The following is a 56827-nucleotide window of genomic DNA, read 5'->3' on the forward strand; positions in this document are numbered from 1 at the left end:
CGGAAACGGGTGTCGTTTTGGCCCGCCACAGTGGTGTAAATCTCTGGCACGTCAGAGCCGAGTTCGAAATCCGCGACCTCATCGTAACGGGCGGTTTCGGGGTCCATCCGGCGGACCTCTACGGTCGCTGCGTTCACGCCGATACGGTAGAGGATTTCGGTGCCACAGGTGCTCTGCCCGCCGCGGGTGATGATATCGATGATCGATTCCATCGACGCCGCTGCTGGCACGATAAAGCTGCCCGCTTTTAGCTGGCTGCCCGCACCTGTGTAATCCACACCCATGTTGAAAATCATCTTGGACGAAATCGCGCCCTGCTGATCCAGATTGTCCGCAACGCGACGGAAGTTCGTCCCGCTCGGCACCTCAAGGCAGATCGCCTGCTCCAGAGGGCCTTCAGCGCGATACTGCGATTTGCCCCAGAGGACGATGCCCCCCAGAACAAACAGCAGAACAATCAGGAACGACAGCGCGTTAGACGCGATGTTACGCCACATTAGCTGATTTTCCCGAAGATCACGCTCGCGTTGGTGCCGCCAAAGCCGAAGGAGTTCGACAGAGCCACGTCAATCTTACGCTCGACTTTCTTGTTCGGCGCGAGGTCAACAGGTGTCTCTACAGCAGGGTTATCAAGGTTGATCGTCGGCGGTGCGACCTGATCGCGGATCGCAAGGATCGAGAAGATCGCTTCAATCGCGCCAGCAGCCCCCAAAAGGTGACCCGTCATCGACTTGGTCGAGGACATGGTGACGTTGCCAGCATGATCGCCGAGCATACGTTCGACCGCGCCCAGTTCGATGGTGTCCGCCATGGTCGAGGTGCCGTGTGCGTTGATGTAGTCAATCGCCGACGGTTCCAGACCTGCGTCCTTGAGTGCGGCAGCCATACAACGGCCAGCGCCTTCACCATCCTCGGACGGAGCGGTGATGTGGTATGCGTCGCCCGACATGCCGTAGCCCAGCACCTCGGCGTAGATTTTCGCACCGCGTGCTTTGGCGTGTTCATATTCTTCGAGAACGACGATACCTGCGCCCTCGCCCATCACGAAACCATCACGGTCCGCGTCATAGGGGCGCGATGCTTTGGTCGGTTCATCCGCACGTTTGGTCGACAGCGCCTTACACGCGTTGAAACCAGCGATACCGATTTTGCAGATCGCAGCCTCAGCACCGCCAGCAACCATCACGTCAGCCGCGCCGTATTTGATCAAGCGAGCTGCGTCACCAATGGCGTGAGCGCCCGTGGAACATGCGGTCACGACAGAGTGGTTCGGACCCTTAAAGCCGTATTTGATCGACACCTGCCCCGAGATCAGGTTGATCAGTGCACCGGGGATAAAGAACGGAGACACGCGGCGCGGGCCTTTTTCTTCGATCATCACGGCGGTGTCGGCGATGGATTTCAGACCGCCGATGCCAGAGCCGATCAAAACGCCAGTGCGTTCTTTGTCAGCGTCAGCCTCAGGTTTCCAGCCCGAATCCTCGACCGCTTGAAGCGCGGCAGCGTAGCCAAAGAGAATAAAGTCATCGACCTTACGCTGCTCTTTGGGTTCCATGTATTTGTCAGCGTTAAAGGTCGCATCAGAGCCGTCGCCGCGTTTGACTTCGCAGGCGTAGGTGGTGCCCAGCCCTTCGGGATCAAAGCCCGTAATACGGCCAGCGCCAGACTGTCCGTCCAACAGACGAGTCCAGGTTTCTTCAACCCCATCCGCCAACGGTGTGACAAGGCCCAATCCGGTTACGACGACACGGCGCATTTTCTGCCCTCAACTCTTGTTCTCAATTCCCCTCCAAATAGCGCGTTCCGCCCCCTTTGGGCAAGGCAACTCGCGCCATTCAGACCGCGTTATTTACTAAAACTTGGGGATTGAGGCGTATTTGATCAATATGATGTTCATTTTCCGCCTCTTCTGCGTGGTCTTTATCACCTTGGCGCCCCTCCGTTCGACCAATGCGGCCGAGGATGGGGTGGATTGCCGTGCGGTTCACGATCTTGCGACGATCATCGCAGCACAGCAGATCGCGCTCTCCGACCCGACCCAAGCGCGCGTGGCGCTGGATCATCTCGCCCAAAACGGCGGGCGGTTCGATGCGGCCTCGGTTCGGTGGATAATTGGGGATAGAGTGAATTCCGATGCGCAGGCGGCGCTGGCGAATGCAGCGCAACTGGGTGCCGTGATCGCTGCTCGATTGCAGACCCGGACAGAGGCACAACGGGCGCGGATCGGTGGCGCGCTGCTATCGCAGAACCGCGTGGTTGTAGAGGCCGCAATTGCTACCCTGCCCCGCCTCACCGACCTCTGCGAGAGCCAAGCCCACGCGCAGTCCTTTTCAACCATGGACGAGCCGCTGATCACCCCACGCACGGCAGCGGTAAACGGCGGTTTGGGGTTTCTCGCGCTGATCACGGCTGGCGTGTTTTTCGGGCGTATCATCGCGCTCCGCCACGCTAAGGCGAGACGGTTTACCTGCAGTATTGAGACAACCATCCCCCATCAGGGCAAGGTGATTCCCGCGCGGATCATCGACATCAGCCGTTTGGGTGCAAAGATCACGCTGACGGATACGCCCCAGTTTGAACGGCGTCAGAGGATCACGATCATGGTAAACGGGCAGCCTCTCCCCTGTCGGGTGGCGTGGTCAAATACACATGTCAGCGGGATCGAGTTTCGCCGTGCTCTGACGGCAGCAGACTTCGCTTCGGCGTTGGGTCGTGGGCCGAGGGTCGAACAGACGCGCAAACGGTCCCAACGTGGCAAACCGATGCGCCAAAACGAAAACGGCACCCCGAGGGGTGCCGCAATCAATACCTTGAAATCCAGTTAATTACTGAGCTTCAGAGATGAATTTCACAGCGTCGCCGAAGGACTGAATGGTCTCTGCAGCGTCGTCCGGGATTTCGATACCGAATTCTTCTTCGAAAGCCATAACCAGCTCTACGGTGTCGAGGCTGTCTGCGCCGAGGTCATCGATGAACGATGCATTCTCGGTCACTTTTTCCTCTTCAACACCCAGGTGCTCAACTACGATTTTGCGCACACGATCAGCGACATCGCTCATATCAAGTCCTCACGTTCAATAGGGCTTTCGGCCCGTTCTTTTGTGTGCCCCGCGGGGCGGTTAACTGCCCGTAGGGGGCGCCCACGGACGTAACGTCATCGGTCACATCCTGCAGGTATCACAGGGCCTATAGCAGAGAATTCCGCAGAGGCAAACGCTTTCAGGCATCCATATCATCGGTTGCGTGAATTGGGTTATTCAAGATCACCTTACACGATTTCCGCACATATACCTCGGCCTGAGCCGGAACAGGTTCATCTGGCAGGTATTTCTGAATAATCGCCTTGGGCACCTGAATCACGGCCAAATCAATTGAATCCGCATCCGTGCCAAAACGCGTGGCATAGCCGTTGATTTCATCCGCGAGGGTTTGGTTCTCAAAATTAACCTTCGCGCGGTTCGTCGCTGAAATGCCAGAGCGCACCAAAAACCGTTTTGGCACCGCAAAAAGCAAAATCGCGGCGGGCCGATCCAATGTGGCAAACCGCACAGATTTCACTGCAGAGCGCAGCGCGCCCGCCTCACCGTCCATTTGAAGTGTCTTGGTCATAAACACGCGGTAGCGTTCATGCGCCCAGACCCATGCTTCGGCGAGGAGATCCTCCATCGAGCCAAAGCGGTGGTAGATCGAACCCACAGATACTTTCGTGCCTTTTGAAACTTGTTGCACCGTTACCCCCGGTGCTGTGGCGAGATGATCCGCCAACCACACAAAAACATCCTCATCGGTAAAGCCCGATTTGCGCCCCATCCCGAAATCTCCGTCCACGTTTTTTATTGTTGTGACAAGATTCTAATAAAAAGGGGCAGCCGATGGCTACCCCTATACGTGAAAATGGTGAGTTTACTTAACGTAAAGTTGTAAAGTGTCTCCTTAGAGCATCGCCATGCCGCCGTTGACGTGAACGGTCGCACCAGTGGTGTAACCGGCCTCGTTCGAGGCGAGGTAGAGAACCGCTGCTGCGATCTCTTCTGGGGTGCCCATGCGAGCGGCGGGGATCTGAACGTTGATCTTTTCTTTCTGATCGTCGGTCAGTTTGTCGGTCATTGCGGTCGCGATGAAACCCGGTGCGACGCAGTTCACGGTGATCCCGCGGCTTGCGACTTCGTATGCGATGGATTTCGACATGCCGACCATGCCCGCCTTGGACGCTGCATAGTTCGCCTGACCCGGGTTACCTGTCGCACCAACGATCGACGAGATGTTCACGATGCGGCCCCAACGCGCCTTCATCATGCCACGGATCACACCTTTGCACAGGCGCATGGTCGAGGTTAGGTTGACCTCAAGTACGCTTGACCATTCGTCGTCGGACATGCGCATAAAGAGGTTGTCTTTGGTGATGCCAGCGTTGTTGATCAGAATATCAACCGAACCCATCAGATCAGCGGCTTGTTTCGGCAGCGCGTCAACGGCAGCCGCATCGCTGAGGTTACAGGTTAGCACATGCACGCGGTCGCCGAGTTCAGTAGCCAGTTCATCGAGAGGCCCCTGACGGGTGCCGGACAGAGTGACAGTTGCGCCTGCACCATGCAGTGCCTTAGCGATTGCACCACCGATACCACCCGAAGCGCCCGTGATCAGCGCGTTTTTACCTGTGAGATCAAACATCTTATATCCTTTCTTCCGCCCGCTATGGGGCAGGTTCAATTAGCTTTTGAGTGCTTCAACAGCGGCAGCAACATCGTCAGGGGTGCCGACGTTGTTGGTCGCGACGTCCTTGCTGATGCGTTTGATCATGCCCGAGAGCGCCTTGCCTGCGCCGATTTCCCATGCCTCGGTCACGCCTTGATCGGCCATCCACAGCACGCTTTCGCGCCAACGCACGGAACCTGTGACCTGCTCGACCAAGAGCGAACGGATCATCGCAGGATCAGTGACCGCAGCGGCGCGCACGTTTGCAACAACAGGCACAGCGGGCGCATTGATCTGAACGTCGTCCAGCGCCTCTGCCATCACGTCAGCGGCAGGTTTCATCAGTGCGCAGTGGAACGGTGCAGACACAGGAAGAAGAAGCGCACGTTTCGCGCCTTTTTCCTTGGCGATGGTCAGAGCGCGTTCAACGGCCTCTTTGTGGCCCGACACAACAACCTGCGAGGGGTCGTTGTCGTTTGCAGCCTGACAGACTTGGCCTTGGGCGGCTTCTTCGGCGACAGCGGTCGCAGCTTCGAAATCGAGACCGAGGAGAGCCGCCATAGCGCCAACACCGACAGGAACTGCGTCCTGCATCGCGGTGCCACGGGTGCGCAGCAGGCGGGCGGTATCTGCGACCGAAATCGCCCCAGCTGCAGCGAGCGCAGAATATTCACCGAGCGAGTGACCCGCGACGAAATCAGCCGCAGTGATCGACACGCCTTCAGCCTCGAGCGCGCGCATCGCCGCCAAAGAGGTCGCCATCAGCGCGGGTTGTGCGTTTTTGGTCAGCGTCAGGGTCTCAATGTCCCCGTCCCAGATCAGCGACGACAGGCTTTCGCCGAGCGCGTCATCAACTTCGTCGAAAATGGCTTTGGCTGCCGGATAAGCATCGGCCAGTGCCTTGCCCATTCCAATGGCTTGGGCGCCCTGCCCCGGAAATACGAATGCCCGCATGTGTCACTTCCCTTTGGTAACGTTTTCTCTGCCTTAGCGTGTCGCGGGCCACATCACAAGAATTCGTAAACGCGAAAAAGGCGACCCAATGGGCCGCCCGTTTAAGGAAATGACTTAAAATATTAGGCAGGAACGGCAATGAGGTCTTTGCCCAGACGATCGCGCAGCGCCTCAATCCGAGGGAGCGGACCATAGGCGACCTCTAGCAACGTGGTCGAATTGCGATAGCGGAGCATCAAGGCACCATGGCCCTTTTCGCCACGTTCACGGTCGATGAATAGACCGCTGAAGGATTTGAAATCATAGCGCCCGATCAATGACGGACGGCCTGCGTGATTGCGGACAACCTCGCGCAGTTCGCGGACATTGGTGTCGAACTCAAGTTCGACCTCAGCGCCACGGGTCGCGTAGCGGAAACAAAAGGCAGACACGACGGCCAAAAACACCGTCAGGCCGATTTTGATGACCTGCACACCGTCTGACACAATGCTAGACGGCATCAGCCACAGACCCACCGCAGCCAGAGCGAAAACCGCCCCGATAAACAGCGCAACGGCCTGTAGGGTTTTCACCAGCGGCGATGGCCCCTCAAGCGACCGAATGACATAACCCCAATACGTATCAGCGAGCATAAAACCAGCCTTGCTATAGCCCATCGGAACCTCAATTGCCCCGTTGTGGAATAATCTATCTGTTGTCAGCGCGTTCATTGTAGCACCTTTTTACCCTATGGTTGTAATCTTGCAGACCAAACATGGCGAAAAACAGGCCGTGCGCTGACGTTGTTTTGACTTTCTCATATTCACCCCAGACACGATCCCGCTGCCCCGCGCTGGTGCGTATATATAGAGAGTGTCATTCCACACTTGCCTTTGCAGGCGCGGCATGTATAAGGCCCCATCTTTCCGCAATTCGTTAGAACTGCGCAGTCTCTCGTGGGTGGAGGCGGAAAGATCTCATTGCCACCCTATGAAATGCGCTGAACAAAAACAGGAGTGCACATGCCGCTATACGAGCATGTTTTCATTTCGCGTCAGGACCTGTCGAACGCACAGGCTGAAAGCCTCGTCGAACACTTCTCGACAGTGCTTGCTGACAACGGTGGCAAAGTCATCGAAAGCGAATACTGGGGCGTCAAAACGATGGCCTACAAGATCAACAAAAACCGCAAGGGCCACTACGCTTTCCTGCGCACCGATGCACCGTCGTCGGCTGTTCAAGAGATGGAACGCCTGATGCGCCTGCACGACGACGTTATGCGTATCCTGACCATCAAGGTCGATGCACATGAAGAAGGTCCGTCGGTTCAGATGCAAAAGCGTGACGACCGCGGTGAGCGTGGCGAACGCGGTGACCGTGGCGAACGCCGCGAACGTCGCTAAGTTGATCAGGAAAGGACATTAAGTCATGGCTACCAAACCATTTTTCCGTCGTCGTAAGTCCGATCCGTTCGAGGGCGAAAACGCTCCGAAGATCGACTACAAAGACACTCGCCTTCTGCAGCGCTACATCTCTGAGCGCGGCAAAATCGTTCCCGCACGCATCACCGCTGTTGGATCCAAGAACCAGCGCAAACTGGCACAGGCCATCAAGCGCGCACGTTTCTTGGCTCTGCTGCCCTACGCTGTGAAGTAAGGAGTCATATCAATGGACGTTATCCTTCTCGAACGCGTTGCCAAACTCGGCCAGATGGGCGAAGTCGTATCCGTGAAAGACGGCTACGCTCGCAACTTCCTTCTGCCTACCGGCAAGGCTCTGCGCGCTAACGAAGCAAACAAAGCGAAATTCGAAGCTGACAAAGCTCAGCTCGAAGCACGCAACCTCGAAACCAAAAAAGAAGCCGAAGCACTGGCTGCGACCCTCAACGGTCAGCAGTTCGTTGTGATTCGTTCCGCTTCGGACTCGGGCGCTCTCTACGGTTCTGTCTCCCTGCGTGACATCGCCGAAGTTGCGACCGCTGGTGGTTTCTCGATCGACCGCAAGCAGGTTGTCCTGCAAGGCGCGATCAAAGAACTGGGCCTGCACAGCGTAACCGTTGTTCTGCACCCTGAAGTTGAAGCAACCATCACCATCAACGCTGCACGCTCTGCAGAAGAAGCTGAGATCCAGGCATCGGGTAAATCGATCCAGGAACTGGCTGCTGAAGAAGAGCAAGCTGCAGCTGACGAGATCGCCGAACTGTTCGACGACGTTGGTGGCGCTGCTGCGGACTCCGACGAAGACCTCTAAGGTTTCCGTCAGACCAAAAAGAAAGGCCGCAGAGAAATCTGCGGCCTTTTTCTTATGTGGCGATCAGCGGCGGAAGGTTTCCAACTCGAGGATCGCATCACAGTAATCCCCATCATAGGTGCCAACCCAAACGTCGAGATAGCCGTCGATCGGTCGCGTTAGAACGATCTTGGGGTCCATGTTGCCGTTGTCATCGTCATCGTAATACCAATTGGCCGACGCGGTGTTGATCAACAGCGCACTATCGCATTTGCTGATAACGCTGATTTCCAGCTTCAGCCCCGACATCCCGCTCATATCAAAGGTGAAATCAGGCGCTGTGGTGAAATACCCTGCCCCCTGATCCGTTCCAGGGCGCACATTCGGACAGTTCCAAATGTAGTTTTCGCCACCAGCGACCACGTTAAAACGAACAGGGCTGCGCATCTGGGGACCAGTAACCGAATAGCTGTCCCCCCACTGAGAGTAATCAGGGCATGCCATCGCAGCCGTCGACAAACCAAACACAGCAAGAACAGATAAAATAATGTGCTTCATGGTTTAACTCCTCGGTTGAGACTTCACTACCTCAAGCCTAGGCCTGTTATACCAATGGATAAACCTTTTTCGGTCGGGGTGTTTCGTCGCACAAACAAAAAAGGCGCCCCAAAAGGGCGCCTTTCGATCAGGGATGAACCGCTGATTATTCTTCTTCCAGAGCCTCGACAGCCTTCTGGAGATCTTCTTTCGATACTTCTTTGTCAGTCACAGAAGCGACCGAGAAGATGTGATCAACTACTTTGTCTTCAAAGATCGGAGCCTGAAGCTGCTGACGGAACTGAGCGTTCTGCTGAACGAATTCAAAGAACTGACGCTCTTGGCCCGGGTACTGACGTGCTTGGTTCATGACCGCTTGGGTCAGTTCAGCGTCAGAGACTTTCACTTCTGCTTTGTTGCCGATTTCAGCAAGGAACAGACCCAGTTTCACGCGGCGTGCAGCGAGAGCTTTGTGCTCGTCGGTTGCTTCGATCGAACCGTGGTTGTGATCGTGCACTTCTGGGTTTTCTTCGTGCCACAGCTGGTGAGCGATCTGGTCAGCTTCAGCTTTAACCAGCGATTCCGGCAGGTCGAATTCAACTTTGCCGTCCAGCGCGTCGAGGAGCGAACGTTTCGCAACTGCGCGTGCTGCACCTTGGTATTCAGCTTCAAGACGCTCAGCGACTTGTGCTTTCAGCTGAGCGAGGTCTTCGGAACCGAATTTCTTAGCCAGTTCGTCGTCGATCGCTGCGTCTTTCGCTGCTTTAACAGCTTTGATGGTGCAGGTGAAAACAGCCGCTTTGCCAGCGAGGTTTTCAGCGCCGTATTCCTCAGGGAAGGATACGTCTACGTCTTTCACGTCGCCAGCTTTTACGCCAACGAGGCCAGCTTCAAAGCCAGGGATGAAGGAGTTCGAGCCGAGAACCAGCGGGTAGTCAGATGCTGCGCCGCCGTCGAATGCTTCGCCGTCAACTTTACCAAGGAAGTCCATGACAACTTGGTCGCCGTCTTCTGCAGCGCCATCTTTGTCTTCGTAGGATTTCGCGGTTTTCGCAAGGTTTTCGAGAGCTTCGGTGATCGATGCGTCGTCAGCTTTGACAACCAGACGCTCCAGTTTCACGTCAGAGAAGTCGACTTCCGGAATGTCCGGCAGGCGCTCGTAGGAAACTTCGACAACAACGTCGTCGCCTTCTTTCCAGTTCTCGTTGGTCATTTTCATTTCCGGCTGTGCTGCCGGACGGTCACCCGAAGTCTCGAGGTGGTTGTTCATCGCGCCATCGATTGCGTCTTGCATCGCTTCGCCCAGAACACGCGGGCCGAACTGCTTTTTCAGCATAGCCATCGGGACTTTGCCCTTGCGGAAACCCTTCATTTCAATGTCGGGCTGAGCTTCGATGAGCTTTTCGTTTACTTTTGCGTCGAGCTCTGCAGCGGTTACAGTGATAGTGTAGCCGCGCTTGAGGCCTTCGTTGAGGGTCTCGGTGACCTGCATCGTATGCGTCCTTTTACGTCTCGTTCAGGCCGCACAACGGCGGCCACCCTAAATCAGCCGTCCTTCTATTGGGGCATAGCGCCCCATGCAAGGCGAAATGGCACATTCCCCCCTATTCCATCAGGATGTTTTTCGGGTCCATTCTGGGGAAGCGCGTCGAATTCGGGAAAATAAGGCCCTGAACGGGCTGAGACGATCGGCCAAGGGCCAATCCAAATCGTCAGTACATTCAGGATTTGTGGTGCGGGTGGAGGGACTTGAACCCCCACGCCTTGCGGCGCTAGAACCTAAATCTAGTGCGTCTACCAATTTCGCCACACCCGCTCTGAGGGGCGGTCTAGCAAAGCCTTGCGCGGGCTTCCAGCGAAAAATGCACACGTATTAAATGTATGTAAACACGCATAAAGTGTGTCCAAAAGGTTAACAATCGGCGCATATGGGCAGTCGGGGGTGCTTTTTGACTGGTGTTAAGCCAATGCTTGCTTAACCTGCCTAGCAATTGAGGCAGACACAGCAAGAGCGGGAACCGCCATGCACCCTGATATCGAGATTCGCCCGGCGCAAGCCGTGGGCGTTCGCAATTTGACTGGCCTTGTGGCCGGCACCACCCTTTTGACGCTGGATGGGGAACTCCCTGTTGAGACGCTTGCCGCTGGCGATCGTGTAATTACGCGTGATTCTGGCATGGCGATCCTCCGCGAGGTCCGCGCCTTTACCGTCACCGCAGAGATGATCCGCATTAAAGCGGGCACGCTGGGCAACACCCGCCCTGACCGTGACATGGCCGTTTTTACGCAAACCCCGATCCACATCCGCGATTGGCGTGCACAGGCTCTCTATGGTGAAGCGACCGCGATGGTCAGCGCAGAGCGTTTGATTGATGGTGAATACATCACGCGCTCAGAGCCTCAGTCGGTCATGATGTTCGAACTGGTCTTTGAACGTCAGCACATCCTTTATGCAGACGGGATGGAGGTCGGATCGGCGGCTGTCTGATCCATACCACATCGTTTTGATGCGCCGCCCCATTCGGGCGGCGTTTTCGTTCTAGAGGCCTAAGTCGCGGAATACGGCAGGCAGCGCTTCTGGCAGATCCTCGGCAATCAGCCCTGCGCCAAAATGACGGGCAGCGGCAGTGTGAAGCCATGCAGCCGTCTCTACATCCTTGTTCCCCGTGATAATCCCCGCGAGCACATCCCCCGCCCCCGCCGTCGCGAGCCAAGGCGTTGCGTTGTCATAGGTCGCAGCATTCAGGACCGTCGGTCGATGTGGCGCTGCAATGACGGTATCGCGCCCTTTGTATAGAACGGTGCAGCCTGTGCGGCTCGCGGCCTCCTCGGTCGCGGTGATTTTCGACGGGTGGTCGATGAGGTCAGGGAACAACCGCGCAAATTCGCCGCCATGTGGGGTGAGAACGCATTGGGGGTGGAGCGCGCCCATCAGCGCGGCATCCCTAGCCAAAGCTGTCAGCGCATCCGCATCAATCACCGTGAACCGTTCCGCCGCGAGGATCGTGGGCAAAAACGCCGCCGCGCGGTCGACGCCAAACGCAGGGCCAATGCAGAGACGGTCGTAGCGTTTGTCTTCTAAGAGCGCGGTTAGGTCTTCGGGCGTGTCGCAGGGCACCAGCATCACTGCCGTTTCATGGGCGGCGTATTCCGAGATGGCGTCACGTGGCACCGCGATCGTGACCAACCCTGCACCCGCCCGCAGCGCAGCCCGCGCCGCCAGTCGTGCAGCCCCCGTTTTGCCCGCAGGACTACCGAGGATCAGCGCGTGGCCGTGGCTATATTTATGCGTCACCCGCCGCAGCCCACCTTTGAGCGAGGATAGGCGCGGTTCAGATAGGCGAACAGCGTCGGGACAAAGTGTCGTGATACCAATGTCAGCTATCACCAGATCGCCGCACAGATCAGGGCCAATCTTCAAATGATGACCCAGTTTGGCGCAGTGGAAGCTCACCGTGAGATCATAGAAAATCCGCGCATCCTCGGTCAGGTGTGATTGGCCTTTGTCCGCGTCCAATCCGCTGGGCAGATCGACGGCGACCCATTTGCCACCCTCTGCATATGCCAGATCGGCAGGCCAGACGGACAAGGCGCGGAAGCCTTCTGCAATCTCGCCCGTCACCGCACGTGACAGGCCCGTGCCGAACACCGCATCAATCCAGAGCGCGGGATGATGCGCATCGTCCCAGCCCCGCAAGGCCGCACCCAAGTCAGCCCAAGGCCGCACCTGCCCCATCGCTACCCAACGGTCGTAATTGGCACGGGCATCGTTTGACAAACGCGCCGCGTCACCCGCAAAGAAACAGGCGACCTCCCATCCCCGCTCTGCCAAAAGCCGCGCAACGACGAAACCATCACCGCCGTTATTCCCCGGCCCGCAGAGCACAACGGCAAGGTCGGGCGCAGTGGCCATCACGGGCCATCTGTCCAAAATGGCATCAACAACGCCCTGCCCCGCACGCTCCATCAACTGGAGGCCCGTGACACGGCCAGACGACATCGCAGCGCCTTCAACGGCGCGCATTTGGGCAGAGGTCAGGACTTCGATCATCGTTTCAGCACCAAAAGTTTTCAAACCGCACATCAAGCGCGCATATTGCACAATTTTTAATCACACCCTATGGAATCATCCCGAAGGAATAGCCTGCGTCAGCCTACCCGATTGTGCCTGCCGTGCAGACATGGTCTGACGCCGAAGGAACACCAAAGCGAAGGGAGTCGCGTCAGTGAAAAAGATCGAGGCGATCATCAAACCGTTCAAACTGGACGAGGTCAAGGAAGCCCTGCAGGACGCTGGCGTACAAGGTCTCTCCGTGATCGAAGTCAAAGGCTTTGGTCGTCAGAAAGGCCACACAGAGCTGTATCGCGGCGCTGAATATGTTGTGGACTTCCTGCCGAAAGTAAAAATCGAGGTCGTCCTTGCTGACGATCAAGTCGATGCCGCCATTGAGGCCATCATTGGCGCTGCCAAAACCGACAAGATCGGCGACGGTAAAATCTTCGTATCGCCTGTCGAACAAGCGATCCGTATCCGCACCGGTGAATCTGGCGACGACGCGCTTTAATTCACTGACAAATTTCACCTCAAGAGGAATCAGGGATGAACAACCAAGAGCTTCTTAAACTTATCGCGGACGAAGGCGTTGATTACGTCGACATCCGTTTCACCGACCCGAAGGGCAAACTCCAGCACGTGACTGTTGTCTCTGACCTGGTTGACGAAGACTTCCTCGAAGAAGGCTTCATGTTCGACGGTTCGTCGATTGCTGGCTGGAAGTCGATCGACCAGTCCGACATGAAACTGATGCCGGATGCGTCCTCTGCTTACATGGACCCGTTCTACGCTGAAAAAACCATCGCGATCCACTGTGACGTTGTTGAGCCGGACACTGGCGAAGCCTATGACCGTTGCCCGCGCCAGATCGCGAAAAAAGCAGAAGCTTACCTGAAGTCCTCGGGCATCGGTGACGCTGCATACTTCGGCCCTGAAGCTGAATTTTTCCTGTTCGACGACGTTCGTTACTCGGTTACTCCGGCGAAAGTATCCTACCAGATCGACGCTGAAGCAGCTGCTTGGAACACCGACGCAGAAATCGAAATGGGCAACCTCGCACACCGTGCAGGCCACAAGGGCGGCTACTTCCCTGTGAACCCAATCGACGAAGCGCAGGACATCCGTGGCGAAATGCTCTCCACCATGAAGCGCATCGGCATCAAAGTTGACAAACACCACCACGAAGTGGCGACCTGTCAGCACGAGCTGGGCATGATCTTTGGTGGTCTGGTCGAGCAAGCCGACAACATCCAGAAGTACAAGTACATCATCCACAACGTGGCTGCGTCCTACGGCAAAACCGCAACCTTTATGCCCAAGCCGATGGCTGGCGATAACGGTTCTGGCATGCACGTAAACATGTCCATCTGGAAAGACGGCAAGCCGCTCTTTGCAGGCGACAAATACGCTGACCTGTCTCAGGAAGCTCTGTACTTCATCGGTGGTATCCTGACCCACGCGAAAGCACTGAACGCGCTGACCAACCCGTCGACAAACTCCTACAAGCGTTTGATCCCGGGCTTCGAGGCTCCTGTTCTGCGCGCGTTCTCGGCACGCAACCGTTCTGGCTGTGTCCGTATTCCGTGGACCGAATCGCCGAAAGCAAAACGCGTAGAAGCTCGCTTCCCAGATCCGGCAGCGAACCCCTACCTCGCTTTCGCAGCTCTGATGATGGCTGGCCTCGACGGCATCAAAAACAAAATCGATCCGGGCGCTGCTTCGGACAAAGACCTCTACGATCTGCCGCCAGAAGAACTGGCAGCAATCCCGACCGTATGTGGTTCGCTGCGTGAAGCTCTGGAAGAGCTGGAAAAAGACATGGACTTCCTGCTTGCAGGCGACGTGTTCACCAAAGACCAGCTTCAGGCTTACATCGACCTGAAATGGAACGAGGTTTACGCTTACGAGCACACCCCGCACCCGGTCGAATACCAAATGTACTACAGCTGCTAATCTTAGCAGTCGTCAGACAAACGAGAGGGCGCCCCATTCGGGCGCCCTTTTCGTTTAGTGGAACGGCCCCACGACAATTTCATGTCTTTGCCCTGATTTTGCCATTATAAGTTGAAATGTTGTCGCTGAGTGAACCAGTTTTCAGGTCCAGTATCATGTTTAAGAGTGCCCAAGATTACCTCGCCCCCAAGCCGACCCATATTCCGGCCTCTGCCCAGCCAAAGCCGCAGATGCGCCTGCCGCATCAGGCTGGCGTCATGTCTCGGCAAACGCCGACCTCTCATAAAAATTGGGTGTCCGCGCTGTTGGAGCGGGTCAAATCGACCCTCAACCCCTGATCAAATCGCAACCATCGTGGTGTGGATCGCAAAGAGAACCGCACCCGTTTTCGGCAGCCGCATGACGGTCTGCCGCTCACTGCGTTCATAGAGCGGATTGATGTCCGTGTAGGGACGCGGGTTCGATTCGCTGCGCACATGGAACAGCGTCGCGTCCTCATAGCTGTGCAAATTCGCCCGCCACATCGGACGTAGCGGCTGCGCCCCATCAAACAAACGCTGCACACGTTTGCCGATGTCCTCAGTGTAGGACGGCACGGGCACATGGATGCGCAAGAGCGGACGCCCGATTTTCTCGGCCAAGGTCCATGCAGCAGGGAAACACAAGAGCGCTGCCGTCAGCACATGTTCGTCGCCCTGCTTTTGCAAAAGGCACAGGTCCTCTTGGACCAGTTGCGACAGGGTGAGGAATGGATCATTGCGGACGATGGTCACGACCTGCCCATCAGGGCGCGTTACTTGATCCGCCGTCACCGTGAACCCCACCGATGGCAATTCGGCCAAGATCACGTCGAGAAGTTCCGCAACCGCCTCTTCTGCCTCGGGCAGGACAGCACAGACAGCCGCGCGGTGATCGCGCATCAGACGGGCCTTTTCGCCCAACTGCCCCGTGTAGGCGCTATCCACGGTGATCCACGGCCCCGTCACAGGTCGCATCGCGGGCAATCGGGCCGCAGCAACAGCGCGTTGTTCGTCGGGCAAGTGGTCTTGAAGAATGGGCGTCATGGCGGGTCCTACGGTCCGAATGATAGCACCAGACCATAATGATCCGACCCCGCCAAGGGGCGAATATCGACGGCACCCTGCCAGCCACGTGGGATCAACGTATGATCAATCGCAAAGGGCAGATGAGCGCCAAATCCAGGGAAGGTCGACAGATAACCACCGACCCGCACTGCGCCCGCCGTTTCCGCGATCCGCCGCACAGAACTGCCCCACGGGATCATGTTGAAATCCCCTGCAATCACAATCGGACCGTCGAGGCTTTCCAACCCATGCAGGATTTTCGGCACCTGAGAGGCTTGGGTGAACGGATAGGGCCAGTTGAGGTGGACCGACCCGACCCAGATCTGCCCGATCTCTGGCACGTCGGCTTGGGCGATGACGATCCCGCTGCCCAGACTACAGCCCGCACCAGACGGTGTCAGAGGGTAACGGGACAGAAGGGCAATACCCCCGTTCCCTTGGCTCGCGCAGGCAAGACGATGGGGAAACCGGTCCTCTAGCCCGTCGAGCACGAGTTGGTTGATCGATGACGTTTCTTGCAGCGTTACGAAATCCGCGTCCGTCGACAGGATATCGGCCAAGATCGCCTCGGGCGTGGCACCGTTCCACAGCATGTTCTTTTGATAGAGCCTCAGCGGCCCCGTTCCACGCACCGCACTGCCCGCAAAATCGCCCCATGTGACCACGCCAGACGCGATCACCGCGACCAAGACGCCAGCCGCCCAACGCTTTAGTCCAAAAAACAACAGGGCGATGACAATCACAAAACCCGCAGCCAGCAATATAGGGCGCCCCAAAGACAAGGAATCGGCCAACGGAATCCACGTCCCGAGGTGCGTAAACGCCAAGAGCGCCACACCTAGAAACGTTATGAATTTCAGAACACTACGCATCGATCCTCTCGCCCCATCTCGGCGGGTTTCGCCTATAGTCCTGACGCATCATTCCCCCGAGTTCAATGCGCCAAGGGCATAGCCCCCACACCCTAGCGGCCTTTTGCCCACCAGTTATGGCTGTGCTGCTCTTGTTACGACACGTCATGCATCGTATGAGGCGCGTGAAACTTTCCACCGACGAAAGGCCGCTGCCAATGATCCCTCGCTATTCCCGCCCTGAAATGGTCTCCATCTGGGAACCTGCAACCAAATTCAAAATCTGGTACGAGATCGAGGCACACGCCTGTGACGCCATGGCCGATCTGGGCGTTATCCCCCGCGAAAACGCTGATGCGGTTTGGAAAGCCAAAGACGTAGAGTTTGATGTCGCCCGCATCGACGAAATCGAAGCTGTCACCAAACACGACGTGATCGCGTTCCTGACACACCTCGCTGAACATGTCGGCAGCGAAGAGGCCCGTTTCGTTCACCAAGGTATGACGTCCTCGGACGTCCTCGACACTTGCCTGAACGTTCAGCTGGTGCGCGCATCCGACATCCTGATCAAGGACATGGAAGCCCTGCTCGCAGCGCTGAAAAAGCGCGCGATGGAGCATAAGAACACCGTTCGCGTTGGCCGCAGCCACGGTATCCACGCAGAGCCGACCACTATGGGACTGACCTTTGCACGTTTCTACGCTGAGATGGACCGCAACCTTGCGCGTCTCAAACTCGCCCGTGAAGAGATCGCAACTGGCGCAATTTCGGGCGCTGTTGGCACTTTCGCGAACATCGACCCCCGCGTCGAAGAGCACGTCTGCGCGAAACTCGGTCTGAACCCAGAACCGATCAGCACCCAAGTCATCCCGCGCGACCGTCACGCGATGTTCTTTGCAACGCTCGGCGTGATCGCATCCTCGATCGAAAACGTAGCGATCGAAATCCGCCACATGCAGCGCACCGAAGTTCTTGAGGGTGCAGAGTTCTTCTCGATGGGCCAAAAAGGCTCGTCGGCGATGCCGCACAAAAAGAACCCAGTTCTGACCGAAAACCTCACTGGTCTGGCGCGTCTGGTTCGCATGTCGGTCATTCCTGCGATGGAAAACGTCGCCCTCTGGCACGAGCGTGATATTTCGCACTCCTCCGTTGAGCGTGCGATTGGCCCAGATGCCACCATTACCCTCGACTTTGCCCTGAACCGTCTGACCGGCGTTGTCGATAAAATGCTCATCTTCCCGCAGAACATGCTGGATAACATGAACAAATTCCCTGGTCTGGTGATGTCGCAGCGCGTTCTCTTGGCCCTGACCCAAGCAGGCGTATCTCGCGAGGACGCATATTCCATGGTTCAGCGCAACGCGTTGAAAGTCTGGGAAGACCGCGTTGATTTCCGTGAACAACTCCTCGCGGATGAGGATGTTGTGAACGCGCTTGGCGTTGATGCGATCAACGAAAAGTTCGACATGGACTACCACACCAAACACGTGGACACGATCTTTAAGCGCGTGTTCGGCGCATAATCGGATCGGGGGCCTTCGGGCCCCCTTTTCATTTGGGGCTAACGGTTTTTTCACCTTTCCATCCGATCCTTGGGCGGAAAGGACACCACTATGCCCGATGGATCACAGCTCCCCCCGATTGCACATCTGACCCGCCGTCAAAAGGCGGCGCTGTTGGTGCAATATCTGATGGCAGACGGGCAGACGCTGAACCTCTCTGACATGCCAGAGGAGGCGCAAATCGCCCTCACCCGCGAGATTGCCGATATCGGCATGGTGGATCGGGCGACTGTGGATCATGTGGTGATCGAATTCCTCGACGAGATGGACCGTCTCGGCCTCACGGGGCCCGGCGGGATCTCTGCCGCTCTTGATGCGCTTTCGGGTCAGCTAAGTGCAGGGACGACGGCGCGGCTCAACGATGAGCTCTCTGGCACCGACCCGTGGCGGCAGATTTGCAAGCTAGAGGTCGATCAGATCGTCCCTCTGGTCAATGCAGAGGCAATAGAAGTCTGCGCAATCACACTATCGAAACTCCCTGTTGATAAGGCCGCCCAAGTGCTAGGCCGTATTGCCGGCGAACGGGCGCGGCGGATCACCTATACGATGTCGCTGACCACAGGCGTAGCGCCCGAAACCGTCCTGCGGATTGGCACCGCGTTGATTGGGGACTATGGCAAACCGCGTGAAACGGCCTTTGCCCAGCCTGCCCCACGGCACCTCGGTGCGATCCTGACGGCCAGCGGTGCTGACCTGCGCGACAGTCTCTTGTCCGATCTGAATGACGATGATCCAGTGTTCACCGCGCAGGTTCGGCAGGCGATCTTTACCTTTGCCGATATTCCTGCCCGCCTGCCTCCGCCCGACGTGCCCAAGGTCCTGCGGGCCACGGATCAGGCGGATGTGGTGACGGCGCTGGCCCATGCGATGGCGTTGGGTGGCGCGCTAGAGGCTGGGGCGGACTATCTCCTTGCGAACCTGTCGCAACGGGTGGCGGACCAGATCAAGGATGAAATGGCGGAGCGCGGCACCCCACGCAAGGCCGATGGCGAGGCCGCGCAAACCCGCCTGACCGCCGTGATCCAGAAATTGGCCGAAACGGGCGATATAACGCTCTTTTCTACGGGAGAGAACGCTGCGTGATCCATCGTGCTGCTTGAGATTGCGGAGCCAGCCCTTTATCTGAGGGGCAGACCGCACAGGATGGCACATGGCCCAAACTCAAGAGACCGACCTCGGCACACGCGCCGATTGGATCATTGACCGCATTTTGCGCGGCATGATCGGTGGGCTAATGCGTCTGCCTTACGAGACGCGCGTGGCGCTCATGGGGGCCGTCACAAAGCGGGTCATCGGGCCTATCGCGGGCTACCGGAAAAGGGCGCTGGCTAACCTGTCGCTGATTTTCCCTGACATGTCAGACGCCGAAAAATCCCGCATCGCTGACGGCGTGCTGGACAACGTGGGCCGCACCCTTATTGAAAACTATTCATGGCAGGAATTCGGTCAACGCCTTGCTCGGGCCGAGATCAGCGGTGATGGCATGGCAGCCGTCGAAGAGGCCCGCGCCAATGGCCGTCCGATCCTCTTTATCACCGGACATTTCGGCAACCACGAGGCACCGCGTCAGGTGCTCACGAACAAAGGTTACATCATCGGTGGTCTCTACCGTCCGATGAAGAACGCCTATTTCAACGATCACTACGCCAGCACGATGACCGAACTCTCAGGCCCCGTCTTTGCCCAAGGGCGGCGCGGCACAGCAGGGTTTGCGAAACACTTACGTGGTGGCGGCATGGGCACGCTGTTGTTTGATGTAGCGGTGCCCGATGGGGTGCTGTTGGATTTCGTCGGACATCCCGCGATGACCGCGACTTCAGCCGCTGATATTGCGTTGCGGATGGATGCGCTCTTGGTGCCCTATTTCGGGATCCGACAGGCCGATGGTGTGAGTTTTGACGTGGCCGTTGAGACGCCCATCGAACACACGACCCCTGAACAGATGATGGCCGAGGCAACCGCCCGTCTAGAGGCCCGCGTCAGAGCCAACCCCGAACAGTGGTTCTGGGTGCATAACCGCTGGAAGCCTCAGCGCACGCGCCCTGCCGACACGATCAACCCTGGCCCTGGTTCCTGAAGGATCACGACCGCTGGCGCGTCCCCCTCGATGGTCACAGAGAGCGATAGCGGCGTGCGCGTGTCCCATTCGCCCAGATCGTCCCAAGACGTGACGATATTGGTATAATCAACGGTTTTCCCAGCGTTTTCACCGCGTTCAATATCGACCTGCGCATTGGGTTGATAACGAACGAGCTGCACCGTCAGCGGCGTTGCAAAGCTCTGCAGGGACTCGGCGGTTAGGGTCAGCGTATTGCCCGACCGCTCAAGATCCAGATCAATGCCATCGGCCATGATGATGTGACGGCGAATCAGCTCCATCAGTTCCATCGGGTGTGCGCCAACCACATGGTCCACACCGCCAATCACAAACTGCGGGGTGTAGATGGTCCGCTCGCCTGCTTGGGCGGCGTAGCGTTTCTGGCGTTCGGTAAATGCAGGATTGGCAAAGCTATCAGCCCAACCGATATAATCCCAATAGTCCACATGCAGCGCCAGCGGGATCACATCATCGCTCTGCGCCAGTTTTGCGAGAATTTCATCGGCAGGCGGACAGGACGAACAGCCCTGAGAGGTGAACAATTCAACAATAATGGGGGGATGATCATCCGCATGGGCAACTGCAGGCAGGGTCATAGCCAAGCCACACATCACCGATCCCAAAAGCTGTCGCATGTTTACATCCGTGTTCGTTTCCTAAGACCGATTTAGCGCAACACGCTCACACTCTCCAATCAATGAATTGCGAGACTTTGACATGATTGTACAGAGGACACGATTTTTCGGGGCAACGTCTGTGCGAATACGCTCAGGCGGTTTCACGTTCCGGCCGACGGGACAGAGGCGATTTTCGGTCGAGAAGCCCCTCGCGCTCCATCGCCCACCGCAGGAGTTCCGCTTCGCGCGCGGTCAAGCACATACGGGCTGCAGGGCCATAATGTTCCCACCCGCCACGCAGCACAGGAAACACATCGAGGAGCGCGGCACGGTCAGCCTCAGAGATCGTTTTGATCGCTTCGGGTCCGGGCAAGAGGCTTTCGCTTAGCAAACCATCCGCCATCACAATATCGTGCTGGTCGAGCGCGAAGTGGACGTAATGCGCGAGCGCCCGTGGCTCTGACCGAATGAGGTCGCCATCGATCAAATGTTTCGCGGCGACGAGCACGTCCTCTTCGCCAAAGAGCAGTTCAACAAAGGGGCCGTGGATCATCAGACGATGATTGGGCGAGACGTAGACGGGCACTTCGTTGTCCAAGACACCTGTTTCAATCCGCACAGGTGCGTTTTTACCAACACCAAGGATCGTGTTTTGCCCAACCCAGCGGATCGGTTGCAACCCGTGGTCCATGGTTTCGACCAGATCACCCACGCGCAATTGCTGTACAGGCACCCAGCCCCGCGCCGTCTGGATCGTTGTCCCAGCGAGGTAACAGACGAACATCTGGTCGACGCCAGAGGTATAAATCCCTGTGTATTCAACGCCGTTCCATGTGCCAATAGTGACAGAGGAGACGGCGGAATAGTGACCCTGCGGGATCGACGTATCCATGAGGCGGTAACCCCATGTGCCATCGGTGAACAACGTGACCTCAATATCAAGGCCCGAGATCACCTGCCCATTCATCACAATGGAGGAATTGGTGTAGAGCGCAATTTCTTGCGGATAGAGGGTCGTCGTCGGGCCGATAATATAATCGCCAAAGTACCTGACTGGGCCCAAGTCTAGGTCATCGTCATTGATGACGCCGTCGTTGTCACCATCACGAATGGTATATTCGATGTAGTATGGGTTGTTGATCGTATAGCCGTTCAGGCTCTCATCAAGAACGTCTTGAGAGAGAAACTCTGGGAAAGGGAACGAGGTTGGAAAATACCAACCCCAACTGAGCGTGTCGACCATACCGCAAAAACCTCATGACTATACAGGATCTGTAACGGCAGCATCTGTGGCAAATTTAGTGCCAAGTTCAGCGCGAAGCCCGAATGAGGTGCGCTTTTCGGTCGCAGCATGGAATACACAAATTATCCACAGGGTTGCCCACTCCTAAGTGGTTCTATCCACAGGCTTACCCCCTGAATCCGATTTGCCGAATCCACAGGGGGGTGGTCGATTTGGGGGATGGATATTCAACTCTCCCACCTGCGTCTTTCTGCCGACGACGCCTACCCGCCCCTGCCGGAAAACCGCGCCTATGCGCTGGTCATCATCGCGCACGAGGAAACCTCGGCCTACTGGCGTCGGGGTCTGGCGGAAAAGATGGCTGTGGGGGCCTGCGTTCAGGCGAATATCTGGGGCAGTGACGCCGAAGAGTGGTGCGCAGACATCGACGCCGCCAACGCGCTGTCGATCATGACCGAAGAACGGGCCGAATATTTCCCCGACATCGAGGTCTCCAGCCAGTCGTCGCGCGTGATTGACGATGTGTTCGACTTTGCCACCGCGCAGATGCACACGTCAGAGGCCGAAGAGCTCAGCCTCTTGATCGTGTTGGAAATTGGTGAACCTGCGTGGCGCTATGATCTGTCGGGCATGGCCTGCCGCGCCGCCCGCGATTGGGGCGCCATGGCGGCCTATGCCTGCTGATCAGTTCCCCAGCGCCTTTTGCAACTCTGGTAAAAACCGTTCTTCGTAGTCAGTGCCGATCAGCGGCCCTGCAAAACGGTAGAGAACCGTGCCGTCCCCATCGACGATGAAGGTCTCTGGCGGGGCGGTCACACCCCAATCGATGCTGCCGCGCCCTGTGGCGTCAAACCCCGTCGCAAAAAACGGGTTGCCCAGTTCGGTCAGATAATCGCTCGCAGCACCTTGGGTGTCGCGGAAGTTCACGCCAGCCACGCGGTAGCCCTGTTCCGCCAATTCATGCAGCACAGGATGCTCTGCACGGCACGGCGGGCACCAGCTTGCCCAGAAGTTCACCAGCGTCACTTCGCCCGACCGCAGCATCTCTGGCGTCAATTGGACGGTGCCCTCTAGCGCCTCTGTCGGCAGGGCCGGAGCCTCTTTGCCGATGAAGGTCGACGGGAGTTTGTCGTCGTTGCCAAAATACATACCGCTGAAAAACAGCCCCGCGATCCCTGCAAAGATCACAGGGGGTAGGATTGCCAATACCGGAACCTTAGCCATGTTTCGTCTCAACCTCTTCAAGCCGTTTCTTTGCGGCGCGGCTTTGTTTCAGGCTCACCAGTGCGAGTGCAGCCAAGAGGCCAATCGTCACGCCGTAAGACAGCCAGATATGAAGCGTGTGTTTGCCGAAATCGACCATCATGCAGCCCTCCGAGCCCGCGCCTCGAGCGCATCAGCGCGCCGTATACGGATATGTGTGTTGGTTCGGATCAAAACCAATGCGACAAAAAAGAGCCCAAAGCCCACCATCGAAATCACCGCAGGCCACCAGAACGACGCGTCGATGTTGGTTTCGCGGTCCGCCGAGAAGGTCGCGGTTTGGTGCAGGCCCTTGCCCCAGAACATCGCCGCATAGCGCGAAAGCACCGCAAAGACGGACCCCACGATGCAGAGGACCGAGGTCAGGTCGGCTGCGGTATCGTTGTCCTCAATCGCGGTCCAAAGGGCCATGTAGCCGATGTAGAATAGGAACAGGATCAGGAACGATGTCAGGCGCGGCTCCCATGCCCACCATGTACCCCATGTCGGTTGGCCCCAGATCGCGCCCGTTGCCAGTGCAATCACCGTCATGATCGCACCAATCGGTGCCGCAGCCCGTGCCGCAAGCGCAGAGACGTGGTGACGACGGATCAGCCAGATCAGCGAGGCGACCAGCATCATCATCCAGCCGTTGATTGCCATCAGCGCCGAGGGCACGTGGACGAAGAGGATTTTGACCGAGTGTTCGAACTGGTCGGCTGCGGGGGTGTTGAACAGGCCCCAGAGCAAGCCAACAACGATCAGCAGCATCGACCCGCCAAAGATCCACGGGATCAGTGGCGAGGTTGTTGCCATAAATTTCTTGGGGTTTGCATATTCCCAGATCGACATGATGTCCCCTTTTATTGTCTTAGCGCAGGTTGACCCGCAGTGCCGCAGCACTGGCGAATGGCAATAGCGCAAAAGCCCCCGCAGTAATACCCGCCAGCATCACAAAGGGCGTTGTCACATCCATCGCAGCCGCACCACGGCGCACCGCTTCGGCCCCAAACACCAGCGTCGGGACATATAGCGGCAAAACCAGAAGCGACAGCAAGAGGCCACCACGCCGCAGTCCAACGGTCAGCGCCGCGCCAAAGGTGCCGATGATCGACAGCGCAGGTGTGCCGAGTGCGAGAGAGATGAACAGATAGCCATAGGCCTCTGAATTCATGTGCAAAAGAACACCCAAGAGCGGCGCCGCGAGCGTCAATGGCAGACCCGTGGTCAGCCAGTGGGCAATCGCTTTGATTAATGCTGCGCCTTCAAGCGGCAGCGGCGATGTCGCGAGAAGTGCCAGAGAGCCATCCTCGTAATCCAGCGCGAAAATCCGGTCGAGTGACAGGAGGCAAGCCAAGAGAGCCGCGACCCAGAGGATACCCGGCGCGATAGGCTCGAGGACCGAGGCATCAGGCCCCACGCCAAAGGGGATCAGCACCACAACGATCAAAAAGAACGCAAGGCCAAGGCCGAACCCGCCCCCTGCCCGCACCGCAAGCCAAAGGTCGCGTTTCAGAAGCGCGATCACAAGAACGCCTCGTCGCTGCCACCAGATTGATCAGCCGAGGCACGGAACGGTTCTAGGTCCAGTTCGGGGGCATCAAGGCCGAGGTCGATGTGGGTCGCGATAACCGCGATGCCGCCTTTGGCGAGATGTTGATCACGGATGAAATCGGCAAAGAGGTTCACCGAGAACCGATCCAGCGATACCGTCGGTTCATCAAGGAAAAGCACCTTGCGCCCGATCACACCGAGCCGCGACAGACCCAGACGCCGCTTTTGCCCTGCGGATAAGGTACCCGCCATGCGGTGACGCAGATCAACCAGATCAAAGGCCTCGTAAATGGTGTCAGGCACAGGATTGCCATAAACCTCGGCCCAGAAGCTCAGGTTTTCTTCGACGCTCAGCTGCGCTTTGATCCCATCGGCGTGGCTGGCATAGGCCGCCTGATCGTCGGGCAAGTCAATGTCACCGCTCAGTGCAGGTTGCAGCCCCGCGAGCGTCCGCAAGAGCGTGGTTTTCCCGATGCCATTGGCCCCGCGCAGAACCAGCGCCTGTCCTGCCTCGACCGTGAACGACACGCCAGAGAGGACAGGGACCCCACCGCGCGCACAGGCCAGATCAGTGACGGAGAGGCGCATCAGACGGGGATCAAGGCCAGCGCGACGCGGCGACCTTCGGACAAGAGGACGTTATAGGTGCGGCAGGCCGCGGGCGACGACATCGGTTCTGCGCCGATACCCGCCTCTTCTAATGCGGTGCGAAGGGCGGCGGGCAAATGCGCGATCTCTGCCCCTGTGCCGACAAAGACCACATCAACCGTGTCTTTGAGCGCCAAGAGCGCCTCAACGTCGTCATAGCCACCCCAAGAGGACACGCCTGTGGAGGTCACGACCAGCGGCCCCTCAAAGACCTCACCACCGATGCGGAAAAAACCGGGACCATAGCCATCAACGGGCTTGGCATCGGAATAAACAACCTCGTTCAAACGCATGTCTTATCCTCTTAGCTCAGTGCCTGTTACAGCGCCGTGGCTCCGTGGGGTTTGAGATAGCTCAATCCCCAAGAAAAATCAGGCATCAATATCCATGAACTGGTTGCCGGTAGGTTTCTTTTCCTTCGACCAGTCACGTTTCACACCGAGCATAAGCACGATGTTCTTTGCAACATAGATCGACGAATAGGTACCAACCAGAATGCCCCAAGTGATAGCAAAGACGAACCCACGGATCACGTCGCCACCCAGCACTAAGAGCGCGATCAGCGCCAATAGCGTGGTGCCCGAGGTCATGATGGTACGGCTCAGCGTTTCGTTGGCCGAGAGGTTCAGCACGTCGATCAGCGGCTTTTGCTTATACTTGATCAGGTTTTCACGGGCGCGGTCAAAGACAACCACGGTATCGTTGATCGAATAACCCACGATGGTCAAAAGCGCGGCAATGGTGGCCAAATCGAATTTGAACTGGAACACCGCCCAAAGGCCGATGGTGATCGCAACGTCGTGGATCAAAGCCACAACAGCGCCCACCGCGAACTGCCATTCGAACCGCAGCCAGATATAGGCCACGATCGCGACAAGCGCCGCGAGGACTGCATAGACCGCTTTAGAGATCAGCTCGCCCGACACCTTGGGGCCAACGGATTCAACAGAGGCAAACGTCACCGCTGGATCAACAGCTTTCAAAGCAGCCTCAACATTGCCCACGATGTCTTGGGAGATGCTTTCCTGACCGTCTTGGGCCTGAATGCGGATCATAGCCACGTGCTGATCTGCGGCAAAGGTCGGGTCAAACACCTGCGTGATCACCACATCGCCGAGGCCGAGCGGATCAATCGCCGCACGATACTCTGCAACATCCACAGCGTTCGTGCTGTCTGTGCGGATCGTGGTGCCGCCACGGAAGTCGATACCAAAGTTCAGCCCCATCACGAAGAACGCGATGACAGAGGCAATCACCAACACCACAGACGCCCCAAAGGTAGCGCGTGCGACGCGGAAGAAATTGAAGTTCGTGTTGTCAGGGACAAGACGCATCCGCATGGCTCAGACCTCGATGGTTTTGGGACGGCGGCGTTGGAACCACCAGACGATGAAAAGACGGGTCACAAACAGCGCGGTAAAGACCGAAGTCACGATACCGATACCCAATGTGGTCGCAAAGCCGCGCACGGGGCCAGAGCCAACGAACCAAAGAATGGCTGCGGTGATGATCGTAGTGATGTTCGCATCCACAATCGCCGACATCGCGCGTTCATAACCCAACTCAATTGCTCGCGCTGGCCCTTTCGCGGTTTTCAGCTCTTCGCGGATCCGTTCAAAAACCAGAACGTTCGCGTCCACCGCCATACCCATGGTCAGCACGATACCCGCGATACCAGGCAGCGTGAGCGTCGCACCAAGGACCGACAACGCACCAAAGATCATCGCAACGTTGATCACCAGCGCGAGGTTCGCAATCCAGCCAAAGAGGCCGTAGGTCAGCGCCATAAAGATCATAATCAACGCGAAACCAACCAGCGCCGCGATCTGACCCGCTTTCACGCTATCCGCACCCAGTTCGGGGCCGATCGTGCGTTCTTCGAGGAAGGTCAGACCAACAGGCAGCGCACCAGCCCGCAACAGAACCGCGAGGTTCGTGGATTCCTCAATCGAGAAGCTCCCCGAAATGATACCAGAGCCGCCCGTGATCGCCTGACGAATGGTCGGGGCGCTGATCACTTCGTTATCGAGGACAATCGCAAACGGCGCGCCCACGTTTTCCGAGGTATACTGACCAAAGGCCCGCGCACCCGTCGGATTGAAACGGAACGATACAGCCGGCAGACCGTTTTGGTCGAACGATGGCTGCGCATCAACCAGCTCTTCGCCCGTGACAACAGGGGTCCGTTCAAGGATGTAATAGCTGCCCTCTTCGTTCAGAGACGGCGCAAGGATGTTGCCAACACCCGGATTTGCATTGGCATCCGTGGTGCGACCAACGACTGAGTTAAAGGTCAGTTGTGCCGTCGTGCCGATCCAGTCTTTCAACTCTTGCGCAGATTTCGCGCCGGGAACTTGGATCAGGATACGGTTGTCGCCCTGACGCTGGATCGCAGGCTCACGTGTGCCCGCAGCGTCAATACGACGACGAATAATTTCAAGCGCTTGTTTGACCACTCGGTCGTCAGAGGCCAGCTTTTCCGCCTCAGACAGCCCAATGCTGATCACTTGGCCCTCAGCAGAAACAACGATGTTCGATGCGCCCGCGCCTGTCAGGGTCGCCACAGGCTGGCCCAAACCACGCACCAATTCCAACGCGCGTTCCATGCCAGCGGCCTCGGAAATACGCACGCGCAGCGCATCAGCGGTGGACTCTTCGCGGGTCACAAACCCAACGGTGTCACGTTCTGCAGCCAGCACATCACGCACCTCAGGCCACATCGCGTCGAGCGTGGCGCCATAGGCCTCTTGCACCTGCACTTCAGCGAGCAGATGCGCACCGCCCCGCAGGTCGAGCCCGAGGTTCACCAAATTCGATGGCAGGAACGACGGCCAGAGCGCGACATCCGCCGCGATCTGATCAGAACTCATCCCCGCATCAACCAATTTAACCGCGTCGTTGTGAGACTCGACGCGGCCGTAGAAAAAGTTCGGCAAGGTAAAGACAACCCCGGCCAGGCAGGCCAGTAGGATCATCAACTGGCGAAAGCGCGAAATATGCAGCATGTCCGGGGCCTTGTCTTATGCCTTAGCAGGTTCGGTCTTGCTCACAACCTGAGCAATGGTCGAACGCACGATGCGAACGTTCACGCCCGCAGCAATCTCGATCTCGATCTCGTTGTCGTCTTTGACCTTCGACACTTTGCCGATGATCCCACCTTGGGTGACAACTTGATCACCGCGGCGCAGCGCAGCAACCATCGCCTGATGCTCTTTTACCTTTTTCTGCTGCGGACGGATCAGCAAGAAATACATGATCCCGAAGATCAGGATAAACGGTACGATACCTTGAATGGCCTCCATCAGGCGCTCCCCTTCGTGTTAAATATGCAGGTCTCGCCCCGCAAAAGTCGCGGCACGTTAATTCGCAGATGGGGGAATGGCAACCGGACCGCAACCCCATATCTTCGTGATAATGCCGCAGCCTGCCAAAAAATCCCCCTTGCCCCTTTGTGCGACAAATATCCCGGGGGTGAATTGGCGTAGCCAAGAGGGGGCAGAGCCCCCTTTTCACCCTTCCCCACCCATGCCATAAGCACCGCGTCATTAAGAAGGAGAAGCCCCATGCATGACATCCGCTTTATCCGCGAAAATCCGGCCGCATTCGACGCTGCCCTGTCGCGTCGTGGGGCCGAACCTATGTCGTCAACCGTTCTCGCTCTGGACGAGGCGCGTCGCGCCCTGATCCATGCGGCGGAAACCGCGACCGCTGAACAGAACAAAGCGTCCAAAGAGGTCGGCGCCGCCAAAGGTCGTGGTGACGAGGCTGAATTCGAACGTCTCCGCGCGCTGGTGGCTGAGAAAAAAGCCGACATCGCCCGCATGACCGAAGAGGCAAAGCAAAAGGACGAGGAGCTGAACACGCTCCTCTTGACCATTCCGAACATGCTCTATGATGACGTGCCGGATGGGGCGGATGAAAACGACAACGTTGAGATCAACCGTTGGGGCACCCCGCGCACATTCGATTTCAAACCCGTGGAACACTTTGAAATCGCTGGCGTTCAGACGGGTATGGACTTTACCGCTGGCACCAAACTCTCGGGCAGCCGCTTTGTGGTGCTTTCGGGCGCTGTGGCGCGTATCCACCGTGCGCTGGCTCAGTTCATGCTGGATTACCACGTGGACGTTCACGGCCTGACCGAAGCGATCACCCCCGTCATGGTCAAAGAAGAGATGATGTATGGCACGGGTCAGCTGCCGAAATTCGGCGAGGACAGCTATCAAACCACCAACGGCTGGTGGCTGATCCCGACGGCAGAAGTCACGCTGACGAACCTCGTCAATGGCGACATCGTGGACGAATCCACCCTGCCCCGCCGTTACGCCGCGCATACCCAGTGCTTCCGCTCTGAGGCTGGCTCGGCTGGTCGCGATACCTCTGGAATGCTGCGTCAGCACCAGTTCGAAAAGGTTGAGATGGTCACCATCATCACCCCCGAAGAGTCCGAAGCCGAACATGCCCGCATGACCCGTCAGGCCGAAGCGATCCTTGAGGCGCTCGACCTGCCCTACCGCACGGTCAAGCTCTGCTCGGGCGATATGGGTGCTGGCATGAAGCGCACCCACGACCTCGAAGTTTGGCTACCTGGTCAGGACAAATACCGCGAGATTTCCTCGGTTTCGACCGCAGGCGATTATCAAGCCCGCCGCATGAACGCGCGTTACAAACCCGCCGACGGTGGCAAGCCGCAGTTCGTTCACACCCTGAACGGCTCTGGCCTCGCGGTCGGCCGTACGCTGATTGCGGTTCTGGAAAACGGTCAGAACGCAGATGGCTCGGTCACGCTGCCCGCCGTCCTGCACCCCTACCTCAAAGGCAAGACCACGCTCACCGCAGCGGGCGATCTGGCCTAAGCACTTGATCCAAAGGGCGACTGTGCCACGTATAAGGGTTATGAAAAAATCCTTACCGTGGCTGGTCGCCCTTTTTGCATCGACGTTTATCCTCGCGCCTCTGGTGACAGAGCCATTCACGGGATATCGCCCTGAACACCTCCCCGTTTTCATGGATCAACCGCCGATCCAGCCCGCTGGCTATGCCTTTGCGATCTGGGGCGTGATCTATTCGTGGCTTGTGGCCTCTGCGGTTTATGGGCTGGTGAAACGGCGCACTGACGGCGCGTGGGACATCGTGCGGGGGCCGCTGGCGCTGTCGCTTGCCCTTGGCACGCTGTGGCTGTCGATTGCCAATGCTACAGCGATCTGGGCGACGGTGGTGATCCTCATCATGGCAGGCGTCACCGTCTTGGCGCTCTTGCGCTCCCCGACCAAGGATTACTGGTGGCTCAAGGTGCCTCTTGGCCTCTATGCGGGGTGGCTGACGGCGGCCTCTGTGGTGTCGCTGTCGATCACCCTCGCGGGCTTTGGCGTGCTGAGCTACGAGGCCGCCTCCATCGCAGGTCTGATCCTCGCGATGACTGCTGCCATTCTGGTGCAACTCATGCCCCCCAGCGGGCCAGCCTATGGCCTCGCTGTGAGTTGGGCGCTCTTTGGGATTGTGGTGCAGAACGGCACAGACATGATCGTGATGTCTGTATTGGCCGGCGCGGGCATTGCCGCGCTCGGCCTGATTAACCTTACTCGCCGCGGTTCGACTTGAGGTGTTTCGCCAGACGTCCGGTCTGTTTCTTCTTCTTGTTCTTATAGGGGTTCTTTTCCCCCTGATCGCGCAAGAAGAGACGGATCGGCGTTCCCGGCATCTCAAAATCGTCACGTAAGCCGTTGATAAGATAACGGTTATAGCTTTCCGGAACCTTATCAGGGTGCGACGTCATAACGACGAATGCAGGCGGACGGGCTTTCACCTGCGTCATATACCGCATCTTAATCCGCTTACCCTGCGGTGCGGGTGGCGGGTGCTGCTCTAGCATACCAACCAACCAGCGGTTCAACGCAGAGGTCGATACGCGGCGGTTCCAGATCGTATAGGCTCGCATGATCGCGTTGTGCAAACGATCCAGCCCCTTGCCCGTTTTCGCGGACACGGTGACCATCGGCGCGCCACGAAGTTGCGGCAATAGGCGTTCAAATTTCTCGCGCAGGTCTTTGAGCTTGTCCTGCTTCTCGTCCTCGAGGTCCCATTTGTTGACTGCAACGACGACCGCGCGGCCTTCGCGCTCTGCAAGGTCGGCAATCCGCAAATCCTGCTGTTCGAACGGAATTTCAACGTCGAGAAGGACAACCAGAACCTCAGCAAACTTCGCTGCACGCAGACCGTCCGAGACGGAGAGTTTTTCCAGCTTTTCCTGAACCTTAGCCTTTTTACGCATACCCGCGGTATCAAAGATACGCATTGGGATGCCATCCCATTCGGTCTTAACCGAAATCGCATCACGGGTGATGCCAGCCTCAGGTCCGGTGAGCAGACGCTCTTCGCCGAGAATTTTGTTGATCAGCGTCGATTTACCCGCGTTCGGACGACCAACCACGGCGATCTGCAACGGTTTGGCCCAAGTAGGCATCGGAATTTCGGGCTCATCGCCCTCTTCGAATTCGTCCCACTCTTCAATATCCACGTCGACTTCTGGCGCGTCTTGGGCAGCGCGTTCTTCGAACTGCTCAGAGATCGGGAGGAGAACGTGATACAGCTCATCCATCCCTTCGCCGTGTTCCGCAGAAATCCGCAGCGGTTCACCAAGGCCGAGCGAATAGGCCTCAAGGAAACCGCCCTCGCCTGCACGTCCCTCGGATTTGTTCGCGCCAAGGATCACATTCGCATTCTTTTTGCGCAGGATGTCAGCAAAGACCTCGTCCGTCGGCGTGATGCCCACACGTGCGTCGATCAAGAACAGACAAACGTCCGCCATTTCCACCGCACGCTCGGTCAAACGGCGCATACGGCCCTGAAGGCTGTTGTCGGTCGCGTCTTCGAGACCCGCAGAATCGATCACAGTGAATCGCAAATGGCCGAGTCTCGCGTCGCCTTCACGCAGGTCACGCGTCACCCCCGGCTGGTCGTCGACCAGCGCGAGCTTCTTGCCTACAAGGCGATTGAACAATGTCGACTTGCCCACGTTCGGGCGGCCAACAATGGCGAGGGTGAATGTCATGGCTAAAGCCCTTTCAGATCAAGATCGGGGCGATACACCATTCCCGCGTTAACGGAAAGCCAGCAATTGCCCGTTCTTTGACACGACATAGAGTGTATTTCCTGCAACGACGGGCGCAGAGGCCGCACCGCTCGGAATTTCGATTTGCCCAACGAGAGCGCCCGACACGGGGTCGAACTGACGGATCAGCCCGTCCGACGAGGCCACAATCAGACGCCCGCCCGCAAGGATCGGACCGTAGTGAGCGACAGCTGAGCGGGATTTACCAGCGCGGCGTTCGATCAGGTCAGGCAGCGCGACGCGCCAGATGACAGACCCGTCACGGTTATCCAAACGCACCAGTTGGTTGAGATCGTTCACGGCAAAGACCGAACCGCCCACAGGCCAGACAGGACCGACAGCGCCTTCGTGCGCGGACCATTTGCGGTCGCCCGATACAGCGTCCAGCGCAATGGTCATGCCCGAAGAGTTACCGAGGTAGACCGTGTCACCGCTAACCACAGGTCCACCGCTCAGCCCGTCAAAGGCATTAAGCGGACGGCCCAGACGTTCGCCGCCGATAAAGGCCGACCAACGCTGCAACCCGCCATCGCGGAAGGCCGCAACCAGTTCACCGCCCGCAAACGGCATCAGCGCAAAGCGATCCGTCACAGCCACGCCCGGACCGCTGCCATAGCTCGTGTTGGACGGTGCGCCGTTGACGGTCCATTTGACCAAACCATTGTCCGACTGGAGCGCCCAGCCACGGTTGTCATGGCCCACAACATAAATGAAGTTGCCCGAAACGGTCGGCGTGGTCGCGCCAGAGGCATCCAAGGTCTGACGCCAGATCACGCCACCTGTGCTGCGGTCGATGGAGATGACCTCACCATAGCCCGTGGTCGCAACGAGGCGGTTGCCGTCTACAGCCAGACCACCGCCAGAGGAAGACCCACCCTCGCCCGCAGGGGTCAGGTCCACCGACCAGAGCGTTGCGCCGTTGGTGCCTGTCGCCGTCACAGTCGTCGCGGCATCCATCGTGTAAATCGCATCGCCCGCAACGACAGGATCAGCGGTGATCCGTGCGCGGCGGCTTTCGCCTTCACCGATATTCGCGGCAAAGGCCAATGTCGGCGTCGCAGAGAGCGCCAGATGTGGCATGGAGTGCGCGGCGTTGCCACCACGATGGGTCCAGTCGGCGTTAGAAACCTGCTGACCCAGAGAAATCTCACGGGCCTCATTCACTTCGGCCACAGGGGCAGAGGCAAGGCCATCACGGATATCCAAGCGTTCGCCCGGAAGACGGACATCCTTTGATCCACAACCCGCGAGCAATGCCACCAGTGCAGCCGTGCCAAGGAAGGTAAATTTTGTCACTGCCCCGTCCTCCGACGTGTTTTCGTTCTTGCGTTACTGAGACGCGTCACCACCCAGCGCCACAATCAAGCCTTCGACCCGATTGCGCAAGCCCTGCGTGACCGTCGCATCGCCGCTGATCTCGCGCAGCGTGGCCAGTGCAGTCTCTGCATCGCCTGCTTCCAATTGTGCGACAGCGATCTGTTCTTTGGCCAAGAGCGCGAAAGATGCGCCTGGTGCTGCTAGGTTTTGGAACCCTGCGATACGCTCGTCCGTGGACAAGTTTTCCGCATTGGCCAAAAGCGCCTTGAACGCACCGAGGTCACGATAGACCTGACGAGCGCCGTCCAAATTCGCGAGCGCGTTAAACGCGTCAGCCGCAGCGGCGGTGTCGCCTGCCTCTTGGGCCGCAGCGCCTGTCATCAAGAGCGACATCACCGACGGCGGCAATTGCGCGAACGCTGCCTGACGGTCTGCCCATTCATTCTGTTCGAGCGCATCAAAAATCGCGTCACCCGCAGCTTGTTCAGCCGCACGGGTTTGAGCCGCCTGATATTCGGTCCACGCCGTCGCGCCGACCAGACCAACAACGGTCAATGCAGCGATCCAGCCGTATTTACGGATGTAGGTAAAAAGCTGGTCGCGACGGACCTCTTCGTTGACTTCGTCGATGAAGCTTTCGTTATTGCTCATTGCGCGACCGGCCTTCTAGAACTGTTGGTGCCCCGTCTTAACTTGAACCTTCAGGAATTGCCAAGACCTTCGCAGATCACGGTTTTATTCAGTCAGCTTCGCTGCCTTGCAGAAAAAGGCAAAAATCACTAATCTGAACCAAATGGTTTAGCGTATACTGAACAAGATTCTTCCTTGCTCTGAACCTTTTCATGACTATTTCCGCGGTTAGTTGCGAACAGTGACCGTATTTCGAAAGGCCAAACCATGCGCGTAATGCCGCTTATTACAGCTGTCGTTGTAACTGCGTTTCTCTACTTCCTCGTTGCGGAACGCGACAGCCTGCTGGCGTTTGCTCAGGCTGACACCTCTGCTGAGGCCGAGGCCGAGGGAGCTGCAACCCAAGTTGACGAGTCATCGCTGATCAAAGTTGTCGTTCTGCGGAGCACTGAGCGCGATATCGAAAGCGCGGTCATCTTGCGTGGTCGCACCGAAGCTGCGCGTCAGGTGGATGTGCGGGCCGAAACAACGGGTCAGATCATCTCTGAACCGCTACGCAAAGGGGCCTTTGTGAACACGGGCGATTTGCTCTGCGAGATCGACATGGGCACCCGTGAGGCGACGCTCGCTCAGGTCGAAGCGGCGAAACGCGAAGCTGAACTTAACCTCACCGCTGCGGAACGTCTGATTGGGGACGGTTACGCCAGTGAAACCCGCCTGCGCTCTGCCGAAGCTGCGCTCTCTGCTGCTGAGGCTGCGGTCAGCGCTGCACAGCGTGAAATCGAGAACACCAAAATCGTAGCGCCCTTCTCTGGCCTGTTGGAAACCGACACGGCGGAATTGGGCACCTTCCTGTCGACGGGTGCTGCCTGCGCGACGATCATTCAGCTCGACCCGATCAAGCTCGTTGGTTTTGTGCCTGAGATTGAAGTGGGCAAGGTTCAGGTTGGTGCGCCCGCTGGTGCCCGCCTCGCCGCTGGTGGCGATGTTATGGGCCGCGTGACGTTCCTGTCCCGCTCTGCCGACGACACCACCCGCACCTTCCGCGTTGAGGTCGAAGTGCCAAACGCCGACATGGCGATCAGTGACGGTCAAACCGCCGAGATCATCATCGGAACAGATGGCCGCAAGGCGCACCTCGTCCCGCAATCGGCGCTGACGCTGAACGACAATGGCGATCTAGGTCTGCGCGTGATTGATGAGACAAACACCGTCCATTTTGCCAAAGTCGAAGTTGTCCGCGACACCATCGACGGCATCTGGGTCACGGGCCTAGACGCCGAGGCGAATATCATCACCGTTGGTCAAGAATACGTCGTCGAAGGCGTCACCGTCGCCCCGACCTTTCAGGAGGCCAAGGGATGACTGGAATGATTGACTGGGCGGCCAGCCGTGCGCGGATGGTCATTGCCTTTATTGTGCTTTCTATCATCGCAGGTGCGGTCGCTTATGTGAGCCTCCCCAAAGAAGGTGAGCCGGATATCGAAATTCCGGCTCTGTTCGTGTCTGTGCCCTTCCCCGGCATTTCCGCGACCGACGCGGAACGCCTGCTGGTCGAACCGATGGAAACCGAACTGTCGGACATCGACGGCCTGAAAACCATGACCGCCACCGCTGCCGAAGGTTATGCAGGTGTCGCGCTCGAGTTCGAATTCGGCTGGGACAAGACCCGCACCATGGCCGACGTTCGTGATGCGATGAACGCAGTTGAGGGGAAATTCCCCGATGGCGCGGATAACTATTCGATCAACGAGATCAACTTCTCTGAATTCCCGATCATCATTGTGAACCTGACGGGCGATGTGCCCGAACGCACATTGATTAAGGTTGCCAAAGACTTGCAAGATGAACTCGAAGGGATCGAAGCGATCCTCTCGGCCAACCTTGCAGGCACGCGCGACGAGATGGTTGAGGTGGTGATCGATCCTCTGCGGCTTGAGGCCTATAACGTCACCGCGGGCGAATTGATCAACGTTGTCACGATGAACAACCTGCTCATCGCAGCGGGTGAAGTATCGACCGAACAGGGTAGCTTCTCGGTCAAAATTCCGTCCTCGTTCGACAGCCCCCAAGATATCTACAGCCTGCCCGTCAAAACCAACGGCGACCGCGTGATCACCTTGGGCGATCTCGCGACGATCCGTCTGACCTTTGAAGATCGCGAAAGCACCGCACGTTTCAACGGCGTGAAAACCGTGGCGCTTCAGGTGGTAAAGGCACGTGGTTATAACCTCATCGACACCGCTGCATTGGTGCGTGAAACAGTCGAGAACGCGCGGGCGCAATGGCCTGCCGACCTTCAAGCAGCCGTCCACGTCGGCGCATCAAACGATCAAAGCCGCACCGTTGCGTCGATGGTTTCACAGCTTGAGGGGTCGGTTCTAACAGCGATTGCGCTGGTGATGATCGTGGTTCTGGCCTCGCTCGGCACCCGCTCTGCGCTGTTGGTTGGCTTCTCGATCCCGACGTCGTTCCTGCTCGCGTTCCTTCTCTTGGGCATCATGGGCGTGACGATTTCGAACATCGTGATGTTCGGTCTGATCCTCGCCGTGGGGATGCTCGTCGACGGCGCGATTGTGGTCGTGGAATATGCGGACAAACGGATTTCCGAGGGCGCAGGCCCGATGTCCGCCTATACCGAGGCCGCAAAGCGCATGTTCTGGCCCGTGGTATCCTCGACCGCGACAACGCTCTGTGCGTTCTTGCCGATGTTGTTCTGGCCAGGTGTTCCGGGTCAGTTCATGGGCATGCTGCCTGTCACGCTGATCTTTGTTCTCTCGGCCTCGCTGATCGTGGCGCTGATCTACATGCCCGTTATGGGTGGCGTTCTGGGCCGCACCAGCCGTCTGTTTGGCCGCACCTCTGACGCGCTCAAGAAACGTCTGCCGTGGGTCGTGCGTGCCCTGTTGGTCGTGCCTGCGGGTCTGATGGCATTTGTCGGTGCGATGATGACGCTCAACCCTGCCTATCTGTCGGGTGAAGCGGTGCAAACCTCTGGCCTTATGGCGTCGCTTCCGGGGATGATCCTCTTTATGCTCGGCGCGGTCGGCCTGTCGATCACCATCGGCGCGGCCAAGATTGAGCGTAAGCAGACGAAAATCCGTGCGGGTTATCACCGCAGTCCGTTTGGCTGGGTGATTTGGGGCGTGGCGGGCAACCCTGTCATGCCGCTCGTGACCGTGGGCGCGATCCTCGCCATCGTTATGTCGACCTTCACCTATTTCGGGGCGAACAATAACGGCGTCGAATTCTTTACCGCGACCGAACCAGAGCAAGCGATCGTCTACGTTCAAGCGCGCGGCAACCTCAGCCTTTCGGAAAAAGACGTCCTCGTGCGTCAGGCCGAAGAGATCGCGCTGTCGGTTCCCGGCATCCAGACCGTCTTTGCCTTTGCGGGCGCAGGTGGCTTGAACGCGAATACCGCAGGCGCAGAGAGCCCGCGTGATGCCGTCGGTCAGTTGCAGATCGAACTGATCCCGTGGGATGACCGCCCCGCCTTTGCCCGTGCCAATGACATTCCGCTGGAACAGTTGAACGGCAAAACGGTCATGGCGAACCTTCAGGCGAAACTGGACCAAATCCCAGGTGTGCATACCGAAACGCTCGACCTTGCGATGGGTCCTGCGGCGACGAAACCTGTGCACCTGCGGCTCAAGGGCGACGACTGGGAGCAACTGCTTGCGACCACGGCAGAGGCGCGCGCGTTCTTTGAAACCGTTCCGGGTCTGACCCAGATCGAAGACAGCCGCCCCCTGCCCGGTATAGATTGGGAAATCTCGGTCGATGTGGAAAAAGCAGGTCGTTACGGCGCTGACGTTGCGACCGTGGGTGGCATGGTGCAACTCGTGACACGGGGGATCTTACTCGACACGATGCGGGTGGATAGCTCTGACGAAGAGATCGAAATCCGCGTCCGCCTCCCCGAAGAAGACCGCGTTCTGTCCACCCTTGATAACCTCAAGGTGCGCACCTCTGCGGGCCTCGTTCCGCTGTCCAACTTCATCACTCGCACCCCTGTTCCGAAACTGGCGCAGATCGACCGCATCGACCAGAAACGCTACTTTGACATTAAGGCGGGCGTGGCCGATGGGCTGGTTAAACTGACCGCTGAGGATGGCACATTCACCATCGTGGCCGAGGACGCGATGACCGATGCGCAGCGCGACGCCGTCACAAACGGCAGCCTCAAACGCGAAGTCGTGAACGGCAACGAACGGATCGCCTTTGTCGAAAGCTGGCTCAACGATGGCAATTTGCCTGCGGGGATCAGCTTTGAATGGGCGGGCGATATGGCGGACCAAGAGGAAAGCTCTGCCTTCTTGGGTCAGGCCTTCTCTGCTGCGCTCATGCTGATGTTCATCATCCTGCTGGCACAGTTCAACAGCTTCTATAACTCTGTTCTGGTGCTTCTGGCGGTGATCCTGTCGACCACGGGCGTTCTGATCGGGATGCTTGTTATGGATCAGTCCTTCTCGATTATTATGACAGGGACAGGGATCGTGGCGCTGGCGGGGATCGTGGTGAACAACAACATCGTTCTGATCGATACCTATCAGGAATATAACCAGTATATGCCGCGTCTCGAGGCGATCATTCGCACCGCCGAAGACCGCATCCGTCCGGTTCTCTTGACCACCATCACCACGATGGCGGGCCTTGCGCCGATGATGTTTGGCCTCAGCCTCGACTTCATCAACGGGGGCTATTCGATCGACAGCCCGACGGCGCTCTGGTGGAAACAACTTGCGACAGCGGTTGTCTTTGGCCTCGGCATTGCGACGGTTCTGACGCTGGTCTTTACCCCTGCGATGTTGGCCGCACGGGTTTGGTTCACAACCTACCTGCATTGGCTCGGTCGCCTCTTGGCCCGCCTGTCGATGGGTCGCGGTAGCCGCGCGGCACAAGACTGGGCACTGGCCCGCGAGGCCCGCAAGGTCAAAGCACCAGAGATCATCTGGGAAGACACCGAAGAACCCGCTGCCCCATCCACACTACGGGCTGCAGAATAAACAAAACGGGCACGATGAGAGATCACCGCGCCCGTTTTCTATTTCACCTCTGGTGGCACTTAGGCCGCGTCCTCTGAAGCTTGTTTCTGCCAGAGCTGCGCATAGCGCCCCGACTGAGCCAGCAGCGCGTCGTGGCGCCCCTGTTCGACGATATGACCGTCCTCTAGCACCACAATGCGGTCCGCATCCGCGATGGTCGACAGACGGTGCGCGATGGTGATCACTGTGCGGCCCTGCCCCATCGCCCGAAGCTGGGTCTGGATGTCCCGCTCTGTTTCGGTATCGAGCGCCGATGTCGCCTCGTCCAGCAGCAGGATCGGAGGGTTTTTCAGGATCGTGCGGGCAATCCCCACGCGTTGCTTTTCCCCGCCCGAGAGTTTCAGACCGCGTTCACCGACCTGCGTGTCATAGCCTTTGGGCAACGACAGGACAAAGTCGTGGATTTGCGCGGCTTTCGCGGCCTCAACGATCTCTGCCTCTGACGCCTCAGGGCGACCGTAGGCGATGTTGTAGCGGATGGTGTCGTTGAACAGCACCGTGTCCTGCGGCACCACGCCAATCGCGGCATGAAGGCTGTCTTGGGTCACGTCCCGCACGTCCTGACCGTCGATGGTCAGCGCCCCGCCCGTCACGTCATAGAAGCGGAACAACAGCCGCCCGATGGTCGATTTGCCCGACCCAGAGGAGCCGACGATAGCCACGGTTTCGCCCGCTGCCACGTCAATCGACACGCCCTTGAGGATCGGGCGCTCTGCGTCATAGGCAAACTCTACCGCGTTCAGAGATACCGCCCCGCCGTTCACCACCAGCTCGGTCGCGTTGGGTTTATCCGTGACCTCGGACGGCTGGTCCAAGAGGTCAAACATATCACCCATATCAATCAACGCCTGACGGATTTCGCGATAGACCGACCCGAGGAAGTTCAACGGCATGGTGATCTGGATCATATAAGCGTTCACCATGACGAAATCGCCGACGGTCAGAACGCCGCTTTGGACCTCCATCGCGGCCATGACCATCACAGCGACAAGGCCGCTGGTGATCAGAACAGACTGACCAAAGTTCAAAAAGGCCAGCGAATACGAGGTCTTAATCGCCGCTTTTTCATACTGCGCCATGGCGCCATCGTAGCGGTCGGCCTCCCATTTTTCGGCGCCGAAGTATTTCACGGTTTCAAAGTTCAACAGGCTGTCGATGGCCTTTTGGTTCGCATCCGTGTCCTGTTCGTTCATCTTTTTGCGGATTTTTACCCGCCATTCGGTGACGCGGAATGTGAACGCGATATAGAGCCCGATGGTCAGCACGACGACCGCCACATAGCGGATGTCAAAGAGATACATCAGCATCCCTGCGATCATCAAAAGCTGGAGCATCAGCGGCCCCATATTGAACACGAGGAACCGCAAGAGGAATTCGACGCCCTTCACGCCGCGCTCCATAATGCGGCTTAGGCCCCCTGTTTTGCGGGTGATGTGATAGCGCATCGACAGGCGGTGAATGTGAGTGAACGTCTCAATCGCGAGCCGCCGCAGGGCACGTTGTCCGACCTTAGCAAAGATCGCGTCGCGGAGTTGGTTGAACCCCACCTCCATCAGGCGCGCCATCCCGTAGGCGAGCGTCAGACCCACAGCACCCAACGCAAGGAAGGTCGCAGGGCTACCGTCAGTCGACAGGGCGTCCACGGCTTGCTTGTAAAAAATCGGGGTCACAACGGCGATTAGCTTTGCCGCCAAAAGCACCGTCAGCGCGATCACAACCCGCCGTTTGACCCAAGCCTGACCGTCAGGCCAAAGATAAGGCACCGCACGGCGCAGCACCCGCATGCCTTGCACGCGGTCGTTGTTAAGGTTCGCATCTGTTTTGGAAAGGCGGCGCATGGAGGCTCCGTTCTGGCTGTACCAGTGGAACCTATGCGCCGCCGAAGTAGATTGCCAGTAGGGTTACTCGCTAATCTCGGGCAGGACGAAAACCTGTCCGGGGTAGATCAGGTCAGGATCGCGGATCAGATCGCGGTTGGCCTCGTAGACGTAGACATATTTAATGCCGTCCCCATAGGTGTCCGACGCAATCGCCCAGAGGGTATTGCCGGGCTGAACCGTGCGGACCGCAGCGCGGGTTTCCTCGGTCACTTGATCCGCCATGGTCGCTGCCACTTCGGTCGCGACTTCGCGTTTGAACGGGGTTTCCATACGGCTGACAACTTCGCCCTGAGCGGACACTTCGTCCAGTCGCAGGGTGTAAACGCTAGGTTCAACGCCGACGAGGTCAATTTGCCAAGAACCGTCCGCTTGGATCGTTGCGGTGCCGACAGAGGCGCCATTCAGATAAGCCTGAACAAAGCCCTCGCCCGTGGCACGGCCCGCCAGTTTGACCTCACCATTGTCGTCATAGGTGATCGTGTCGAGCGTCAGCGCCTCAAGTGCGGCCCCATCCGCCAAGACACGCACACCCTCTGCATCCGCGACGAGGAGTTGCGGAGCGGCAGCAGGTGCAGGTTCTGCGGCTGGTTCAGCAGCGGGTGCAGCTTCGACAGGTTCAGCTTCGGCAGCGGGTTCGCTTGCGGGTTCTGCGGCTATTGTCGGCTCTGCCGCGGTTGCGACCTGAACCTCCTCTTGAACGACTGGTTCGGTAGCAGTTTCCTCTGTTGCGGCTTCTACAGCTGCAACGACGGGCTCTGCGTCTTGAACAGGTTCTGTGGTATCTGGCGCTTCAGCAACCTCTGTGTTGGCCTCAGCGACCGCGACTTCCGCAGTGTCCTCGGTCACAACATCTTCAGCAGGAGCCTCGTCAGCAACACCCTCAGCCATCTCAGGCTCTGCCATACCGAACGGTGCGATGATCACAGTCTCTGCCGCCTCAATCGCATCGCCATCGGGATCACCGACCAGCGACAGCACGCGCGGCTGATCAGACGGAGCAATCGTCAGGAACGCGGCAAAGGCACCGTCAGCGCCCGCCTCAATCCGTTCAATCACCTCACCATCAAGGCGCAGTTCTACCGCGCCACCACCGTCAAATTGCCCTGCAATCACGGCTGTGCCGTCCGCTTCGACCCGAACAGTGTCAAAGATCGGCGCAGCACGGGTGATTTCGACAACAGGTGATGGCTCTGCTGCGGATGCTGGTTCAGGCGCTGCTTCTGTGGCAACCGCGGGCACCTCGGCCAGATTAGCAGGTGTTGCAGTTTCCGCCCCGTCGGAGCCTTGCCCAATGAAATAAGCCCCTAGCGCAATTGCAGCTACTACAACCACACCCCCGAGGACCATTGTCCCCTGACTAGATTTTGTCGTCACTCGTGTTCCTTCCCCAGCAGCAAATTGCCGCCCCTCTTGATCAAGGGTTGTTGGACCATATCAACCGCCCTATTCAGGGTCAAAGCTATCTAATGGCTATTTTGGGGGCCACGATGAAATCAGTCTGCGTTTACTGTGGGTCACGGTCGGGCAACCGCCCGTCTTATGAACAATCCGCCGTTGATACGGGCACGATGTTGGCCGCGAATGGCTGGCGTCTGGTCTACGGCGCGGGCGATGTGGGCCTGATGGGTACTGTCGCACGGGCGACCCAGTCAGCGGGCGGTATGACCTTTGGCGTCATCCCCGAACACCTCGTCAAATGGGAAGTCGGCAAACGTGACCTCGACAGCTATGTCGTCACCGAAACCATGCACGAGCGCAAAAAGATCCTCTTTATGAACGCCGATGCGATTGTCGTTCTGCCAGGTGGCGGCGGGTCGCTCGATGAGTTTTTCGAGGTTCTGACATGGCGGCAACTGGGTCTGCACTGCAAACCCATCTTCCTCGTCAATGTTGAGGGCTACTGGCAAAAGCTCGTCGACCTGCTCGACCATATCGTGGACGAAGGCTTCGCAGGTGAAACGCTGCGGTCTTATGTGACTGTGGTCGAGGATACGACAGCGCTGGAAACGGCTCTGCGGGACGCCCTGTCCTGACGGATGGCCGCGACCGAATAAAGGACGAGCGCAACCCAGATCATTGGGAATGCTATGCCGTGCCAGAGGGTGAACGGCTCTAGGAATACGGTTGTGGCCACGACGAACTGAAGCGTCGGGTTCACGTATTGCAAGATACCAACCGTAGAGAGCCGCACCCGCCGCGTCCCGTAGGCGAAAAAGATCAGCGGTGAGGCCGTAAGCGGGCCAGAGAGCGCGAGCAAGATTTGTGTGCCCCAATCCTTATCTGGTGTGCCAAAGAGGAACAGATAGGTCAGCGCAAATGGCGCGAGCGTCAGCACCTCTGCGGTCACGGACAAAACCGGCCCAAGGTCGAGCTGTTTTTTCACCAACCCATAACCGCCAAAAGTGAACGCCAACCCGAGCGCGATCCACGGCGGAACCCCCAGCCCCACGGCCAAGATCAACACCGCAAAGGCCGCGAGAGCCACAGCGCCCCATTGCCAATTAGACAGGCTTTCCCCCAGCACAAAGCGGCCGAGCATCACCACGACCAGCGGGAAGATGTAATAGCCCATTGAGGCCTCAACCGCGTAGCCGAATTTGATCGCAAAGATGAACCCGAACCAATTGGCCCCAATCAGTGAGGCTGCCAAGAAGATCACACCGAATTTCCGAGGTGTACCCAACGCGCCGCGCAACTGGCCCAAACGCCCCTGAAACGTCAGGATGACGGCGAAGAACAAGAGCGACCAGAGCGACCGATAGCAAAGCACTTCGAGAGGCGGCAAATGGCGAAGCTGTGCGTAATAGAGGGACGACAATCCCCAAACAATCGCCGCGACAACGAGCGCGACGATCCCTTTGACTGCTTCGGTCATGATGGCTGCCTTTGGTGAACGTTGGACTGTTTAGGTCACAGCCGTTCGCCAAAGACAAGAGCCCGTGCTGGGGACGCGGTTAGGCTTGGGTAAATTCCCGTGCCAGCCCTTGCATTTCGTCGTCCAGACGCCCCGTCGCCGCGCTGATTTCATTGAGCGACCGCGACTGTTGGCGGCTCATCTCTGTGATCGTGTCGATCAGGCCAGCGATCTCTGTCGCGCCATAGGCAATCTCGGCCAAGGTGACGCCACTGGTTTCCACGATAGAGGCACCTTTGCGGACCTCGCTTGCGGATTGTTCGATCAATTCAGAGACATCGCTCGCTGCGCGGGCAGAGCGTGCTGCAAGCTGCTGAACCTCGGTTGCGACCACTGCAAAACCGCGACCCACATGACCCGCGCGCGCGGCCTCTACCCGTGCGTTCAGCGCGAGCAGGTTCGTTTGGAATGCTATTTCATCAATGATCTTAATGATCGACGTGATCTTGTCCGAGGCCGCACGGATCCGTTCCATCGCCGCAATCGCGTTCTGAACGACGGTGTTGCCCTCGTTCGCGCTCAGCTGCATCTCATTGGCAAATGTGTTCGCCATCTCAGTTGTCTTGAGCGACGACGACACGGAATTCGCAAGCTCTTCAACGGTTTGCGCCGTGCTCTCAAGGTCGTTCGAAATCCGTTCGGACCGCGCCTTGGACTGCTCTGTGCGGGCGACCAGTTCGTTCAAACGCTGTTTTTCTTGCTGCGCGCGAACGGCATCCGCATCGCGGGTATCGCGGATCGTGTTGCGGAAAATTTCAACCGATTTGATAAGTGTTGAAATGCCGTTGTTGCCGACCTTCGGGAAAGTCACGTCCAGATTGCCATCAATCATCTGCAAAGCACTACCAACGACCTCACCCAAGACCTCCTGAACGGTGCGTGCCATCATGTAGATCAGGTGGGCCACAAAGGCGATCAGCAGGACCGAGATTGCGGTCACAAGAAATAGGTTCTTTGTCGCCTCTGCTTTGGACTCTACGATAACGACATCCAAAAGATCCCATGTTTCTTGGATATGATGTTCCATCATTGCCAAGCTTGCATCGTAAGCTGCACTAACGTCTGAGACGGAAATCGAGAAATCCCCGTGAACCGCCTGTTTCTCAATTTCGGTAACAGCCTGATACTCTGGCGAGGCCAAAATCGAGCGACCGTGCTCCGCAAATGCGGGGAACGGCGATAGCGTCAAATGGTTCAGACCGATATCCACCATTGTCCGCAATTCGATCAGACGACGCAGATCATCCCCGACCATTGTCCGCTTCGAAAAAACCCGCAGCGCCGCTGCCTTTTCATCGTTGGCTGCTTCTTGGGCCCGCAGAAAATTATTCAAAGACTCGAGAATAAGCGAGGTCTCACCGCTGCTCAACGCGCCAGAGACGTGATCGGCAATATTGATCAGGCTCTTGTTGATACCCGAGTATTGTTCAATCACTGCGTCCGTTGTGACGTTGCGCTGCTCGACACCACCTCTAAGTTCTTGAAAGAATTTGATTTCTTCCGAGAGATCAAGCAGCATTCGCGACAGTTCAATATCTGACCACATGCTGCCTGCATCAGCAAAGTCCTGAAGGCCAGCATCGACGAGAGCGTGTTGTGCCATCAGCTCCTGTTTGCCGATGGGGCCTTCCCCCTCAAGGTACTGAACGCTCAACCACCGTTCTTTCTGCAGCTCAAGAACCAGATCGCTGGTTTGCTCTACGGTCTCAACAACAACTTCAAGACGATCAACGTCGCGCACCTCATTCAGGCGCTGGAGGCCAAGGATACCCGAAAAGACCACAGCCAAAAACAATGGCGCGCCACCGACCAACATGTAGATGCTGATCGTCTGCCAGCTGAGGAACCACTTGCGGAGAGTTTTTTTCATAATGCCGTTCTTTGTCACAGGTCTTTGCGTCACAAACGGCGTAGTCTTCTGTTCTGTTAGCGCACCGCGCGCTTAAAAAAGGAAAAGGCGCGAAAGTATCCTTTCGCGCCCAAACCAATCGTCGTAAGTGCCTGAAATCAGAGGCGCGATGCCACGTTTTCCCAGTTCACGAGGTTGTCGAGGAAGTTGGTCAGATAGGCCGGACGCTTGTTGCGGAAGTCGATGTAGTAGGAGTGTTCCCACACGTCGCAACCCAACAGAGCGGTCTGACCAAAGCACAGCGGGTTCACGCCATTTTCAGTTTTGGTCACTTTGAGGCCACCGTCGGTGTCTTTCACCAGCCAGCACCAGCCAGAGCCGAACTGACCTGCGCCTGCAGCAGAGAACTGCGACTTGAATTCGTCAACCGAACCAAAGGATTCAACGAGAGCTTTTTCCAGCTCGGACGGCATTGCCGACGAACCCGGTCCCATCATTTCCCAGAACTGGTTGTGGTTCCAGAGCTGCGAGATGTTGTTGAAGATACCGTTCTGGGCAACTGCGGTTTTGTTGTAGGTGCCTACGATGATCTCTTCGAGGGTTTTACCCTCCCACTCGGTGCCTGCGATCGCTGCGTTACCGTTGGTGACGTATGCGTTGTGGTGCAGGTCGTGGTGATATTCCAGCGTTTCTGCCGACATGCCTTTGGCGGCAAGAGCGTCATGTGCGTAGGGAAGATCGGGAAGTTGAAATGCCATCAGAGAAATCCTCTTGGTCTGGTTACTGTTCGCTGCCCTGTAACAAAGCGCAAGCGCGTCTGAGGTCAAGCCCAATCCGCGCCCTTAGGCCCCCTCTTGCCGACGGACAGCCTGCAAAAAGGCAAAATAGCTGCGGGCGGTGTCAGGATCGGGTTCATGGGACGATCCTGCAAGCTGAAGTTGCCAATAGAGATCAACAGTCTCTGCCTCGGTCATCACCTGCGCGAACCGCTCGTGATGCCATGCAACGGCCTTTTGGTGCAGATCGCGCAACGCGTCGGTTTCGATCTCTGCCCGCATCGCACGGGTGGCGGGCGCATGGTGGCTGATCGCCCAATCCTCGACCGTGTTCCAATTGCGGGACACCCAGTATTTCAGGCCAAGGTCGAGGTGCATCTTATTGGGCAACCCTCGCCGTGTTTTCAGCACATATTCCGCAACGGACCGCACCGAATAATGGTTCAACTGAACCAAGGGCTTAGCTGGGACATGACCAAAGCTGTTGATGCGGTTCGGCATCTGCGCAATCGCGTCGGGCAATGGCTCCCCCGCTGCATCGGCCCAGCGCGCGGTGCCATTGGCGAGCGATTTGGGACGATGCACGCCCATCTCACCAAACACCGAACGGCGATAGATCGTCTTAAAGAAATGTCCTAGGGGCACAGGAATGGTTCGGGTCGCCGCCGTCGTGAACCGTTCGGTCACGGGCGCATCCGTAAAGCTGCTTTGCCCCCCATTGCCGAACAACCGCCACGGCAGGATCATTGCATCCATGTCCCGATCGAGCAGCGCATTCAGATCAGGCACCGTGGGGTCGAGCGCGATGAATTCGTCCACGTCAAAGAACAGCACCCATTCCGCAGCCGAATAATCGGGACGCCCATAGGCCGTCCGCAGCGCCTGCCATTGGATCGTCTTTTTGCCCTGCTGGCTGTGGCGCACATGGGTCACCCACCCTGCCCGCGCCAGTTGGTCGAGCATCACATCCGTCCCGTCCTCGCAGTCGTTCGAAAACACGAGGAAATGGTCGACGCCCAGCGCACGGTGATGCGACAGCCACTCTAACAAATAAGGGGCTTCGTTCTTTACGCAGGTGACGGCGAGGATGGACATCAATTCGGACCTGTTTCTTCGACGGCTCCCTATACCCATAACGGTCCAATGCCGTTTAGGGAATAAGTCTAACCTGTTGATGCGCCGCAAATCTCCACTTTTAAGTTTGGCGCTAATTTCAGAAACAATCTTGAGGGATGATCAAAATTATATGATATTCGTCAATTATGTAGAGGGCGACAGGGTCAGAGCGCGCCATTCGTTCGCGTAAGAGGGCATAGGTGATGACACGACCGTTCCGTTTTGAACCAAAGGCCCTATTATGACCGAAGCGTCCCAGACCAATGCCCCCTCGGCCGAGCGGCTGCGCAAGGTCAATCCGTTCTCGCGTCATGTCTGGCAACGTGGGCAGGATATGTATCCCGCGCTACGCCAACAATTGATCCATGACGACTGTGACGGGCTGGAGGATCTGGGCTTTCGGATCTCTATGTGCCTAAGGATGACGGCGGCCTTTCAGACGGGCGACGCACTGGACAAGGTTCGGACCGCCCTCGTGCGGAGATATGATCCGACCCACGTTCATGTTCCTTATGTGGCCTCCCTCAACTATCTGCGCCGTTTCGACGACGCCCTGCGCTATGCGGGACAATTGGCGCGGAGTGAGCCTAACTCGGTTGGCGCGAAACTGCTGCTCATCGATCAGTTCTTCATTGCGGGCTTTCCAGGCAAAGGCATCCAGACGATCAAACGGTCCTTGGGCGATGTGATCCAACACAACCGCCAACAAGCCCACAAACTGGTGCGGATTTTGATTGAGGCCGGTCAGCTTGATTGGCTGCGGACACATTTCCCACAACTGGCCGATCGTCAGCCCCGCAGCGCACAGGCTGACCGTCTGTCAACGGGTCCGTGCGAGGTGCCTGTCTACTGTATTTCTCTGCCTGCGGATCATCGTCGCCTCGCGACCACGCGGCATTTCACGGACTATGGCAGCCCCTATCACGTGGTCGAAGGCATACTTGGCCGCACCCTCCCTGAGGGGATCAAGACCAGCGTCACCCGTGGCGACCGCTCTATGATCACCGATGCAGAAATTGGCTGTAGCCTCTCGCATATGAAAGCATGGGAAATGGTCGCCCGTGATATTGGGCCAAACGACTATGCCCTTATCATTGAGGACGACGCCCGTTTCATGTTTGGCGCGCCTCGAGGGATGACCGCGACGATCACGGCAGCGCGTGAGGTCGGTGCCGAACTGGTCTTTATCAATCGTCGTTCCTGTGATGCGACAATCCAGAACTTGCCCTCTCGTGATGTAGAGTTGGCCAATGTCGATGCGGGTCTTTATCCCGATCCTGAACAATGGAAGCCCCAAGACCCCGGTTGGGGCGGTGACGGCTATCTGGTAACGGGTGCAATGGCGGCACGCCTTGCCGATATGTGGCTCAAGGTCGGCGTTCTGGGGGCTTTCGATTGGCAGCTGAGCATGATGTGCCACAAACGGCTCCAGCCTTGGCACGACGTTCGGGCACTGAAAAACATTTACCGCATACTCGACGGGTCCAAAGATTTGCCGATGATCACGGGCTACACCACCAATAAGCCGCTGATCGACACCCGCGACCACGGGTTCAGTAGCATTAACGCAGGATGAAAGAGGCCACCACGTGAGCGACGACGACCATAACCGCGTCCCCAATTGGTATCGCGAGATTTTCCCTGCGGGCCCCTCTGACGGTTTCTACCAAAAGATGGGCTACCACGCAGCGTCGTTTGTGGATCGCGGCTCTGATCGGTTGATCGTGTCCTTTGACAACCTCTCTGACGCAGGGAACCCCTACCTTGATGTGCAGCCTTGGGCGGCGAAGTTCGTTCAAGACCACGGTTGGTCCCACCTCGGTATCTATTCGCGCGGTCCATCATGGTATCGCGATGCACGGGTGAACGAATTCTTTGACGACCTAAGGGATCGCAAGTTCTTTGCGCGTTTCAAATCCGTGACCTTTACGGGCACCTCTATGGGCGGGTTTGCTGCCCTCGCCTATTCGAACCACGCCCCTGGTTCGATTGTGATGGCGCTCAGCCCTCAATCGACACTCGATCTGAAAAAGGTGCCATGGGAAAATCGGTTCACTAAGGCACAGGGCTTTGACTGGACCCTGCCCTATTCCGACGCAGCCAAGACGATCTCTAAAGCGCAGAAGATTTACGTCCTCTACGATCACTTCCTCGAAAACGACCGCAAACAGGTTGAACGGCTGAAGAGCGATAAGATCATCCCGCTCAAGGGCTTTGGTCTGGGACACAAGACAGCGGTTCTCTTGCGCCGCATGGAAATGCTGAAACCTGTCATGGAAAAGGCCCTCACAGGGACGCTGACCCAGCAGGATTTCTACAGCATGATCCGCAATCGCAAGGACCTGCTGCTCTATCGCAAAGTCATGGAAGCGCACCTGATCGCACGCGGCAAAGACCACCGTGTTCCTGTGCTCCAGCATTCGTTCCGCGCCCGTCGTCGCAAACTTGCCGCCGCGGCGACTGCTGCGGGTGATCCCAAAACCTCCTCCGACCCTGTCCCTGTCGTCACAGTAGAGGCAAAGACAAAACCCAAAACCGTCGCCGCACGATCAACGCCCAGCAGTATCCGCCACCCCGGTGGGAACGCATGGATGATCGAAGAGCGTGATGGCGTCATACGCTATATGTCCGACCGCTACGCCGACCGCGTCATCGGGTTCGAAGAACGCGGCGGTATCACCCTCGCCCAGACGCCAGAGGTGGTTCTGGGGCATATCGCCTTTGGTGGCGCACCCAGTTCGGATCGACCAACCCCGCAGGATTTCCGCTACCATGTGGTTGACGTCCAACTGAACGGCACTGGCCGCACGGCGGGCGCCCGCGCTATGGGGATCGCGACCAATCTGGTAAAGGACGCCCACAAACGCGGCCTGCGCACTGTTATTGCGACTGACGTCCTAAAGGCGGGCGTCACAATGACCGAGGCCATGCCTGACGGCCCTCTCTTTGACAGGCTAGAGGACGGGCTCTCGACCGCCGTTGATGCGGTTGAGGGCTGGGATAAGACGCTCTTTGTCGATCGTATCTCTCTGCGCCTGCTCACAGGGGCCCCAGACACGACACAGGCTGAGGCAGCGAGCCATTATGTGCATACGGCGCGGGCGCTCCAGCGGGCGATCCCAACGGTTACGGGACAGAAGAGTTTCCCAAAGGTAGTGATCAGCCAAACCTTTGGCACGCGGACCGATGGACGGTCGACGGTTGCATTAGCAGAAGGGATGCTCGACCTCGACAATCCTGCAACGGGGTTCATCGTTGCGACACCCACGTATCCCTTTGCCCTGATGGACGGGATGCCCGCGACGCTGGACGGCAGCGCACAAATGCTGGTCGATGAACTAGAGGCGCGAGCGGTGGCCGAGGTGCAGCAAGGACGCGAATGGCGGTGTCCGTCGCTGCGCTATGCGCTGATCCGTGGATCGGAGATCACAGCAGAGTTCACCGCGATGTCGGACCTGATCCTAGAGGACGGCGACCACGGGTTCCGCATCCATGATGGCGATGACATCATCATGCCCAAGGTCAAAGAAGTCACAGGAACCACCGTCACCTTGACCTGTGACAAGGCTCGCCCGACGAAAGACGCCTATCTGACCTACGCATGGGGCATGACCGCAACGGACGATAACCCCTACCCTGCAAATACAGGTGCACTTCGGGACGGTTGGCAGGCGCAGAGCGTGTCTGATCCAAAGTCCGTCTTGCACCGCTACGCCCTCTCTGGGCGGGTGAAACTGGTAGAGGCCAAAGACGGATGACCGACCGCAAGAATATCCTGTTGATCGGCATGGACGATGCCTTTGCCTTTTGGCGGTTCAAATCCTGCTTTGGCGCACAGCTTCAGACGCCAAACCTCGACCGGATATGCGAGGTCTCTTCGGCTTTTACCGCGGCTTATTGCCAGATCCCCGTCTGCGGCCCGTCCCGTGCGAGCGCAATGTCGGGCCTGTCCCCCTATGAGACGGGGATTTTCGACAACTACACCAACATCTTTGAGGTGCTCCGCCCCGAACAGATGTGGCAGTTCCGCCTGAAACAAGACGGCTACTACTGTTCGACCGCTGGCAAAATCCACCACGGATACAAGCCGCTCCCGCCTGACATCCACAACACGCTCTATTCCCACCCCAGCCGCCGCGTGCACTTTGGCCCAAAACCCGAGGCCGAGTTCATCAATTTCGGTGGGCGCATGGGCGGCGGCGGCACAACGAACGCCAAAGAGGACCGTCAGTATTACGATTACAGATCGTCCCAAGACGCGATCCGTTTCCTGAATGCCTACGACAGTGACCAGCCGTTTTATCGCGAAGTCGGGTTTCACCATCCGCACCCGCCGTTCCGTACCCCTGTGCGGTTCAAAGAGCTGTATAACATGGATGATTTCATCCGCCCCAACGAATGGGCGCAGGGGTTTGATCTGTCCGCCTTTACCAATGTGTTCATGTCCGAAAACATGGATACCCAAGAGGCGATCGAGGATTGGCAGAAGTCGATCCGCAATTATTTCTCGGCCTTCAGCCATGTCGATTATCAGATCGGACGGGTCTGGGACGCACTCAAGGCCTCGCCCCATGCGGACAACACCGTCGTCGTGATCTTTTCCGACCACGGCTACCACATGGGCGATAAGAACAGGTTCCGTAAATTCACACTGTGGGAAGAAGCGACCCGTATCCCCTTTATCATCCATGACCCACAATCGCAGGGCCAGATGGTCGATGATCCTGTGGCGCTGGTGGATATGGGGCCGACGATCCTCGACTATGCGGGGGCACGGCCGATGGAACATTCGGTCGGACAGTCGCTCCGCAATGTGGTGTCAGGCACCCGCGACACGGACCGCGCGGTGCCGACCTTCTGGTATGGCAGCGCGTCGATCCGCAAAGGCGACCATCGGATCACCCTGTATCAAGACGGCAGTTCCGAGTTTCACAACGTCCATAGTGATCCGTGGCTCACAACGAACGTCGCGGGCAAAGACCCAGCCTATGACGGGATGCATAAGGCGCTCATCGACACCTGCCGCGACTATGGCGTGCTGATCGTTGAGGATGGGAAATCCGCGACCGAGGCCGCGCATTATGTGTCGGTCCATAAGGGCGGCGCTCAGCCTGACCGCCTCCCCTCTGATGGGATCATCACCGTGGGCGATGCCCTGCCTGATCACGTCGACCCGGGTCACCGTAAACACTTTGCGACCTTGGCCGAGAACGGCACGCTGACACTGGCCCCAGGGTTAAAGGAACTGCTCTTTGCCTCTGACACCAACGGCGGCGTGACCCATTTCCGCGTGGCCTGCAATGACGAAGGCAATCGGATTTATATCTTTGGAGGGCATAACCGCTTTACCCTCGACGTGGTGGGCGGTGCGGGTCATGACCACATTGAAACCCAATCGGACAGCCTGATTGCACGGCTCGGGTCGGGAAGTTCGATGGTCAAAGCGGGCGCCTCGGACGCGGAAATCTATGGCGGCACGGGCCTTGCCACGATCCATGCCATCGCGGGCAACAACCTGATCCACGGCGGCCAAGGCTGCGCGACGATTTACGGCGGCAAAGGCAACGACACGATCTATTCGGGTGCGGGATCGAACATCATCGACACAGGCGCAGGTGACAACCGCGTCATCATCGACGGTGGCACGAACCGCGTGATCCTTGGCGACGGGGCGAATACCGTCGTTATCGAACGCACCGCCCTGCCCCAAACCATCGAAGGCGTCAGCGCGACGACCATCCTCGACCTATCAGATTGGGCCCCCATCGCGCCTGTGACCCTTGACCAGATCGGTGATGACGTTGCGATCACCTGTAAAACAGAACGCGTCCTGATCCTGAACATGGACCAGAACGCGCTCAAAGCAGTTCTCAAAGGGGTCAGCGTCGCGGCTTAACGCTTGTGGAAGACCGCGACCTGATCTTTGCGCTTTTTGTCAAAGAGCGCTTGGAACATGAAACAGCCCGAAATATCGATCCGCTGGGCGTTGAACCCTTCGGCGATGCTGGCGTCCTCGTGGGTGAACACACCATCCCGTAGGTAGCCTTGGATGAAATCCGCGGTCTTTGTGATACCGGGGCGTTCATAGGGTTCAGGCTGCCAACGCAGGTCTTCGATGATATAGAGCCCGCCCGATTTCAATTTCGGGAACAGCTCTATAAAGGCGTATTGCTGGTGGTGCGAGGCATGGCTGGCATCGTCGATGATGATATCGAACTCTGGCAGGTCCTTCGTTGCCTCAACGATATTCTCACGCTTGTCCATGTCACAGCGTACAAAGTTAAAGCGCTCATTTTCGAACCAGCTAAAGTCCGAAATATCGAGGCCCGTGATCTTCGCCTTCGGGAAATACTCGAGCCACATCCGCACGGACGGAAGGTCGGTGGTCTTGCGGTCTTCGCTCTTCCCATGCTCTGGCCCACCGATCTGCAATCCCATCTCAAGGAAGTTGATCGCGCGGTCACGATGCGGCTGGAACAGCATTTGATAGAGTTCCGTGTAGCGGTGTTTGGTCGACCCTTTATCCGACCCATAGGCATCCGCCATATCCGTGAGGTTCAACTGCCCACGACCATATTTCGCTGATGCTGGGATCGGCGCCGCCATAGCCGTCGGTGCTGGCGTTGCAACGGGTTTCGACACTTTCACTGGCTCCACGGCTTGTTTCTCTTCGGGTTTTGGTTTGCGGATGATCGGGGCCTTTTCAGGGTCGATCCCGTGTTTGATCAGCAGCTTGCCCAAGAGGCTCTTGGGGTGCGGTGCGCCGCCTTCTTTCTCAACCAAACGCGCCCGCATACGACGCCCGTAGAGGTGCACCGAGAACGTGTTTTCCGTGATATAGCCCGTGGTATCAAAGTTACGGCGCAGCATCAGACGGCGGTCTTTGAACGTGAACGGATAAAGCCCCTCTTGTGGCAGGGCATATTTCACTTCGCCTGTTTCATGCAGGAAATGCGTGACCGCATGCGGCCCCCACACGCCCCAAGGCTGTTCGCTGGCATGAACGGGGTTTCCATCGGCGCGTTTCTGTTCCAACTCAGCCACGTAGTCGGGGCCGTAATAGGTCGGGATCGCGAATTCGTCCGAGGTGAAGTCCAACAGCGCGTTGAGCGTATCGCTGTCATGCGGGAGGCCCAGAACACCGCCGTTCACGTGGGTTTTCGATTCCCACCCGTAGAAGTGGCCGTTCGGGGTTTCGAACTTCTTCATGCAATAGGCGTCAGTATCCGCCCAAATCATATTCCGCTGCATTTTCAGCATCTTATAGCGGAACAGATCAGAATGCAGCGCAGGGCTGCCTGTGCGTTCGTGGGTCAGGAAATTGTCGCGAGACATAATGTCGTTGGCATCTGCCAACTCGATCCCCTCGGGGACGTTTTGCAGCGGGCCGTAGTGGTAAAGCACCACGCGATGCCCCGCATCGACAAAGGACTTCAAACAAAGTTGTTCCAGAAAACTCAGGGCGCCTTCCATCCAAAGTGCGCCAATCGTGTAGTTCGTGCTCATTGTTTACCCTCTGTCCCCGATCCTTATTCAACCGGACGATTATGCAGGTTTAGGAAATAAAACATTCTACGTGTAAAAACCATTAAATTTAACAGACTAGTGCTGCGTTTCTCCCGCTTCGACGGTGAAAAAGAACTCTTCCTCGGGATCGCGGAACGCCACCTCGTCGGGCACACAGGTCGGCCCCGTGAGGAAAACGTTCGCGCCAAAATGCCCATGGAGCCGCGCCAAACGGCGCATACGTTCGCTTTTCAGCTCTTCAAAGAAGTTCGAGTAGTTCTCTGTCGCGCGCAACTCGTCGATCTTTTCGCGGTGCTTCCGGACGGAATACTCATGCGCGGCCTTAATATCGGGATCAGCCAACATGCGCGCCATTTCTGCCTCAACAAGAGGGATCATCCGTTGGATTGACGTCTCTTCGACCGCGTTGTTGTTCATGCGGAACCAATAAGCGAGGCCCTGATCGCGGTCCACGTGGTTCACCCGCCCACGGTCCCGTTTTACAAGGAAGCTCTCAGCCGAACGCACAGCGTAGTGGTTCAACTGCACGAGGTCATAGCCATAGGTCGCCGTCGTCGACCGCCACGCGTTGCGATACATGTTCTCGGGTAGTTTTTTGCCCGACCCGTTCACCCAATTCACGTGATCAACCAGTTGGGAATTCAGGCCCTTGGGTCTGTGCACGCCAAGTTTCTTAAAGATGCCCGTGTTCTGGAACAGGGTCTTGAACCCCCAGGCTTGGTGCGGTTTCGGCGAAAACTCTGGTGCGCAGCGGGTAAAGTTCCGAATGATCAGATCGTCGGTGAAATCCGCGACATCGGCATTGCCGAACAACCGCCACGTCATTGAAATCAGGTTTGCATCAGGCACCGCCGCAAAGAGCGCGTCCAGCGTGCCGTCGCCCACCTTAATGTCAACGAACTCGTCCACGTCGATACAAACGGCCCAAGTCGCCTCTGTGATGATCGGCTCATTGCCCGCAGCGGCAAGCGCCGCGTGCTGCGGCTTTAGCCCGCTTTCCCGAAATGGGTTATCGCGGTGCTGCACATAGCCTTTTTCCTGCAATAGATCGAAAAACGTCTCTGTCCCATCGGAACAGTCGTTCGTGTAAACCAGAAAGCTGTCGAACCCGATCACGCGGTGATAGGCGAGCCATTCTAAAATAAACGGACCTTCGTTTTTCATCGTGGTGACGATGGCACGGCGTCCCTTTTGCGGCTCTTGCGATTTATGCGATTTTTCGGGTACGCGGACGGGTTTGTGATCGAACTCTGTCTCGGCCAGAGCCAACAGTCGGTCGTCCTCGACCAAAGAGCTTTTGGGGATGATCAGGGACACCGCATCGGCGCGGTGGCGTAGGTTCATGAAACGGTAAAACG

General features: G+C 57.7%; 54 protein-coding genes and 1 tRNA gene (2 of these 55 running past the window's edge). 20 read left to right on the plus strand and 35 right to left on the minus strand.

Annotated elements, in window-relative coordinates; all coding sequences use genetic code 11:
- Positions 1-497, minus strand: partial view of an endolytic transglycosylase MltG gene (mltG, locus tag AC1QQ2_RS00315; protein WP_479711641.1) — the start only. The gene continues 658 nt to the left of window position 1, outside the view; only the first 497 of its 1155 coding nucleotides appear in the window; the start codon lies at positions 495-497; its stop codon lies off the left edge, out of view.
- Positions 497-1756: a beta-ketoacyl-ACP synthase II gene (gene fabF / locus AC1QQ2_RS00320; protein WP_067545659.1), complete on the minus strand. Its 1260-nt coding sequence runs from the start codon at positions 1754-1756 to the stop codon at positions 497-499. The genes mltG and fabF overlap by 1 nt, the downstream gene beginning before the upstream one ends.
- A gap of 130 nt (positions 1757-1886) precedes the next feature.
- Here fabF and AC1QQ2_RS00325 point away from each other — a divergent pair, with 130 nt between their 5' ends.
- Positions 1887-2825, plus strand: coding sequence for a PilZ domain-containing protein (locus tag AC1QQ2_RS00325; RefSeq protein WP_479711642.1), 939 nt, complete (start codon positions 1887-1889; stop codon positions 2823-2825).
- On the opposite strand, the gene AC1QQ2_RS00330 is transcribed toward AC1QQ2_RS00325, so the two are convergent.
- The 5 genes from AC1QQ2_RS00330 to AC1QQ2_RS00350 all read right to left on the minus strand — a co-directional run bounded on the left by AC1QQ2_RS00330 (position 2826) and on the right by AC1QQ2_RS00350 (position 6359).
- A complete protein-coding gene (locus AC1QQ2_RS00330) occupies positions 2826-3059 on the minus strand; it encodes an acyl carrier protein (RefSeq protein ID WP_067545664.1) in 234 nt (77 codons plus the stop codon).
- 160 nt (positions 3060-3219) lie between these two features.
- On the minus strand, positions 3220-3810 hold the full coding sequence (locus tag AC1QQ2_RS00335; RefSeq protein ID WP_479711643.1) for a TetR/AcrR family transcriptional regulator: 591 nt from the start codon (positions 3808-3810) through the stop codon (positions 3220-3222).
- A gap of 123 nt (positions 3811-3933) precedes the next feature.
- Complete coding sequence (gene fabG / locus AC1QQ2_RS00340; protein ID WP_479711644.1) at positions 3934-4671, minus strand: 3-oxoacyl-[acyl-carrier-protein] reductase; 738 nt, start codon at positions 4669-4671, stop codon at positions 3934-3936.
- 39 nt (positions 4672-4710) lie between these two features.
- Positions 4711-5649 carry an ACP S-malonyltransferase gene (gene fabD / locus AC1QQ2_RS00345; RefSeq protein ID WP_479711645.1) on the minus strand — a complete coding sequence of 313 codons (939 nt, stop codon included), beginning with the start codon at positions 5647-5649 and terminating at the stop codon, positions 4711-4713.
- A gap of 122 nt (positions 5650-5771) precedes the next feature.
- Positions 5772-6359: a hypothetical protein gene (locus AC1QQ2_RS00350; RefSeq protein WP_105234846.1), complete on the minus strand. Its 588-nt coding sequence runs from the start codon at positions 6357-6359 to the stop codon at positions 5772-5774.
- A gap of 291 nt (positions 6360-6650) precedes the next feature.
- Between AC1QQ2_RS00350 and rpsF the strand changes: the two genes are divergently transcribed.
- The 3 genes from rpsF to rplI are packed head-to-tail and all read left to right on the plus strand — an operon-like array spanning position 6651 to position 7878.
- The gene (gene rpsF, locus AC1QQ2_RS00355) at positions 6651-7031 is read left to right on the plus strand and encodes a 30S ribosomal protein S6 (protein ID WP_067545679.1); all 381 of its coding nucleotides are present in this window, start codon (positions 6651-6653) and stop codon (positions 7029-7031) included.
- Positions 7032-7056: 25 nt separating this feature from the next.
- A complete protein-coding gene (gene rpsR / locus AC1QQ2_RS00360) occupies positions 7057-7284 on the plus strand; it encodes a 30S ribosomal protein S18 (RefSeq protein ID WP_067545682.1) in 228 nt (75 codons plus the stop codon).
- Between the two features lie 12 nt (positions 7285-7296).
- Positions 7297-7878, plus strand: coding sequence for a 50S ribosomal protein L9 (gene rplI, locus AC1QQ2_RS00365; RefSeq protein WP_067545686.1), 582 nt, complete (start codon positions 7297-7299; stop codon positions 7876-7878).
- Between the two features lie 63 nt (positions 7879-7941).
- On the opposite strand, the gene AC1QQ2_RS00370 is transcribed toward rplI, so the two are convergent.
- The 3 genes from AC1QQ2_RS00370 to AC1QQ2_RS00380 all read right to left on the minus strand — a co-directional run bounded on the left by AC1QQ2_RS00370 (position 7942) and on the right by AC1QQ2_RS00380 (position 10210).
- Positions 7942-8415, minus strand: a complete 474-nt coding sequence (locus tag AC1QQ2_RS00370; protein ID WP_105234844.1) for a hypothetical protein — start codon at positions 8413-8415, stop codon at positions 7942-7944.
- Positions 8416-8560: 145 nt separating this feature from the next.
- Complete coding sequence (gene tig / locus AC1QQ2_RS00375) at positions 8561-9886, minus strand: trigger factor (RefSeq protein ID WP_479711646.1); 1326 nt, start codon at positions 9884-9886, stop codon at positions 8561-8563.
- Between the two features lie 239 nt (positions 9887-10125).
- Positions 10126-10210 (minus strand) — tRNA-Leu (locus AC1QQ2_RS00380).
- 207 nt (positions 10211-10417) lie between these two features.
- Between AC1QQ2_RS00380 and AC1QQ2_RS00385 the strand changes: the two genes are divergently transcribed.
- Positions 10418-10882: a Hint domain-containing protein gene (locus tag AC1QQ2_RS00385; RefSeq protein WP_479711647.1), complete on the plus strand. Its 465-nt coding sequence runs from the start codon at positions 10418-10420 to the stop codon at positions 10880-10882.
- Between the two features lie 51 nt (positions 10883-10933).
- On the opposite strand, the gene AC1QQ2_RS00390 is transcribed toward AC1QQ2_RS00385, so the two are convergent.
- Positions 10934-12478, minus strand: a complete 1545-nt coding sequence (locus tag AC1QQ2_RS00390) for an NAD(P)H-hydrate dehydratase (protein WP_479711648.1) — start codon at positions 12476-12478, stop codon at positions 10934-10936.
- A gap of 142 nt (positions 12479-12620) precedes the next feature.
- Between AC1QQ2_RS00390 and AC1QQ2_RS00395 the strand changes: the two genes are divergently transcribed.
- From AC1QQ2_RS00395 to AC1QQ2_RS00405, 3 genes are all read left to right on the plus strand, one after another.
- Complete coding sequence (locus tag AC1QQ2_RS00395) at positions 12621-12959, plus strand: P-II family nitrogen regulator (protein WP_067545695.1); 339 nt, start codon at positions 12621-12623, stop codon at positions 12957-12959.
- Between the two features lie 35 nt (positions 12960-12994).
- Positions 12995-14401, plus strand: a complete 1407-nt coding sequence (gene glnA, locus AC1QQ2_RS00400) for a type I glutamate--ammonia ligase (protein WP_479711649.1) — start codon at positions 12995-12997, stop codon at positions 14399-14401.
- A 155-nt stretch (positions 14402-14556) separates the two neighbouring features.
- Positions 14557-14739 carry a hypothetical protein gene (locus AC1QQ2_RS00405; RefSeq protein ID WP_479711650.1) on the plus strand — a complete coding sequence of 61 codons (183 nt, stop codon included), beginning with the start codon at positions 14557-14559 and terminating at the stop codon, positions 14737-14739.
- Here the strand turns inward: AC1QQ2_RS00405 and AC1QQ2_RS00410 are convergent, their stop codons facing one another.
- Positions 14740-15465: a heme-dependent oxidative N-demethylase family protein gene (locus AC1QQ2_RS00410; RefSeq protein ID WP_479711651.1), complete on the minus strand. Its 726-nt coding sequence runs from the start codon at positions 15463-15465 to the stop codon at positions 14740-14742.
- Positions 15466-15473: 8 nt separating this feature from the next.
- The gene (locus AC1QQ2_RS00415; protein WP_479711652.1) at positions 15474-16358 is read right to left on the minus strand and encodes an endonuclease/exonuclease/phosphatase family protein; all 885 of its coding nucleotides are present in this window, start codon (positions 16356-16358) and stop codon (positions 15474-15476) included.
- A 197-nt stretch (positions 16359-16555) separates the two neighbouring features.
- On the opposite strand from AC1QQ2_RS00415, the gene purB reads away from it, so the two are divergent.
- The 3 genes from purB to AC1QQ2_RS00430 all read left to right on the plus strand — a co-directional run bounded on the left by purB (position 16556) and on the right by AC1QQ2_RS00430 (position 19976).
- The gene (gene purB / locus AC1QQ2_RS00420; protein WP_479711653.1) at positions 16556-17860 is read left to right on the plus strand and encodes an adenylosuccinate lyase; all 1305 of its coding nucleotides are present in this window, start codon (positions 16556-16558) and stop codon (positions 17858-17860) included.
- A 90-nt stretch (positions 17861-17950) separates the two neighbouring features.
- The gene (locus AC1QQ2_RS00425; protein WP_479711654.1) at positions 17951-18982 is read left to right on the plus strand and encodes a FliG C-terminal domain-containing protein; all 1032 of its coding nucleotides are present in this window, start codon (positions 17951-17953) and stop codon (positions 18980-18982) included.
- 67 nt (positions 18983-19049) lie between these two features.
- A complete protein-coding gene (locus AC1QQ2_RS00430; protein WP_479711655.1) occupies positions 19050-19976 on the plus strand; it encodes a lysophospholipid acyltransferase family protein in 927 nt (308 codons plus the stop codon).
- Here AC1QQ2_RS00430 and AC1QQ2_RS00435 read toward each other — a convergent pair.
- On the minus strand, positions 19928-20632 hold the full coding sequence (locus AC1QQ2_RS00435) for a DUF1223 domain-containing protein (RefSeq protein ID WP_479711656.1): 705 nt from the start codon (positions 20630-20632) through the stop codon (positions 19928-19930). The genes AC1QQ2_RS00430 and AC1QQ2_RS00435 overlap by 49 nt on opposite strands.
- Positions 20633-20765: 133 nt before the next feature.
- Entirely contained in the window at positions 20766-21857 is a 1092-nt protein-coding gene (locus tag AC1QQ2_RS00440) for a Hint domain-containing protein (RefSeq protein ID WP_479711657.1), read from the minus strand.
- 219 nt (positions 21858-22076) lie between these two features.
- On the opposite strand from AC1QQ2_RS00440, the gene AC1QQ2_RS00445 reads away from it, so the two are divergent.
- The gene (locus AC1QQ2_RS00445) at positions 22077-22541 is read left to right on the plus strand and encodes a DUF7684 family protein (protein WP_105234833.1); all 465 of its coding nucleotides are present in this window, start codon (positions 22077-22079) and stop codon (positions 22539-22541) included.
- On the opposite strand, the gene AC1QQ2_RS00450 is transcribed toward AC1QQ2_RS00445, so the two are convergent.
- From AC1QQ2_RS00450 to yajC, 9 genes are all read right to left on the minus strand, one after another.
- Positions 22542-23081, minus strand: coding sequence for a DsbE family thiol:disulfide interchange protein (locus tag AC1QQ2_RS00450; RefSeq protein WP_105234832.1), 540 nt, complete (start codon positions 23079-23081; stop codon positions 22542-22544).
- Complete coding sequence (ccmD, locus tag AC1QQ2_RS00455) at positions 23074-23223, minus strand: heme exporter protein CcmD (RefSeq protein ID WP_105234831.1); 150 nt, start codon at positions 23221-23223, stop codon at positions 23074-23076. Before ccmD ends, AC1QQ2_RS00450 begins: the two co-directional genes overlap by 8 nt.
- Positions 23220-23951, minus strand: a complete 732-nt coding sequence (gene ccmC, locus AC1QQ2_RS00460; protein ID WP_479711658.1) for a heme ABC transporter permease CcmC — start codon at positions 23949-23951, stop codon at positions 23220-23222. Before ccmC ends, ccmD begins: the two co-directional genes overlap by 4 nt.
- Positions 23952-23970: 19 nt before the next feature.
- On the minus strand, positions 23971-24627 hold the full coding sequence (gene ccmB, locus AC1QQ2_RS00465) for a heme exporter protein CcmB (RefSeq protein ID WP_479711659.1): 657 nt from the start codon (positions 24625-24627) through the stop codon (positions 23971-23973).
- Positions 24624-25241: a heme ABC exporter ATP-binding protein CcmA gene (gene ccmA, locus AC1QQ2_RS00470; RefSeq protein ID WP_479711660.1), complete on the minus strand. Its 618-nt coding sequence runs from the start codon at positions 25239-25241 to the stop codon at positions 24624-24626. The genes ccmB and ccmA overlap by 4 nt, the downstream gene beginning before the upstream one ends.
- Positions 25241-25594, minus strand: a complete 354-nt coding sequence (locus AC1QQ2_RS00475; protein ID WP_479711661.1) for an Mth938-like domain-containing protein — start codon at positions 25592-25594, stop codon at positions 25241-25243. Before AC1QQ2_RS00475 ends, ccmA begins: the two co-directional genes overlap by 1 nt.
- A 78-nt stretch (positions 25595-25672) precedes the next feature.
- Positions 25673-26641: a protein translocase subunit SecF gene (gene secF, locus AC1QQ2_RS00480; protein ID WP_479711662.1), complete on the minus strand. Its 969-nt coding sequence runs from the start codon at positions 26639-26641 to the stop codon at positions 25673-25675.
- 3 nt (positions 26642-26644) lie between these two features.
- Entirely contained in the window at positions 26645-28306 is a 1662-nt protein-coding gene (secD, locus tag AC1QQ2_RS00485; protein ID WP_479711663.1) for a protein translocase subunit SecD, read from the minus strand.
- 15 nt (positions 28307-28321) lie between these two features.
- On the minus strand, positions 28322-28603 hold the full coding sequence (yajC, locus tag AC1QQ2_RS00490) for a preprotein translocase subunit YajC (RefSeq protein WP_105234824.1): 282 nt from the start codon (positions 28601-28603) through the stop codon (positions 28322-28324).
- A gap of 261 nt (positions 28604-28864) precedes the next feature.
- Here yajC and serS point away from each other — a divergent pair, with 261 nt between their 5' ends.
- On the plus strand, positions 28865-30157 hold the full coding sequence (serS, locus tag AC1QQ2_RS00495) for a serine--tRNA ligase (protein WP_479711664.1): 1293 nt from the start codon (positions 28865-28867) through the stop codon (positions 30155-30157).
- A 40-nt stretch (positions 30158-30197) separates the two neighbouring features.
- A complete protein-coding gene (locus tag AC1QQ2_RS00500; protein WP_479711665.1) occupies positions 30198-30902 on the plus strand; it encodes a hypothetical protein in 705 nt (234 codons plus the stop codon).
- Here the strand turns inward: AC1QQ2_RS00500 and der are convergent.
- The 3 genes from der to AC1QQ2_RS00515 are packed head-to-tail and all read right to left on the minus strand — an operon-like array spanning position 30880 to position 34380.
- Positions 30880-32352 (minus strand): ribosome biogenesis GTPase Der, encoded by a 1473-nt coding sequence (gene der / locus AC1QQ2_RS00505; protein ID WP_479711666.1) that lies wholly within the window; start codon positions 32350-32352, stop codon positions 30880-30882. The two genes, AC1QQ2_RS00500 and der, sit on opposite strands and share 23 nt — an antisense overlap.
- Before the next feature lie 48 nt (positions 32353-32400).
- Complete coding sequence (locus AC1QQ2_RS00510; protein ID WP_479711667.1) at positions 32401-33708, minus strand: PQQ-like beta-propeller repeat protein; 1308 nt, start codon at positions 33706-33708, stop codon at positions 32401-32403.
- A 33-nt stretch (positions 33709-33741) separates the two neighbouring features.
- On the minus strand, positions 33742-34380 hold the full coding sequence (locus AC1QQ2_RS00515; RefSeq protein ID WP_479711668.1) for a hypothetical protein: 639 nt from the start codon (positions 34378-34380) through the stop codon (positions 33742-33744).
- Between the two features lie 246 nt (positions 34381-34626).
- Here AC1QQ2_RS00515 and AC1QQ2_RS00520 point away from each other — a divergent pair, with 246 nt between their 5' ends.
- Together AC1QQ2_RS00520 and AC1QQ2_RS00525 are read left to right on the plus strand one after the other, a co-directional pair.
- Positions 34627-35724 (plus strand): efflux RND transporter periplasmic adaptor subunit, encoded by a 1098-nt coding sequence (locus AC1QQ2_RS00520; RefSeq protein WP_479711669.1) that lies wholly within the window; start codon positions 34627-34629, stop codon positions 35722-35724.
- A complete protein-coding gene (locus tag AC1QQ2_RS00525; protein ID WP_479711670.1) occupies positions 35721-39368 on the plus strand; it encodes an efflux RND transporter permease subunit in 3648 nt (1215 codons plus the stop codon). The genes AC1QQ2_RS00520 and AC1QQ2_RS00525 overlap by 4 nt, the downstream gene beginning before the upstream one ends.
- A 59-nt stretch (positions 39369-39427) precedes the next feature.
- On the opposite strand, the gene AC1QQ2_RS00530 is transcribed toward AC1QQ2_RS00525, so the two are convergent.
- Together AC1QQ2_RS00530 and AC1QQ2_RS00535 are read right to left on the minus strand one after the other, a co-directional pair.
- On the minus strand, positions 39428-41245 hold the full coding sequence (locus tag AC1QQ2_RS00530; RefSeq protein ID WP_479711671.1) for an ABCB family ABC transporter ATP-binding protein/permease: 1818 nt from the start codon (positions 41243-41245) through the stop codon (positions 39428-39430).
- A 63-nt stretch (positions 41246-41308) separates the two neighbouring features.
- Positions 41309-42661: a LysM peptidoglycan-binding domain-containing protein gene (locus AC1QQ2_RS00535; RefSeq protein WP_479711672.1), complete on the minus strand. Its 1353-nt coding sequence runs from the start codon at positions 42659-42661 to the stop codon at positions 41309-41311.
- 113 nt (positions 42662-42774) lie between these two features.
- Between AC1QQ2_RS00535 and AC1QQ2_RS00540 the strand changes: the two genes are divergently transcribed.
- Positions 42775-43320 (plus strand): LOG family protein, encoded by a 546-nt coding sequence (locus tag AC1QQ2_RS00540; protein WP_479711673.1) that lies wholly within the window; start codon positions 42775-42777, stop codon positions 43318-43320.
- Here the strand turns inward: AC1QQ2_RS00540 and rarD are convergent.
- The 4 genes from rarD to AC1QQ2_RS00560 form a co-directional block, all read right to left on the minus strand.
- Positions 43257-44162, minus strand: a complete 906-nt coding sequence (gene rarD, locus AC1QQ2_RS00545) for an EamA family transporter RarD (RefSeq protein WP_105234813.1) — start codon at positions 44160-44162, stop codon at positions 43257-43259. The two genes, AC1QQ2_RS00540 and rarD, sit on opposite strands and share 64 nt — an antisense overlap.
- 79 nt (positions 44163-44241) lie before the next feature.
- Positions 44242-46071: a methyl-accepting chemotaxis protein gene (locus AC1QQ2_RS00550; RefSeq protein ID WP_479711674.1), complete on the minus strand. Its 1830-nt coding sequence runs from the start codon at positions 46069-46071 to the stop codon at positions 44242-44244.
- A 137-nt stretch (positions 46072-46208) separates the two neighbouring features.
- Positions 46209-46808, minus strand: a complete 600-nt coding sequence (locus AC1QQ2_RS00555; protein ID WP_067545794.1) for a superoxide dismutase — start codon at positions 46806-46808, stop codon at positions 46209-46211.
- A gap of 84 nt (positions 46809-46892) precedes the next feature.
- Positions 46893-47921 (minus strand): glycosyltransferase family 2 protein, encoded by a 1029-nt coding sequence (locus AC1QQ2_RS00560; RefSeq protein ID WP_479711675.1) that lies wholly within the window; start codon positions 47919-47921, stop codon positions 46893-46895.
- 262 nt (positions 47922-48183) lie between these two features.
- Here AC1QQ2_RS00560 and AC1QQ2_RS00565 point away from each other — a divergent pair, with 262 nt between their 5' ends.
- Genes AC1QQ2_RS00565 through AC1QQ2_RS00575 form a run of 3 tightly spaced genes read left to right on the plus strand, consistent with a single transcriptional unit; the run spans position 48184 to position 53838 of the window.
- A complete protein-coding gene (locus tag AC1QQ2_RS00565) occupies positions 48184-49518 on the plus strand; it encodes a glycosyltransferase family 25 protein (RefSeq protein WP_479711676.1) in 1335 nt (444 codons plus the stop codon).
- Between the two features lie 13 nt (positions 49519-49531).
- The gene (locus tag AC1QQ2_RS00570) at positions 49532-51700 is read left to right on the plus strand and encodes a hypothetical protein (protein ID WP_479711677.1); all 2169 of its coding nucleotides are present in this window, start codon (positions 49532-49534) and stop codon (positions 51698-51700) included.
- Positions 51697-53838 (plus strand): sulfatase-like hydrolase/transferase, encoded by a 2142-nt coding sequence (locus tag AC1QQ2_RS00575; RefSeq protein ID WP_479711678.1) that lies wholly within the window; start codon positions 51697-51699, stop codon positions 53836-53838. The genes AC1QQ2_RS00570 and AC1QQ2_RS00575 overlap by 4 nt, the downstream gene beginning before the upstream one ends.
- On the opposite strand, the gene AC1QQ2_RS00580 is transcribed toward AC1QQ2_RS00575, so the two are convergent.
- Positions 53835-55448 carry a hypothetical protein gene (locus tag AC1QQ2_RS00580; RefSeq protein ID WP_479711679.1) on the minus strand — a complete coding sequence of 538 codons (1614 nt, stop codon included), beginning with the start codon at positions 55446-55448 and terminating at the stop codon, positions 53835-53837. The genes AC1QQ2_RS00575 and AC1QQ2_RS00580 overlap by 4 nt on opposite strands.
- 96 nt (positions 55449-55544) lie before the next feature.
- On the minus strand, positions 55545-56827 hold the 3' portion of the coding sequence (locus tag AC1QQ2_RS00585; protein ID WP_479711680.1) for a glycosyltransferase family 2 protein. 970 nt of this gene lie beyond the right edge of the window; 1283 of the gene's 2253 nt are visible here — the last part of the coding sequence; its start codon lies off the right edge, out of view; the stop codon is at positions 55545-55547.

Source organism: Aestuarium sp., from assembly GCF_023253315.1.
GTDB classification, from domain to species: Bacteria; Pseudomonadota; Alphaproteobacteria; order Rhodobacterales; family Rhodobacteraceae; genus Marivivens; species Marivivens donghaensis.

What these genes read in the sequence shown, in the direction of transcription:
- fabF (WP_067545659.1), bottom strand. Translation starts at nt 1,756, where the DNA reads ATGCGCCGTGTCGTCGTAACCGGATTGGGCCTTGTCACACCGTTGGCG.
- AC1QQ2_RS00325 (WP_479711642.1), top strand. Translation starts at nt 1,887, where the DNA reads ATGATGTTCATTTTCCGCCTCTTCTGCGTGGTCTTTATCACCTTGGCG.
- AC1QQ2_RS00330 (WP_067545664.1), bottom strand. Translation starts at nt 3,059, where the DNA reads ATGAGCGATGTCGCTGATCGTGTGCGCAAAATCGTAGTTGAGCACCTG.
- AC1QQ2_RS00335 (WP_479711643.1), bottom strand. Translation starts at nt 3,810, where the DNA reads ATGGGGCGCAAATCGGGCTTTACCGATGAGGATGTTTTTGTGTGGTTG.
- fabG (WP_479711644.1), bottom strand. Translation starts at nt 4,671, where the DNA reads ATGTTTGATCTCACAGGTAAAAACGCGCTGATCACGGGCGCTTCGGGT.
- fabD (WP_479711645.1), bottom strand. Translation starts at nt 5,649, where the DNA reads ATGCGGGCATTCGTATTTCCGGGGCAGGGCGCCCAAGCCATTGGAATG.
- AC1QQ2_RS00350 (WP_105234846.1), bottom strand. Translation starts at nt 6,359, where the DNA reads ATGAACGCGCTGACAACAGATAGATTATTCCACAACGGGGCAATTGAG.
- rpsF (WP_067545679.1), top strand. Translation starts at nt 6,651, where the DNA reads ATGCCGCTATACGAGCATGTTTTCATTTCGCGTCAGGACCTGTCGAAC.
- rpsR (WP_067545682.1), top strand. Translation starts at nt 7,057, where the DNA reads ATGGCTACCAAACCATTTTTCCGTCGTCGTAAGTCCGATCCGTTCGAG.
- rplI (WP_067545686.1), top strand. Translation starts at nt 7,297, where the DNA reads ATGGACGTTATCCTTCTCGAACGCGTTGCCAAACTCGGCCAGATGGGC.
- AC1QQ2_RS00370 (WP_105234844.1), bottom strand. Translation starts at nt 8,415, where the DNA reads ATGAAGCACATTATTTTATCTGTTCTTGCTGTGTTTGGTTTGTCGACG.
- tig (WP_479711646.1), bottom strand. Translation starts at nt 9,886, where the DNA reads ATGCAGGTCACCGAGACCCTCAACGAAGGCCTCAAGCGCGGCTACACT.
- AC1QQ2_RS00385 (WP_479711647.1), top strand. Translation starts at nt 10,418, where the DNA reads ATGCACCCTGATATCGAGATTCGCCCGGCGCAAGCCGTGGGCGTTCGC.
- AC1QQ2_RS00390 (WP_479711648.1), bottom strand. Translation starts at nt 12,478, where the DNA reads ATGTGCGGTTTGAAAACTTTTGGTGCTGAAACGATGATCGAAGTCCTG.
- glnA (WP_479711649.1), top strand. Translation starts at nt 12,995, where the DNA reads ATGAACAACCAAGAGCTTCTTAAACTTATCGCGGACGAAGGCGTTGAT.
- AC1QQ2_RS00405 (WP_479711650.1), top strand. Translation starts at nt 14,557, where the DNA reads ATGTTTAAGAGTGCCCAAGATTACCTCGCCCCCAAGCCGACCCATATT.
- AC1QQ2_RS00410 (WP_479711651.1), bottom strand. Translation starts at nt 15,465, where the DNA reads ATGACGCCCATTCTTCAAGACCACTTGCCCGACGAACAACGCGCTGTT.
- AC1QQ2_RS00415 (WP_479711652.1), bottom strand. Translation starts at nt 16,358, where the DNA reads ATGCGTAGTGTTCTGAAATTCATAACGTTTCTAGGTGTGGCGCTCTTG.
- purB (WP_479711653.1), top strand. Translation starts at nt 16,556, where the DNA reads ATGATCCCTCGCTATTCCCGCCCTGAAATGGTCTCCATCTGGGAACCT.
- AC1QQ2_RS00425 (WP_479711654.1), top strand. Translation starts at nt 17,951, where the DNA reads ATGCCCGATGGATCACAGCTCCCCCCGATTGCACATCTGACCCGCCGT.
- AC1QQ2_RS00430 (WP_479711655.1), top strand. Translation starts at nt 19,050, where the DNA reads ATGGCCCAAACTCAAGAGACCGACCTCGGCACACGCGCCGATTGGATC.
- AC1QQ2_RS00435 (WP_479711656.1), bottom strand. Translation starts at nt 20,632, where the DNA reads ATGCGACAGCTTTTGGGATCGGTGATGTGTGGCTTGGCTATGACCCTG.
- AC1QQ2_RS00440 (WP_479711657.1), bottom strand. Translation starts at nt 21,857, where the DNA reads ATGGTCGACACGCTCAGTTGGGGTTGGTATTTTCCAACCTCGTTCCCT.
- AC1QQ2_RS00445 (WP_105234833.1), top strand. Translation starts at nt 22,077, where the DNA reads ATGGATATTCAACTCTCCCACCTGCGTCTTTCTGCCGACGACGCCTAC.
- AC1QQ2_RS00450 (WP_105234832.1), bottom strand. Translation starts at nt 23,081, where the DNA reads ATGGCTAAGGTTCCGGTATTGGCAATCCTACCCCCTGTGATCTTTGCA.
- ccmD (WP_105234831.1), bottom strand. Translation starts at nt 23,223, where the DNA reads ATGATGGTCGATTTCGGCAAACACACGCTTCATATCTGGCTGTCTTAC.
- ccmC (WP_479711658.1), bottom strand. Translation starts at nt 23,951, where the DNA reads ATGTCGATCTGGGAATATGCAAACCCCAAGAAATTTATGGCAACAACC.
- ccmA (WP_479711660.1), bottom strand. Translation starts at nt 25,241, where the DNA reads ATGCGCCTCTCCGTCACTGATCTGGCCTGTGCGCGCGGTGGGGTCCCT.
- AC1QQ2_RS00475 (WP_479711661.1), bottom strand. Translation starts at nt 25,594, where the DNA reads ATGCGTTTGAACGAGGTTGTTTATTCCGATGCCAAGCCCGTTGATGGC.
- secF (WP_479711662.1), bottom strand. Translation starts at nt 26,641, where the DNA reads ATGCGGATGCGTCTTGTCCCTGACAACACGAACTTCAATTTCTTCCGC.
- secD (WP_479711663.1), bottom strand. Translation starts at nt 28,306, where the DNA reads ATGCTGCATATTTCGCGCTTTCGCCAGTTGATGATCCTACTGGCCTGC.
- yajC (WP_105234824.1), bottom strand. Translation starts at nt 28,603, where the DNA reads ATGGAGGCCATTCAAGGTATCGTACCGTTTATCCTGATCTTCGGGATC.
- serS (WP_479711664.1), top strand. Translation starts at nt 28,865, where the DNA reads ATGCATGACATCCGCTTTATCCGCGAAAATCCGGCCGCATTCGACGCT.
- AC1QQ2_RS00500 (WP_479711665.1), top strand. Translation starts at nt 30,198, where the DNA reads ATGAAAAAATCCTTACCGTGGCTGGTCGCCCTTTTTGCATCGACGTTT.
- der (WP_479711666.1), bottom strand. Translation starts at nt 32,352, where the DNA reads ATGACATTCACCCTCGCCATTGTTGGCCGCCCGAACGTGGGCAAGTCG.
- AC1QQ2_RS00515 (WP_479711668.1), bottom strand. Translation starts at nt 34,380, where the DNA reads ATGAGCAATAACGAAAGCTTCATCGACGAAGTCAACGAAGAGGTCCGT.
- AC1QQ2_RS00520 (WP_479711669.1), top strand. Translation starts at nt 34,627, where the DNA reads ATGCGCGTAATGCCGCTTATTACAGCTGTCGTTGTAACTGCGTTTCTC.
- AC1QQ2_RS00525 (WP_479711670.1), top strand. Translation starts at nt 35,721, where the DNA reads ATGACTGGAATGATTGACTGGGCGGCCAGCCGTGCGCGGATGGTCATT.
- AC1QQ2_RS00530 (WP_479711671.1), bottom strand. Translation starts at nt 41,245, where the DNA reads ATGCGCCGCCTTTCCAAAACAGATGCGAACCTTAACAACGACCGCGTG.
- AC1QQ2_RS00540 (WP_479711673.1), top strand. Translation starts at nt 42,775, where the DNA reads ATGAAATCAGTCTGCGTTTACTGTGGGTCACGGTCGGGCAACCGCCCG.
- rarD (WP_105234813.1), bottom strand. Translation starts at nt 44,162, where the DNA reads ATGACCGAAGCAGTCAAAGGGATCGTCGCGCTCGTTGTCGCGGCGATT.
- AC1QQ2_RS00550 (WP_479711674.1), bottom strand. Translation starts at nt 46,071, where the DNA reads ATGAAAAAAACTCTCCGCAAGTGGTTCCTCAGCTGGCAGACGATCAGC.
- AC1QQ2_RS00555 (WP_067545794.1), bottom strand. Translation starts at nt 46,808, where the DNA reads ATGGCATTTCAACTTCCCGATCTTCCCTACGCACATGACGCTCTTGCC.
- AC1QQ2_RS00560 (WP_479711675.1), bottom strand. Translation starts at nt 47,921, where the DNA reads ATGTCCATCCTCGCCGTCACCTGCGTAAAGAACGAAGCCCCTTATTTG.
- AC1QQ2_RS00565 (WP_479711676.1), top strand. Translation starts at nt 48,184, where the DNA reads ATGACCGAAGCGTCCCAGACCAATGCCCCCTCGGCCGAGCGGCTGCGC.
- AC1QQ2_RS00575 (WP_479711678.1), top strand. Translation starts at nt 51,697, where the DNA reads ATGACCGACCGCAAGAATATCCTGTTGATCGGCATGGACGATGCCTTT.
- AC1QQ2_RS00580 (WP_479711679.1), bottom strand. Translation starts at nt 55,448, where the DNA reads ATGAGCACGAACTACACGATTGGCGCACTTTGGATGGAAGGCGCCCTG.